This is a genomic window from Flavobacterium sp. LC2016-13 (assembly GCF_009707955.1).
In the GTDB taxonomy this organism is placed as follows: Bacteria; Bacteroidota; Bacteroidia; order Flavobacteriales; family Flavobacteriaceae; genus Flavobacterium.
In genome coordinates, this window is the sequence record NZ_WMDQ01000012.1 from 115344 (window position 1) to 166868 (window position 51525).

Annotated in this window: 36 protein-coding genes and 2 pseudogenes (1 of these 38 cut by a window edge); 26 read left to right on the forward strand and 12 right to left on the reverse strand. The window is 36.0% G+C overall.

What is annotated here, in order from left to right; translation table 11 throughout:
* Window positions 1–328: the 5' portion of a Crp/Fnr family transcriptional regulator gene (locus tag GKZ86_RS20745; protein ID WP_154784965.1), read on the reverse strand. Its footprint begins 242 nt before the window's first position; 328 of the gene's 570 nt are visible here — the first part of the coding sequence; it begins with the start codon at window positions 326–328; its stop codon lies off the left edge, out of view.
* Between the two features lie 238 nt (window positions 329–566).
* Between GKZ86_RS20745 and GKZ86_RS20750 the strand changes: the two genes are divergently transcribed.
* Window positions 567–1673, forward strand: coding sequence for a polysaccharide lyase family 1 protein (locus GKZ86_RS20750; RefSeq protein WP_154784966.1), 1107 nt, complete (start codon window positions 567–569; stop codon window positions 1671–1673).
* Between the two features lie 279 nt (window positions 1674–1952).
* Here GKZ86_RS20750 and GKZ86_RS20755 read toward each other — a convergent pair whose 3' ends face one another.
* The 4 genes from GKZ86_RS20755 to GKZ86_RS20770 all read right to left on the reverse strand — a co-directional run bounded on the left by GKZ86_RS20755 (window position 1953) and on the right by GKZ86_RS20770 (window position 5317).
* Entirely contained in the window at window positions 1953–2336 is a 384-nt protein-coding gene (locus tag GKZ86_RS20755) for a DUF3037 domain-containing protein (RefSeq protein ID WP_154784967.1), read from the reverse strand.
* Window positions 2326–3108, reverse strand: a complete 783-nt coding sequence (locus GKZ86_RS20760; RefSeq protein WP_154784968.1) for a HipA family kinase — start codon at window positions 3106–3108, stop codon at window positions 2326–2328. Before GKZ86_RS20760 ends, GKZ86_RS20755 begins: the two co-directional genes overlap by 11 nt.
* A 278-nt stretch (window positions 3109–3386) precedes the next feature.
* The gene (locus tag GKZ86_RS20765; protein ID WP_154784969.1) at window positions 3387–4253 is read right to left on the reverse strand and encodes an NAD(P)H-hydrate dehydratase; all 867 of its coding nucleotides are present in this window, start codon (window positions 4251–4253) and stop codon (window positions 3387–3389) included.
* Between the two features lie 674 nt (window positions 4254–4927).
* Window positions 4928–5317 carry a Fur family transcriptional regulator gene (locus GKZ86_RS20770; protein WP_154784970.1) on the reverse strand — a complete coding sequence of 130 codons (390 nt, stop codon included), beginning with the start codon at window positions 5315–5317 and terminating at the stop codon, window positions 4928–4930.
* A 90-nt stretch (window positions 5318–5407) separates the two neighbouring features.
* Between GKZ86_RS20770 and GKZ86_RS20775 the strand changes: the two genes are divergently transcribed.
* The 12 genes and pseudogenes from GKZ86_RS20775 (at window position 5408) to GKZ86_RS20825 (ending at window position 12852) form a co-directional block, all read left to right on the forward strand.
* Window positions 5408–5755: a MerC domain-containing protein gene (locus tag GKZ86_RS20775; RefSeq protein WP_154784971.1), complete on the forward strand. Its 348-nt coding sequence runs from the start codon at window positions 5408–5410 to the stop codon at window positions 5753–5755.
* An 8-nt stretch (window positions 5756–5763) separates the two neighbouring features.
* Window positions 5764–6717 (forward strand): GTP-binding protein, encoded by a 954-nt coding sequence (locus tag GKZ86_RS20780; protein WP_154784972.1) that lies wholly within the window; start codon window positions 5764–5766, stop codon window positions 6715–6717.
* Window position 6718: 1 nt separating this feature from the next.
* Complete coding sequence (mog, locus tag GKZ86_RS20785; protein WP_154784973.1) at window positions 6719–7249, forward strand: molybdopterin adenylyltransferase; 531 nt, start codon at window positions 6719–6721, stop codon at window positions 7247–7249.
* A 2-nt stretch (window positions 7250–7251) separates the two neighbouring features.
* Window positions 7252–9186 (forward strand): threonine--tRNA ligase, encoded by a 1935-nt coding sequence (gene thrS / locus GKZ86_RS20790; protein WP_154784974.1) that lies wholly within the window; start codon window positions 7252–7254, stop codon window positions 9184–9186.
* Complete coding sequence (dcd, locus tag GKZ86_RS20795; protein WP_154784975.1) at window positions 9187–9717, forward strand: dCTP deaminase; 531 nt, start codon at window positions 9187–9189, stop codon at window positions 9715–9717.
* The gene (locus GKZ86_RS25580) at window positions 9704–9829 is read left to right on the forward strand and encodes a hypothetical protein (protein WP_255460129.1); all 126 of its coding nucleotides are present in this window, start codon (window positions 9704–9706) and stop codon (window positions 9827–9829) included. The genes dcd and GKZ86_RS25580 overlap by 14 nt, the downstream gene beginning before the upstream one ends.
* Before the next feature lie 15 nt (window positions 9830–9844).
* Window positions 9845–10108 (forward strand): annotated as a pseudogene (locus tag GKZ86_RS25645) (phosphoribosyl-AMP cyclohydrolase); the annotation flags it as partial.
* The gene (gene folE, locus GKZ86_RS20805; RefSeq protein ID WP_154784976.1) at window positions 10105–10755 is read left to right on the forward strand and encodes a GTP cyclohydrolase I FolE; all 651 of its coding nucleotides are present in this window, start codon (window positions 10105–10107) and stop codon (window positions 10753–10755) included. The pseudogene GKZ86_RS25645 and the gene folE, both read left to right, overlap by 4 nt.
* 2 nt (window positions 10756–10757) lie before the next feature.
* A complete protein-coding gene (locus tag GKZ86_RS20810; protein WP_154784977.1) occupies window positions 10758–11174 on the forward strand; it encodes a Fur family transcriptional regulator in 417 nt (138 codons plus the stop codon).
* Between the two features lie 5 nt (window positions 11175–11179).
* Window positions 11180–11935: a hypothetical protein gene (locus GKZ86_RS20815; RefSeq protein WP_154784978.1), complete on the forward strand. Its 756-nt coding sequence runs from the start codon at window positions 11180–11182 to the stop codon at window positions 11933–11935.
* A 17-nt stretch (window positions 11936–11952) separates the two neighbouring features.
* Window positions 11953–12267 (forward strand): hypothetical protein, encoded by a 315-nt coding sequence (locus tag GKZ86_RS20820; RefSeq protein ID WP_154784979.1) that lies wholly within the window; start codon window positions 11953–11955, stop codon window positions 12265–12267.
* A 177-nt stretch (window positions 12268–12444) separates the two neighbouring features.
* Window positions 12445–12852 carry a 6-carboxytetrahydropterin synthase gene (locus tag GKZ86_RS20825; RefSeq protein WP_154784980.1) on the forward strand — a complete coding sequence of 136 codons (408 nt, stop codon included), beginning with the start codon at window positions 12445–12447 and terminating at the stop codon, window positions 12850–12852.
* Window positions 12853–12894: 42 nt separating this feature from the next.
* On the opposite strand, the gene GKZ86_RS20830 is transcribed toward GKZ86_RS20825, so the two are convergent.
* The gene (locus tag GKZ86_RS20830) at window positions 12895–13347 is read right to left on the reverse strand and encodes an Lrp/AsnC family transcriptional regulator (RefSeq protein ID WP_154784981.1); all 453 of its coding nucleotides are present in this window, start codon (window positions 13345–13347) and stop codon (window positions 12895–12897) included.
* Window positions 13348–13508: 161 nt separating this feature from the next.
* Here GKZ86_RS20830 and GKZ86_RS20835 point away from each other — a divergent pair, with 161 nt between their 5' ends.
* The gene (locus tag GKZ86_RS20835) at window positions 13509–14501 is read left to right on the forward strand and encodes a bile acid:sodium symporter family protein (RefSeq protein WP_154784982.1); all 993 of its coding nucleotides are present in this window, start codon (window positions 13509–13511) and stop codon (window positions 14499–14501) included.
* Window positions 14502–14623: 122 nt separating this feature from the next.
* On the opposite strand, the gene GKZ86_RS20840 is transcribed toward GKZ86_RS20835, so the two are convergent.
* Window positions 14624–15655, reverse strand: coding sequence for a methionine synthase (locus GKZ86_RS20840; RefSeq protein ID WP_154784983.1), 1032 nt, complete (start codon window positions 15653–15655; stop codon window positions 14624–14626).
* Window positions 15656–15688: 33 nt separating this feature from the next.
* Window positions 15689–16741 carry a DUF1852 domain-containing protein gene (locus tag GKZ86_RS20845; RefSeq protein WP_154784984.1) on the reverse strand — a complete coding sequence of 351 codons (1053 nt, stop codon included), beginning with the start codon at window positions 16739–16741 and terminating at the stop codon, window positions 15689–15691.
* Between the two features lie 299 nt (window positions 16742–17040).
* Here GKZ86_RS20845 and GKZ86_RS20850 point away from each other — a divergent pair.
* The 6 genes and pseudogenes from GKZ86_RS20850 to GKZ86_RS20875 all read left to right on the forward strand — a co-directional run.
* Window positions 17041–17430: pseudogene (locus GKZ86_RS20850) on the forward strand (6-carboxytetrahydropterin synthase); the annotation flags it as partial.
* A gap of 156 nt (window positions 17431–17586) precedes the next feature.
* Window positions 17587–20406 (forward strand): response regulator, encoded by a 2820-nt coding sequence (locus GKZ86_RS20855; RefSeq protein WP_194632614.1) that lies wholly within the window; start codon window positions 17587–17589, stop codon window positions 20404–20406.
* Window positions 20407–20636: 230 nt separating this feature from the next.
* Window positions 20637–22826 (forward strand): LamG-like jellyroll fold domain-containing protein, encoded by a 2190-nt coding sequence (locus tag GKZ86_RS20860; RefSeq protein ID WP_154784987.1) that lies wholly within the window; start codon window positions 20637–20639, stop codon window positions 22824–22826.
* Between the two features lie 358 nt (window positions 22827–23184).
* On the forward strand, window positions 23185–24234 hold the full coding sequence (locus GKZ86_RS20865) for a T9SS type A sorting domain-containing protein (RefSeq protein WP_154784988.1): 1050 nt from the start codon (window positions 23185–23187) through the stop codon (window positions 24232–24234).
* A gap of 293 nt (window positions 24235–24527) precedes the next feature.
* Window positions 24528–37268, forward strand: coding sequence for a BspA family leucine-rich repeat surface protein (locus tag GKZ86_RS20870; RefSeq protein WP_154784989.1), 12741 nt, complete (start codon window positions 24528–24530; stop codon window positions 37266–37268).
* A gap of 3 nt (window positions 37269–37271) precedes the next feature.
* Entirely contained in the window at window positions 37272–38204 is a 933-nt protein-coding gene (locus GKZ86_RS20875) for a PorP/SprF family type IX secretion system membrane protein (RefSeq protein WP_154784990.1), read from the forward strand.
* A gap of 454 nt (window positions 38205–38658) precedes the next feature.
* Here the strand turns inward: GKZ86_RS20875 and GKZ86_RS20880 are convergent, their stop codons facing one another.
* From GKZ86_RS20880 to GKZ86_RS20890, 3 genes are all read right to left on the reverse strand, one after another.
* Entirely contained in the window at window positions 38659–39066 is a 408-nt protein-coding gene (locus tag GKZ86_RS20880; RefSeq protein WP_154784991.1) for a hypothetical protein, read from the reverse strand.
* Window positions 39067–39138: 72 nt separating this feature from the next.
* A complete protein-coding gene (locus GKZ86_RS20885) occupies window positions 39139–40362 on the reverse strand; it encodes a hypothetical protein (protein ID WP_154784992.1) in 1224 nt (407 codons plus the stop codon).
* Between the two features lie 27 nt (window positions 40363–40389).
* Complete coding sequence (locus GKZ86_RS20890; RefSeq protein ID WP_154784993.1) at window positions 40390–42567, reverse strand: TonB-dependent siderophore receptor; 2178 nt, start codon at window positions 42565–42567, stop codon at window positions 40390–40392.
* 227 nt (window positions 42568–42794) lie between these two features.
* Here GKZ86_RS20890 and GKZ86_RS20895 point away from each other — a divergent pair, with 227 nt between their 5' ends.
* The 6 genes from GKZ86_RS20895 (at window position 42795) to GKZ86_RS20920 (ending at window position 50029) form a co-directional block, all read left to right on the forward strand.
* Complete coding sequence (locus tag GKZ86_RS20895; protein WP_154784994.1) at window positions 42795–43655, forward strand: AraC family transcriptional regulator; 861 nt, start codon at window positions 42795–42797, stop codon at window positions 43653–43655.
* Between the two features lie 396 nt (window positions 43656–44051).
* Window positions 44052–46211 carry a TonB-dependent siderophore receptor gene (locus GKZ86_RS20900; protein WP_194632613.1) on the forward strand — a complete coding sequence of 720 codons (2160 nt, stop codon included), beginning with the start codon at window positions 44052–44054 and terminating at the stop codon, window positions 46209–46211.
* Window positions 46212–46231: 20 nt separating this feature from the next.
* The gene (locus GKZ86_RS20905; RefSeq protein WP_154784996.1) at window positions 46232–47437 is read left to right on the forward strand and encodes a hypothetical protein; all 1206 of its coding nucleotides are present in this window, start codon (window positions 46232–46234) and stop codon (window positions 47435–47437) included.
* A gap of 11 nt (window positions 47438–47448) precedes the next feature.
* Window positions 47449–47760 carry a hypothetical protein gene (locus GKZ86_RS20910; RefSeq protein ID WP_154784997.1) on the forward strand — a complete coding sequence of 104 codons (312 nt, stop codon included), beginning with the start codon at window positions 47449–47451 and terminating at the stop codon, window positions 47758–47760.
* A 5-nt stretch (window positions 47761–47765) separates the two neighbouring features.
* Complete coding sequence (locus tag GKZ86_RS20915; RefSeq protein WP_154784998.1) at window positions 47766–49004, forward strand: GTP-binding protein; 1239 nt, start codon at window positions 47766–47768, stop codon at window positions 49002–49004.
* 113 nt (window positions 49005–49117) lie between these two features.
* The gene (locus tag GKZ86_RS20920; RefSeq protein WP_154785006.1) at window positions 49118–50029 is read left to right on the forward strand and encodes an NAD(P)/FAD-dependent oxidoreductase; all 912 of its coding nucleotides are present in this window, start codon (window positions 49118–49120) and stop codon (window positions 50027–50029) included.
* A 260-nt stretch (window positions 50030–50289) separates the two neighbouring features.
* On the opposite strand, the gene GKZ86_RS20925 is transcribed toward GKZ86_RS20920, so the two are convergent.
* Window positions 50290–51270 (reverse strand): helix-turn-helix transcriptional regulator, encoded by a 981-nt coding sequence (locus GKZ86_RS20925; RefSeq protein ID WP_154784999.1) that lies wholly within the window; start codon window positions 51268–51270, stop codon window positions 50290–50292.
* Window positions 51271–51525: the final 255 nt, after the last annotated feature.

Below are 51525 nucleotides of genomic sequence, written 5' to 3' on the forward strand. Positions count from 1 at the left end.
TAACTTTATTAATCACTAGAATTTCGCTGTCTTCGATTGCTTTAATATTATACGTGGTTGGTTTTTGATGATAGAAACTTTCGAGATCACACATCCATTCTTTTTCGAAAGAGAAAAAAATAACACTTTCGGTTCCGTTTTCGTTTAAAATGTAGGTTTTAAAAGATCCTTTTAAAATAAAACCTTCATAACTATTGTTAGAATCCTGAATTTGCAAAAACTCATTTTTCTTGAGCTTTATGAGTTCTGCTTTAGAAACAATGCAATTCCATTCTTCTTCGGTTAAGGGAATTTTACGTTCGATGTTTTTTCGTAGTAGGTTGTACATAATTTGGTTTGTTTTTTTGTGGGAATTTGTTTTTACAATTACCTTATTTATTTGGGGGAATAACAATGTAATCGATTACGTAAAAATACCTTTTTTATCTATTTTTGTAAATGAACAACTGTTAAAAAACTATATTTTGTAGAAATTTTTACAAAAGATTGAACTTGTTCAACTTTTTTAGAATTAATTATAAGCAGATTTGTACTGTTAAATATTTTTAAAACCCCAAACTTAAATTATGAAATTAAAAACAAAATGGTCAGTGTTATTTGTAGCCCTGGCGTTCAGTTTTGCAAGTTGTAACTCTGAAGAAGTTCTATCTTCTAACGAAAATGCAAGTGCAACAAACGTTGCTTCTGCTTCTAACGGCTTAACAGCAAAAGTTGGTAACTGTGCCGAAGTTCCGGGATGGGCTTCTCAAAACGGAGGTACAACAGGTGGAGGGTCTTCTGCCGAAACAACGGTTACAACTTATGCTCAATTGAAATCTGCAATTGAAAGCAGTACTGTAAAAGTTATTAAAGTAACTGGTACTATTACCGTTACTACAAGATTGTCTTTGCAAGACCAAACCGGTAAAACCATTTATGGTACCAGCGGTGCAAAATTGGTTTCTACGAACCAAACTAAAGATGCTTCTGGTATTATTAATATCAAAAGATGTAAAAATTTAATCATCAGAAACCTTATTTTCGAAGGTCCGGGTGCTTATGATACTGATGGTTGGGACAATGCAATTCTTGACGATTGTCAAAATGTTTGGGTTGACCACTGCGAATTTAGAGATGGCGTTGATGGAAACTTTGACATCAAAAACAAATCAGATTATATTTCGGTTACGTATTCTAAATTCGGTTATTTAAAACCACCAAAAGCTGGAGGTTCAGGAGGTTCTGACGATCACAGATATTCAAACTTAATTGGTTCAAGCGATGGTGCAACTGCAGATCGCGGAACATTGAGAATTACATTTGCGCGTTGCTGGTGGGCTCCTGGCTGTAAAGAAAGAATGCCAAGAGTACGTTTTGGAAAAGTGCATTTAATAAACAACTACTTTAATAGTACGGTAAGTAATAAATGTATTGCTGCAGGTTTTGAAGCTAATCTTTTAGTAGAAAGAAACTCATTTGATGGTGTAAAAACTCCGATTGATTTAATGACGGGTTACACAGCAGTTACTGCTACTGACAATGTTTTTGCTAATACAACCGGAAATCAATTAGGAAGCAATACAGCTTTTACTCCGCCGTATACAATCGTAAAACTTGCTGCATCTGCTGTAAAAGCTGATGTTACTGCCGGAGCAGGCGCAACATTTACAGGAAACACTTGCGGTTCATTCTAATTAAAAAATATTTTTAGTATTATAATTTCAAACGATCTACTTTGAAATTATGGTATTAAAAAAATGAGTTAGTTAGTTTAGTTTTAAACCACGAATTACAGTAATGTAGTTCGTGGTTTTATTATGTTTTGCCATGAAGATACGAAGTCGCAAATTTTTTTGTTTCACGCAGGTTCTACAGATTTAGCAGATTTTTTTAAAACTATATGTTATACGCATCGCTATGCGTCTCTACAAAAAACCTTTGCACCTTTGAGCCTCTGAACCTTTGTACCTTCCTCAAAGAACCAATTCCTCAAACAATCTCTGAATCGTTTTCTCTAAATCTTCGCACAAGCCGGAATGTGGTCTTGAGGTTTGAATTGCAGAACTACGAATAGCTGTTAACCATCGAAAACGCTCCGGAATCTCAAATTCACCAATTGGACCGGCATCTTTATCTCCGCTTGCAATTTTCTTAAGCGCTGTTACATTGCAATGCAATTGCTCAATGTCAAAATCATTAGAAAGTGCTTCAATTTTGGCATCGTCGATATGAGCCAATACTTTTATAAACTTGGCTTTTTTACAAAATAAAATGATTCCGATATTTAGGAATTCTTCGCGCTCCACTCTTGGTACCACGCGAATTACGGCATACTCATATAAGTGACTATCTTGCATTTTGAGCTTGATTTACAAAGATTTCGGAATTATTTAATCTGGTTTGCAAGAACTGTAAATATACGTTTCGCAAGGCTTCTGGTGTTTCATCGGTATCTTCCCATTCTAGCCATTCCTGTGGAATTGTATTTACAATTTCTTCAAGAATTTCATTACTTAAAAGTGCTTTAAATTCGGCATCAACTTCTTTTAAAAGTGATGCTTGTGGCAATAAAACGTGATCTTTGATCAAAGCAAACGGGCTTTTGGCATGTTGCTCCCAATTGTTCCAGGAATGATGAAAATACAAACACGCTCCGTGATCGATCAGCCATAATTCTTTATGCCAGATCAGCATATTTGTGTTTCTAAAAGTACGATCGACATTCGTAATATAAGCATCTAGCCAAACAATTTGCGAGGCTAATTTAGCATCGACAGTTGTTACAACAGGATCGAAAGTAATAGCTCCCGACAAAAAATGAAGTGCCAGATTTAATCCCTGGCTTCCTTGTAGTAAATCCTGAATTTCTTCATCGGCTTCGGTTCTTCCAAATGCTTCATCGAGATTAGCGAAAACCAATTCCGGAAGTTGCAATTTTAAGGCTTTAGCAATTTGTCCGCCAACCAATTCGGCTATTAAAGCTTTTACGCCATGTCCGGCTCCTTTAAATTTTAAGACATATTTAAAATCGTCATCGGCTTCTGCCAAAGCGGGTAAAGAACCGCCTTCGCGTAAAGGCGTGATATAACGCGTAACATTTACCGTTCTTAGATCGAAATTGTTTTTCATAAGCAGTATTTACTGAAATACAAACTTACGATTTTTGATTTTAGAATTTAGATTTATGATTTTAGATTCTTGTTGCATTAACCGCAAAGGCCGCAAGAATTGCATTTTACTGATAGCGCAGAGATCGTAAAGCTGGATGGTAATTCTCAATTGTCATCATTTTTGTCATCCTGAGGAACGAAGGATCACACACGGAACTCGACAAAGATTGGCGATTCAGTTTGCGGAGTTTCTTGTGTGATCCTTCGTTCCTCAGGATGACAAACTGCGTATAGAATCTAAGTCAGTCTAATATCTAAGAAGTCTAAACTTAAAAATGCTTTTCCAAGATTCTCGATAATATCAGATGCTACAAACGATTGATAACCCGTTTGCGGCAAAGCAATATCTGCGGTTAATCCGTGAAGGAAGATGCCTAGTTTTGCTGCATATATAGGTTCATAACCCTGAGCTAATAAACTTGTGATGATTCCCGTTAAAACATCGCCGCTTCCTGCGGTGGCCAAAGCAGCATTTCCGGTCGTGTTTTCGTAGATTTTACTTTTATTGATGATGTATGTTGGAGCACCTTTCATGACAATAATTAGCTTGTATTTTTCAGAGAAAGCGATTGTTTTTTGAAACTTTTCAGATTCTGAATTCCACTTGCCTATTAAGCGTTCGAGTTCTTTTGGATGTGGCGTTAAAATAGTGTTTTCCGGAACTAATTCTAACCAGGATTGGTTTTCTGCCAAAATATTCAGCGCGTCGGCATCGAGGACTAAAGGTATTTTATTGATTCGTAAAAATTCGAATAAGGCTTTTTGTGTGCCTAACTCCTGCCCTATTCCCGGGCCAATTCCGATTGCCTGAGGAATTATAGGAAGATGAATATGAGTAATGAAATTAGAGTTTTCATCATTAACAACCATAACTTCCGGAATCGAGATTTGCAGAATTTGATAACCACATTTTGGTGTAAAAGTAGTTACGAGTCCGCAGCCGGATTTTAAACAGGATTTTGATGCCAAAACCGCTGCTCCAATTTTGCCATAACTTCCGGCAATAATTACAGCGTGCCCCTGAAGTCCTTTATGCGTCTGAGGATTTATGGGTTTATAGAATTTTAGAATATCTTCTTTGGTGATTAAAAACGGATCTTTCATTTGGCTTATTTATTATTTTAATTTTAATCACTTCTGGATTTAGGTTAGTGGTATTGTAACGCTGATGAAACAGATTTACTTCGTAAAGACGCGGATAAAAACGGATTTTTTATTTCCTGATATCTGTGTGTTTTGTTTTTATTTTAGTAACATAAAAAAATAGATTCTTAAAGTTACATAAAAATTAGAAGAAGAAAGTGTTTCTTGTTACCGTAAATTCCTAGCCCTGATAGGAGCGACATCCTTTTTGTTTTTTCTTTAAAAAGATTATAAAATCCGGAAGAAGCTAGTTAATAGTAGTTTACAAAATTTAAAAACACTATCAGTAACGATTTAGTAATGGTGCTTATTGCATTCATTTTCAACTAAATTCCTTGTAAATCAATTGCAAACTTACAAAAAAACAGAAAACATTTAGAATATATAGCTTATTTTCCATCTATATTTCATGATTAGTACCTTCTCTTTTATCATCAAGAAATTTTATGCGATTTATTTTACTGCGTAGTTCAAAATAAGTGTGATAAAAGTTGAAGGTATTGACATTAAAAAGAACCCTGTCAAAAAATTGATATAAATTATTTCTTTAGTTTTTGTAGGACGCCTTTACGTTCCAGCAAAGTATGTAAAACAATATTGTAATTACAATTAAACTCTTTTTGATGTAATACAGATTATTTCCCATTACAATTTGGGCACAACCCAGAAAGTGTAAAATTGACCTCTTTTACCAGATAATTATCAGGAATTTTATAAGACGGCTCAACCGAATCCAAACAGGTTACCGAAAGACATTTTTCGCAACTAAAATGCACGTGATTATGCGTGTGCTGATGATTGTCGTGATTATGATGACAGCTTGCATATTTGACCGTTCCGTCTGGAGTTGCAATTTTATGAATCACATCTTCATTGACCAAGCGATCTAAAATTCTATAAATAGTAACTCTATCACATAAATCACCTATTAATTTTTGAATTTCTATATGCGATAAAGCCACATCAGAATTTGTTATTAATTCTAAAATAGCCGTTTTAGAAGCTGTATTTCTAGTTGTTTTCATTTTATAAAAAAATAATAACGCAACAATGTTGCGTTTATTGAAATAAAAGTATATTTGCAACAAAATTGCATTAAACAAATATACACACAAATGAAGAAACAATCAATAGTCGTTTTAGATATTTTAGGAATTTCAAGTGCTAGTTTATGCTTAATTCATTGCTTGCTATTCCCTATTTTAAGTATTATTCCATTTGGTTTTTCAGACACGCACTGGATAGATATTTTTTTTGCCTGTATTGGAATGTTTGTGGTTTCTAAAATACTGATGAGCAAAACGTCCAAAAAAGTCAAACTCATTCTTGCTACATCAATAGCCATTATAATAATTGGAGTTGTTTTAGAAACTATTTGGAAAATCAATACCCAAATGATTTTAATCGGAGGCATCGGAATGATAATCGGACATTTTTTGAACTATAAACTGCATTCAAAATAAACCGATAAATGGAAAACCAAAAAAAAATAAACGTTTACATCCTAACAGGATTTCTAGGTTCTGGAAAAACAACGGTATTGAACCATTTGTTAAGTCAGTTTGCCAATGAAAAAAATGTAGTCATAGAAAACGAGTTTGGTAAAATAAATATTGATGCCACCCTTGTAAACGGAACATTCGAATCGGTTTATGAACTCACAAATGGCTGTATTTGCTGTTCGATAAACAACCAATTACTGGAAACTTTAACCCGAATTCATACATTAGAAAACCAACCCGACAATTTATTTATAGAAACTACAGGCATTGCCGATGCTGGCGAAATAGCATCCACTTTTACAGCTCTTTTTGTGGCAGAGGCATTCGATTTAAAGAAAATTATAACTGTTGTCGATGCCGAAAATCTACTTTTTTATAAGGATTCCAATGTCGAAGTACAAAAGCAAATTGTAGTAGCAGATACTGTGGTTATCAATAAATTTGGATTGGTTACAAATGAAATTTTAACGGATATAAAAGATTTTATCCAATCGATAAATCCGTATTCGAGTATAATTTTATCTAAAGATGGTTCGCTGGATCGAATGAATTTGGCAACAGATAATAGTCAAAAAACACTAAATTCAAACACCGTTTACAAATCCGAAAGTGTTCATAAAATCAAAACAATGCTGTATGAAACAGACGGTTTTTTTGATATTCAAAAATTGAAATACGAGCTTTTTAGAAATCTGTATTTGTACTATCATCAGATTTATAGAATAAAAGGCTACGTTTTAAATCCTGAAAAAGAAGTTTTTTTGGTGCAAACAGCAGGAAAAACAGTAGTAATAACGCCAACAACAAACCAACAGATTTCAAAAAGCCAATTGGTTTTTATTGGAAAAGAATTACAATTAAAAACCATCGAACGATTACTCAAAAGTGCTATTGTTAAAAATAAAAACCTTCAATTATCATAAGATGGAAAAACTAAAAATTGGAATTCTTACTGTATCTGACCGAGCCAGCAAAGGAATTTATGAAGACTTGTCGGGACAGGAAATTAGAAAAGTAATTGATAATTACACCAACGACAGTTGCGATTTTGCTTATTGTGTTATTCCAGATGAAGAAGAATTGATACTCGAAAAATTAATTCATTTATCGGATATAGAACTGTGCAGTTTGATTTTTACAACAGGCGGAACGGGTCCTGCCTTGCGAGATGTAACACCCGAAGCCACCGAGAAAGCCTGCCAAAAAATGTTGCCCGGTTTTGGCGAATTAATGCGAAAAGAAAGTCTTGCCTACGTTCCTACCGCCATATTATCCAGACAAACGGCAGGAATCAGGAATCAAACCTTAATTGTGAATCTTCCCGGAAAACCCAGTGCCATCGAACCTTGTTTGAAAGCTATTTTCCCCGCAATTCCGTATTGTATCGATTTGCTCGAAGGCCCATTTATGACTTGCAACCCAGAAACTATCCAAATTTTTAGACCCAAAAAATAAGTATGATAACGATTTTATTACCCTCAAATACTCAAAAAACTTTCGACAAAGAATTGGTTACTTTGCTTGATGTTGCCGAATCTATAAGCAATTCTTTAGCCAAAGAAGTTCTTGTAGCAAGTGCCAACGGACAAATTGTAGATGTAAATATCCCCATTGAAAATAATTCTAAAGTCAATTTATTCACTTGGAAAGACGACGAAGGTAAAAATGCTTTTTGGCATACCTCGGCACATTTACTTGGATCGGCGTTGCAGGAATTATATCCCGGCATACAGCTTGGAACAGGTCCTGCCATAGAAAACGGATTTTATTATGATGTTGATTTTGGCGAATATAAATTTACCGATGCCGATTTTACCAAAGTCGAAAATAAAATGCTGGAATTAGCTCAAAACAAATCAGAAAACATCCGAAGAGAAGTTTCAAAAACAGTGGCTACAGCATTTTTTACCCAACATTACAACGCCTATAAATTAGAATTACTGGAACGTTTGCACGACGGAACGATTACGTTTTACGAAACAGGAAATTTTACCGATTTGTGTGCAGGACCTCATATTCCGAATACTTCCGTTATCAAAGCTGTAAAACTTACGGCTATTGCAGGAGCTTATTGGCGTGCGAACGAAAAAAACAAAATGCTGACTCGCGTTTATGGTATTTCGTTTCCGAAAAAAGCTGAACTCGACCACTATCTCGAAGCATTAGAAAAAGCAAAACAGCGAGACCACCGCAAACTGGGCAAGGAATTAGAACTTTTTTATTTTGATGAACAAGTCGGAATGGGTTTGCCATTGTGGGCGCCCAAAGGCGAAGCGTTGCGACAAAACTTAATTGGTTTTCTCAAAAAAATTCAAATGCGAGCCGGTTATCAGCACGTGGCAAGTCCGCATATTGGTAAAAAAGAATTGTATGTAACCTCGGGACATTATGCCAAATACGGTCAGGATGCTTTTCAGCCCATAAAAACACCCGCCGATAATGAGGAATTCTTTTTGAAACCAATGAATTGCCCGCATCATTGCAAAATATACGCAACCAAACCCCGAAGCTATAAAGAAATGCCCATAAAATATGCCGAATTTGGTACTGTATATCGTTATGAACAAAGTGGAGAATTGCACGGATTGACTCGGGTTAGAGGTTTTACGCAAGACGATGCACATATTTATTGCCGACCAGACCAACTAAAAGACGAATTTTTGAAGGTGGTTGATTTAGTGAGTCTCGTGTATGGAAAATTAGGTTTTACTGATTTTCAGACCCAGATTTCGTTGCGAGACTCTACAAATAAAGAAAAATATTTGGGTACAGACGAAATGTGGAATTTAGCCGAAAATGCCATTATAGAAGCCACCCAAGAGCGAGGAATGAAAACCATAACCAAAGAAGGGGAATCTGCCTTTTATGGTCCAAAATTAGATTTTATGGTGCGTGATGCCATTGGTAGAAAATGGCAAATTGGTACTATTCAGGTGGATTATATGATGCCCGAAAATTTTGATTTGACTTATACAGGAACCGATAATGGGTTGCACCGACCCGTAATGATTCATCGGGCGTTGTTTGGTTCTATGGAACGATTTATTGCATTGTTGATTGAACATACGGGTGGAAATTTCCCTGTTTGGCTCGCACCAACCAAAGTGATTCTGTTGCCAATTGTGTCCAAATACATTCAATATTGTCAGGAAATTGCCAATCAAATCAATGAGGAATTCGATTTGCAAATTGAAGTTGATGAACGAGATGAAAAAATTGGACGCAAAATCAGGGATGCCGAAACCCAAAAAATCCCCTATATGCTTATCGTGGGCGAAAAAGAATACCAAGAAAACCAAGTTTCAATTCGGGTACACGGCGAAGGCGATAAAGGAGCAGTTTTGATTTCGGAATTTATGGAGAATTTTAGAAAAGAACTTAAAATAATATAAATGATTTTAAGCGGAAAAGAAATAGAAAAAAACCTCGGAACAAACATTTCGATTGAACCATTCGATGCTAAACAACTCAATCCCAATAGTTATAATTTGAGGTTGCACGAGGAATTATTGGTGTATGAAAATACTATTTTGGATATGAAAATAGAGAACAAAGCATCGGGGATTACCATTCCAAAATCGGGCTTGTTGCTAGAACCTAACAAACTCTATTTGGGTAGAACCGTAGAATATACCAAAACCCATAATTATGTACCAATGCTGGAAGGCAGAAGCAGTATTGGGCGATTGGGAATGTTCATACACGTTACGGCAGGCTTTGGCGACGTGGGTTTTGAAGGCTATTGGACATTGGAAATCTTTGTGATTCAGCCCTTGATTATTTATCCTAATGTTGAAGTTTGCCAAATTTATTACCACGCCATCGAAGGCGAATTTGAAAGCTATACCAGCGGTAAATATCAAAAAAATGATAGTATTCAACCGAGTTATTTATTTAAAGATTTTGAAAATGAAAAGTGGTAACACCGAATTAGAGGAAACTCAAAAACTGCAGTTGCAATTTGACAAACGAGGCGGATTACTTCCCCTTGCTGTTCAGGAAACCCAAACAGGGCAATTGTTAATGCTGGCTTAGGTAAATTCAGAAGCATTTGAAATTACACTAAAAACCAGAAAAGCGACTTTTTGGAGTACTTCTACAAACAAAATTTGGACAAAAGGATTGACTTCGGGCAACACTTTACGTATAGACGAAATTCTTATTGATTGCGACCAAGATGCAATTGTTTATAAAGTAACACTCGAAAAAGGAGGTGTTTGCCACACTTTTAATGCCCAAGGCGAGAACAGAAAAGCCTGTTTTTACCGAAAATTAGATTTAGAAAACAATCAATTATATTTTTTAGAAAAATGAAAAATCAAGAACAAGCCGATGCATTTGGCGACAACCACATCGGCACATCGACAGAAACACCTTTGCGTAGCGATGCTTTTGCCAGAACAGACGACCAAAAAATAGAAGCCATATCGTTTCATTATCAAAAAATAATGGAAGAATTGGGCTTGGACTTAACAGATGATAGCTTGAGTGGCACGCCCTATCGAGTGGCAAAAATGTATGTAAAAGAACTTTTTTCGGGATTAGACCCTAAAAACAAACCTAAAATTTCGATTTTCGACAATAAATACGAATACAACAAAATGCTGATTGAAAGCGACATTACTTTTAACTCTTCTTGCGAGCATCATTTTTTACCCATAATTGGCAAGGCACACATTGGTTATATTTCGTCAGGTAAAGTGATTGGATTGTCAAAAATGAATCGGATTGTGCAATATTTTGGGCGAAGACCCCAAGTACAGGAACGAATGACAATGCAAATTTTCAACGAATTGAAAACCGCACTCCAAACCGAAGATGTAATTGTGGTGGTCGAAGCCGAACATTTGTGCGTTTCTACCCGTGGCGTAAACGATAAATCCAGCAAAACAACAACACTAGAATATAGCGGACAGTTTAGCGATACTCAAATTCGAAATGATTTTTTTAAAATGATATAGCAATGACGAAAGAAGCCACCCTAATTCTAAAAGAAAATGGACTAAAAATTACCCAAAACAGATTGGATATTTTGTCTGTTTTTCTGGGTTCTGAAAAGGCTTTTACGTTATTGGATTTAGAAAAAATATTTGACCATCAACACGACCGATCTAGCATATTTAGAAGCTTGCAAATTTATTCACAGAAAGGGATTTTAGAAAAATTCTGCAATGCATCGGGTACAGCGGTTTATACTTTAAATCTGCACATTCCTGATTGTGATGGCAAATCTCATTTTAAATGCAAGGATTGCGAAACCGTAGTTTCACTACCCAATTTACCCGAAGAATACCTGCAAGTATTGGGTAAAAATAAAATGGAAACGATGAATTTATTAATTGAAGGCACTTGCGAGAATTGTCAAAATAAAAACCCCTAATCACTATGAACCAATTTGTATTAAAGGAATACCCGAATGCTGAAACAGGCGAAAATGTAACCAATAAATACTTGGATTTTTTAGAAAAAGAGTATCAATCCGACCTCTCAAAAATGCTCTTTGCTACTTCGCTTTGTTCCGATGACGTGAATGTTTCTACCGATTTTAGAAAAGTGTTGGCACGTCCCTTTTCAATGGGTGGTTTGGGTGGTTTGCCTTATTCTGGACTCACGGGTATGGTGGCATTTGCGCATCACATTCCAGATGGTGGTGATGCGTTTGTTTTTTATGGTCCACATATTGGCATTTCGGATACTGGAGTACTCGGCGAAATGAGACGACCGGGACAACGCAAACTAACCAATAGTTGTGGTGCATTAATGCTTGGATTAGAACGATTACAACAACAAAATGAGGTGTATGTACCCATCAATTCGGAGATAGATTACCAACAAATATTACTGGAACGAACCGTTATGCCTTATAAACAAAGAATTCTAGAGGCATCGAATCCAAAAAAAGAAATCACAGAAGTTTTCTATGAAGAAATTCATAGAAAAATACAATTGCTAGTCAAAATATCTAAAAAAGAGTTTCAGTGCGAGCGAATTTTTTTATTGGGAGGCATCATCATTAATACATCCCCAGAGTTTAATGATATGGTCGATGTTAGAAATTTTCAGGTTGTAAATACCAATGAAATTGAAGACAAACCTTTTGATATTTCAATTTTGGAAACACCTGCTTTTAAAGATTTATAATAAAATAAAAATTAGTAATGCAAAAAAAAGCCTATCTAAATCCCGAAGAAATTCAACTACTGAAACACTTTAACTCTAAAAATAAAATTGTTTCTATTTTCTATTATTATTGGATAAATTCTTCAAATCCTGACGAACATTATAGTTTTATAGATGTTATTGAATTTGTTTTTGACGATAATTCTGCTTTGTTTTTTAAACTTAATGATGATGATTCTGGGATTGGAATTACCACTGAATTTGAATTTGAAAAATATAAAACAAGCCTAAAAACCGAATTTCTACAGCAAATAAGGCTTCAAAAAGTGGAAGCTACCACATTAGAAATATGAAAATCTACTGTAAAGCTTCCTTTTCAGGAAATAACAGCCATTAAAGAGCGTGGTCATTTTTTGAGTTCGACTTTTTGGATTGATTTCAAAAATCAGAAAATAGAACTCCATTTTCATCCTGTAGAAGGATTGGTTGTAACAGAATACGAGGAAATTTTAGAATAAAACCGTAAAAAAATGAAAACTACCATTTGCAGAGAAGCCCATTTTAATGCCTGCCATAGAATGCACAATCCCCATTGGTCAGACCAAAAAAATAAGGAGGTATTCGGAATATGCAACAACGCCAATTATCACGGGCATAACTTTAGGCTTATTGTAAAAATTACAGGAGAAATTAATCCCGAAACAGGTTATGTAATGGATATGAAAGTCTTGGGAACTATTATAAAAAACGAAATCGAAAACCGTTTTGATCATAAAAATCTCAATCTTGATTGCCCCGAATTCAAAGAAAAAATAGCTTCTACCGAAAATTTTGCTTGGGTAATTTATGGAATTTTAAAGCCGTTGATTTCAAAGGAAATTCAATTAGCGATTACGCTTTATGAAACCGATAAGAATTTTGTAGAGGTTGGGGAGTGAGAAAAATACAATTTTCATTTGACCATTAAGCTTTCCTTTAGCCTATCCATAGAGATTTTTTATCTCCGCCATGACAAATGTACTATGGGTACTCCCTATGCTTTTAACTGCGCCTAATTTATTAAAGACAAAATCCTGATAATGCTTCATGTCTTTGGCAGAGACTTTCATTAAAAAATCGTAATCTCCTGCGATATTATAGCATTCCACAATTTCTTCTATTTTCATAATATCACTAACAAACTGATTCCCAATATTACGATCGTGCTGTTTAAGTTTGATATTACAAAAAACGATGAATCCCTTGTTTAATTTTTCTGCATCAAGGAGTGCTATATATTTCTTAATATAACCATTGTTTTCCAATCTTTTAATTCGCTCAAAAACTGGCGATGCCGAAAGATTTACCATCTTGGCAAGTTCTTTTACCGTGTATTTAGAATTATCGTGAAGTATATTTAGTAATTGAAGATCTATATTGTCTATCTGCTCCATGGAATATTTTACTTAAAAAAGGTTGAATTAATTTACAAAAAAGAATAATAATCTTCAAATATACCAAAAAACAATACAAAAACCTTATTTTAATTAATTCGAAGATTTAGCAACCTGTAAAACTTATTTTTGCAGTATATAAATCTAAAAAAAAGAGTGCATTGAAGAAGTTATTAGAAGTTTTAAGGAAAGTAGGTTTGGATGGTTTCTTGTTAATGATAGGCACCATGATTCTGCTGGCCTATTTTTTGCCCCAGCTGGGCATGATCAAAGAACCTGTTTCGCTAGAAGACATCGCCAATGTAGGCGTGTCGTTTATTTTCTTGTTTTATGGATTGCGATTGAGTGTTGAGAAACTAAAAACCGGGCTATCAAACTGGAAAATGCACCTTGTTGTTCAGTTAACAACGTTTTTGTTTTTTCCGCTCCTCGTTTTGGCATTTCGTCCTTTATTCATCAACGCTGGTTTCGAGTTGCTTTGGTTGGGTGTATTTTTTCTGGCAGCTTTACCATCCACAGTTTCCTCTTCTGTAGTCATGGTTTCTATCGCCAAAGGCAACATTCTTGCAGCTATTTTCAATGCGAGCATTTCGAGTTTGATTGGAGTAATCGTTACGCCGCTCTGGGTTGGGCTGTTCATAGCTTCTGCAACAGGCGATTTTGATATTACTAATATCGTCATAAAGTTGGTTCTTCAAGTCTTGTTGCCTGTCATCATTGGCATCAGCCTCAACTCCCGTTTTGGCACCATTGCTGAAAAATATAAGAAACAGCTCAAATATTTTGATCAGGCAGTCATTCTTACTATCATTTATACGTCGTTTTGTAAGTCATTCTCCGAACATCTTTTCGAAGGCTTTACTGCCCTTGAACTTGCCGGACTCGCCACAGGGATGATGGTCTTGTTTTTTGCCGTATTCCTTTGTGTCGGACTACTCAGTCGTTTGCTTGGTTTTTCAGATGAAGATCGTATTACTGTCTTATTTTGCGGATCTAAAAAGTCATTGGTACACGGCACCGTTATGTCAAAAGTGCTTTTTCAGCACAGTACAATCACGGGCATCATATTGTTGCCACTCATGCTTTACCATGCCTTGCAATTGATTGCTGCAAGCATCATCGCTCAACGTATGGCTCGACGAAAAGAACTCTAATTTTTGTTATGGCCTGATTTCAGGAAGGAGTTTCTAGATTTATTTGTTAGTCCGAAGAGTCGCTAAACTCTACGGACAGAGGAGTCAAAAAAAAGACTCCATTTTCTAATTAATACATTGGACTAAATAGTATGTTCTTTGCGTATAATTTCTGCTCCTGCACTTAAAGCACTTAACTTACCTCTAGCTACATCTCGAGATAACGGAGCCATACCACAGTTTGTAGAAGGGTAAAGATTTTCGATATTTACAAACTCCAGCGCTTTACGTAGCGTATCAGCTACTTCTTCGGGTGTTTCGATAGTGTTGGTTGCCACATCAATGGCACCGACCATTACTTTTTTACCGCGAACAAGTTCCATTAAATCAAAAGGTACATTTGAGTTATGACATTCTAATGACACAATATCAATATTGGATTTTTGAATTTTCGGAAAAATTTCTTCGTATTGACGCCACTCTGAACCCAATGTTTTTTTCCAATCCGTATTGGCTTGTATTCCATAGCCGTAACAAATATGTATAGCTGTTTGGCATTTTAAACCTTCAATGGCTTTTTCTAATACTGCCATTCCCCAGTCGTTTACTTCATTAAAAAAGACATTAAATGCAGGTTCATCAAACTGAATAATATCGACCCCGGCATCTTGAAGTTCTCTTGCTTCTTCATTGAGTGCTTTTGCAAATTCCCACGCCAATTTTTCTCGGCTTTTGTAATGGTCATCGTATAAGGTATCTACCATGGTCATTGGGCCAGGCAATGCCCATTTTATAGGCTTTTTAGTTTGTGTACGTAAAAATTTAGCATCCTCAACAAAAACGGCTTTTTGACGTGTAACTTGATCTACAACAATAGGAACACTCGCATCATAACGGTCACGAATTTTTACAATTTTACGATTTTCAAAATCTACACCGCTTAAATGCTCGATAAAAGTCGTTACAAAATGTTGACGTGTTTGTTCACCATCACTAATTATATCAATTCCTGCTAATTCTTGTTCCTGCAAAGAAATGCGCAAAGCATCTTGTTTTCCTTCCAATAACTGATCTCCTTCTAATTTCCAAGGTGACCAAAGTTTTTCGGGTGGTGCAAGCCAAGCAGGCTTTGGTAAACTTCCAACAATTGAGGTGGGTAATACTAATTTGTTCATAATAAAAATAATTTTAAGGTGTTGTTGTATTAATTAAAGAGCGAAATTGGCAGACCATTGTTCCAGAAGACTTTTGTAAGGGGTAATGAAATGCTCTTCAGCATATTTACCCTGTTCAACTGCCAATTGGCTGCGCTCTTCGCGGTCATAAACCACGCGAGTCAGTGAATAATCTCCGTGTTTAAGATTAGGTTGATAGATTTTCCCAGCCACTGAATTTGCATTGTAAATTTCAGGGCGATAAATCTTCTGGAAAGTCTCCATCGTGCTAATGGAGCTGATTAGTCCAAGATCAGTATAATCAGCAAGTAGATCTCCGGAATGATAAAAAGCCATCGGCGCCACACTGTTCGGAGGCATGAAAAAACGAACTTTTAAGCCCATTTTAGAGAAATATTCATCAGTGAGAGAATACTGATCCTGCAAATATTCATAACCCAGAACCGGATGCTGAAACCCAGTGCAAGTGTACGTTTTGTTGCTCGATACACTTAAACAAATAATCGGTGACATTTTAAAGTGCTCTTTGTAAGTGTCTGAACTCACAAAGCACTTATAAAGTTTACCGTGTAAATCACCAAAATTTTCAGGAACACAAAAACTAGATTTGTTTTTATTGTGCTCGATCAATAAAAAACTGAAATCATAATCACGAACATAAGAAGAAAAATTATTTCCGGCAATACCTTCGATACGCTGGTTAGTCTTGTGGTCAAAAATATTCGTTTTTAAAACTTCAATCAACGGCAGATTGTTACTACCATTTTTATCATCAATACGCATTGTTACTGTGATGATTTCAAGTTCTACAAGGTAACGATCCCCTTTTGGGTTATCCAAATAAGCCAATGCATTGAATCGATTGTTAATCATATTTAAGGCATTACGCAAGTTTTGTTGGCGATTTTCCCCTCTAGCCAAATTTGCAAAATTGGTGGTAAGACGTGTTTTACTTGAGGGGCGATAGTTTTCATCTAAACAAGTGCTCTTTAATGTAAATGCAAAATCATTCTTGATTGTATTCGGAGTGTTTTGAATATCTTTCTTTTCGTTTACTATTGTTTCTTCTTGTACGGACGCTTTCATTTGATGAGGATATTTAGATTTTTTACCTTGCAAATTTCAAAATAAAAGATGAATATTTTTTTTATTTCTTAAAAATAAGATAAATATTCCTTTTTTATTTATTTTTAAAGACAATTAATCTTTTTAAATCTATAACAATAATGAAAAACAGATAATTATCCTTTAGTGAACGCAGATAGGATTGATTTGGAGTTACCTAGAGTACTACAAAAAGATGCTAAATGAACAACCAAAGAAATTGGAGTTGACTCCGTTTTGCCACAAAAAACTATGGTAGATTAGTAGCAACTAGATTTTGCCGTGAAGCCCATTTTAATGCTTGCCATAGAATGCACAATCCCAATTGGTCTGACCAAAAAAACGAGGAGGTATTCGGAATATGCAACAACCCCAATTATCACGGACATAACTTTAGGCTTATTGTAAAAATTACAGGGAAAATTAATCCCGAAACGGGTTATGTAATGGATATGAAAGTATTAGGTACTATTATAAAAAACGAAATAGAAACTCGTTTTAATCATAAAAACCTTAACCTTGATTGTCCAGAATTTGAAAACAAAATAGCTTCTACCGAAAATTTTGCTTGGGTTATATTCGCTATCTTAAAACCCTGGCTTCCGCAAGAAAATCAATTAGCGATTACGCTTTATGAAACGGATAAGAATTATGTTGAGGTAGGGGAGTAAAATAAAGTCAAAAAAATCTTATTTTACAAAGTATAATTTACATTCCATACTATCTTTGATGTTAATAAATACCTGCTTCAAATCATTTTTTGAGGTTCATTCACTTTGATTGCATATTTTTACAAAAAAACACCTATAATTATGATTTTCCCAAAAATGATAGCAACTAAATTTTTAAATACTGTTTTTTTTGTGAGATTACTGTTTTTAGTAATTACAACTACCTCATTTTCCCAAGAAATTATCTTAAAAAAAGACCAAAAATTCCCTCTCGATTTGTCGGGTTTGGTGTCTATATACAGAGACTCAACCGCTAGTTTAACCTTGAACGCTGTTCAAAAAAAAGCTTTTGTAAAATCAAAAAAAAACTACCTCAACCTTCCGTTTACAAACCATGTGCATTGGGTAAAATTTAAACTCAAAAACAACAGTTCGCAAACCCATGATTTACTTTTGGTATGGGCAAATATGCTAGCAGAACAACTCGATTTTTACGTACAAAACGACGCCAAAAATGGTTTTAATCACAAAATTCAAAAAATTATTACTTCGAAAACCGAGCGAAAATTAATCTATGAGTTTCCAAAAATTCGGATTGTGTTACACCCCAATCAAACCAAAGCAGTTTATATAAAAGTGAGCAGCAAACGAGGACAATTTGCCTCGATTCGATTGTTTACAAAAGACACTTATTATGCTTCCAGACTAGAAAGTGCTGCCAATCAAGGATTACTAAATGGGTTTATGATTTTTAGACTTATTTTAATCCTTATGCTTGGTTTTTGGGTTATCAAAGAGCGCTCTTTTCGATTATACTCATTGAACATATTTTTTAGATCTTTTGCTTATTGGGGTTATACTAATGTTGCCGCCCCTTTTCTTACGGATAATCCAGACATGGCAGCCAAGATAGATTTTTTGCTTTACAGTACCTTTTCGGTTGGAGTGGGATTCTTTTTATTGTTTGCCGCCGATATTAAAAAATTACCCAAATGGAATGCAAATCTTATTAAATTTTCGCTCTCTATCTCGGTACTTTTAGGTGTTTTATCGTTTTTGGACTACCAGTGGTATTGGCTCAAAGCGGGTATATTCAATATTGTTTTATCGTCTGTTTATTTTTTAATTTTGATTGTTAGTAATCTTTTTAATAAAACATTTATCGACAAGTTTTATGCTATTCCTATTGTTTTCGGATTAGTTGGTACCACCTTACTCTTTTTACCGCTCACAGGATTGCTGGATTATTTGCCGCTTTATGCTTTTTCGTATTTTCTTTTTTCTTGCGAATTTTTTGTTTTTATATTCTTCTTAGGTCGTATCATTAAAAATTCTGAAAAGAAAAAAAGATTTTCGGAGCAGCAATTGCAGCTCAAACAACTTCAAAACAACCAACTCAAAGAGCTGGATGATTTAAAAACACGTTTTTTTACCAACATTTCGCACGAATTTCGTACACCGCTTACCTTATTGGTAGGTCCTGTTGACGATTTGCAAAAGAAATACCCTAACGAAAGTATTCTGAAAATAATGCAGCGTAACTTAAGCAGACTGCAAAATTTGATCAATCAAATACTCGAAATCTCAAAACTTGAAGCTGGAGAAATGCGTCTGCAAAAAGAAGAAGCAGATATAGCTCAGTTTTTGATACAAATTGTGGCTTCGTTTGAATCTTTGGCACAAGACAAAGGCATTGTTTTTAATTATTCGATACCTCAAAAAGCTGTTTTTGGGCATTTTGATTTGGATAAAATAGAGAAAATAATGACCAATCTGCTCTCAAATGCTTTCAAATTTACTCCTAGAAATGGGCGGGTTGTGGTAAAAATTGACTTTGAGGATTTGCATACACAAAACAACAAAAAACCTTCAAAAACAACACAATTACTACAAATAAACATTCAGGATTTTGGTATTGGTATTGCACCAGAACGCCTGCCTTATATTTTTAATCGTTTTTATCAAATAGACGATTCTAACCAACGTTTGCACGAAGGCAGTGGTATTGGTTTGGCATTAGTTAAAGAATTAATAGCTATATTAGAAGGAACTATTACGGTAGAAAGCAAATTAGACCAAGGAACAAAATTTACTTTGAATTTGCCGTATGAGCCTTTGAATTTGTTATCCGAAAATGCCAAACTACCCATTCTTAAATTGAAACCCGAAGTTGTTTTTGAGGAAAATAACAGCCGTTTTGAGGATTCCGAAAACAACGAAAATGCTCAAATTATGCTTATTGTTGAAGATAATCCTGATTTGCGTTTTTATATCGCTTCTATTTTCGAAAACCAATACCAATTGCTTATAGTAGCAGATGGCGAGGAGGGGTTGGCAAAAGCAATTGAATTTGTTCCAGATATTGTCATTTCGGATTTGATGATGCCCAAACTCGACGGATTGAGCCTTTGTACAAAACTGAAAAATGATGAGAGAACAAGCCATATTCCTGTAATTATGCTTACCGCAAAAGCCAGCATAGACGATAAATTAGTGGGATTACAACAGGGAGCCGACGATTATTTATCCAAACCTTTTAATCGAGAAGAGTTGAACTTGCGGGTAAGCAATTTGATTCAGCAAAGACAGTCGTTGCGAGAAAAATACACCCGCCAAACCATTGCCATTGAGCCCGAAATAGTTGTAATGCCCGAGACAACACTGGAAGATTTGTTTATCGAAAAAGCCCAAACTGTTATTAACAACTACCTGAGCCAGAGCGAATTTGATGCTGCTACTTTTGCCAGCGAAATGCAGTTGTCCCCAGTACAATTGCGTAGAAAATTAAAAGCCATTACCAACCAAACTGGTACAGAGTTTGTACGGAATTACCGCTTAGAAAAAGCTTCAGAAATGCTCAAAAAAGGCGATAAAACGGTCTCGCAAGTTGCCTATGAAGTAGGATTTGAGAGTCTGCCCTATTTCTCGAAAGTGTTTCAAGAAAAGTTTGGTAAGACAGCTTCGGAGTGGCGGTAAGAGGATAATGTTTGTTTTGAGGAACAAAAAGTACAAAACAAGGAACAAAATGACAATTATTTTAAAAAAGCGACTGTTTCAAATTGAAACAGTCACTTTTTTTATCAAAATGAGGAAGAGAAAGTCTTTTTAGAGATAGTACTTGTATTAATTATTTTTCAATTTTAGTAATGCAATTGTAGCATTAAAAGAAAAACAATTATATTTTTTAACCTTTACTATTTTTAATTATGAGTAATTTACCTATTTATCCTCGCTGGGCATCCAGTACGGTACAGCTTCAAAACAATCAATATATTAGTTTTGGTGATAATTCTAACATTGGTGGCTTTAGTTCTTTTACACTCGAAGCATGGGTGTGTTTATCGCATACAGATATTCAAAATACAGTTTATGTTTTTGATAAGTCTTATTATGTAGATAATCAGCAGCAGACGGAATACAGTCTTTACATTGATAAAGGCATTTTGAAATTTAAAAAAGATAATCATACTTTTTATAGTGATTTTAATCCTATTAAAGAATATAAATGGCAATACGTAGCTGCCACATTTGACAAAATAAAAGGAATTCTTTCGCTTTATTGTGATGGAATATTACTGTTAGAAGAATTTGGTATTTCGTTTACTCCAAAAACATTACCTGCAGATTTGTGGACTGGAGCAACAAGAAATTCTTCGAATCAACCGATTAATAGTTTTTATAAAGGACTGATTCGGTCCGTAATGGTTTGGAATATCTGCCGGTCAGGAGCCGAAATCATGAGTGACTCTATGAATACGGGTACAGATTTTTTTCATATTTCAGACCTTACAAGTACAGACCCTAGTACCAATCCAGATTATGTCTGCACAAGGGTAAGTCCTGTCTTAGCAGTAGATTTTGCAACATTGCCTCCTATTGATATCTCGGGAGTACCCAATAGTATTAGTTTAATGAATGGAGCATTGTATATTTTTTATATACCATCTACATCTTTTGATGGCCATAATACTAACCAGGCTAAATACATTAGTGCAAATACAAAGGCATATCATATCTATAGAGAAACATCTTTTACGATAGATGGGTGGTTTTTGAGTACCCAAAATACAGACAAACAAACTATTATTTCATGTGGTAACGGAGAACAAGAGTACATTGTAAAATTAGCGTCAATGAATGATGGTAATGTACTTATTGCTAGTAGAGGGAGTGATAGCTTGAGTAGTAATAAAAAATTAAAATTGAACACCTACTACCATTTTGCATTGTCATATAATTATATTGAAGATACTCCCGAAAAAAGTACACTCAGCTTATTTGTCAATGGCAATTTATGTAGCTTAATATTTGCGAATAGCGAGATAAATACACAGATTGGTGTCGATTTAGTAATCGGAGCAGCAAATAATTCTGTGGGAAGAACAGGTGATTATTTTTATGGCAATATTCAAAACATTAATTTTTGGAATATAAGCCATGACGAAGCCCAAGTTAGACAATGGATGTATAATCAAGCTATTGATGATGATGCATTAATAAGTGCTTTTGACCTTTCGGTATATCCAGCTGTTGATACTGCTAATCAAGTACCCTTAAATTTTTATGCTCATTTTACGGAGCAACAATTGCCAGTTTCACCTGATGATATCATTTGGGATGCACCTATGCCTATCAATGCAACATATCTTTCTCAAAAGAAAGTAGAAATTACAGGCAATGAGCAAACTATTATAACAGAAATGAAAGTGCAACCTGAAATTTTTTCGGAGGAACATAAGCAAGCCATTTATAAAGGAGTCAAGAAATGGATAGGTCCAGTAATGTCAACGGAAAGCTTTAAATTGAAATTTGACATCGCTTTTGAGCAAGCCAAACAAATAATGGATAAAGATCCACGCCTCAAAAAAGTAATTACTCGAATAGATCAAAACGGCATAACCAAATTGATCTATCACGGAAGACACAAGGATCATTTGATTTTATCAACCACCACAGGGCTTCTTTCTGATTGTACTCTTTGGTGGATTGGTTTTGTAACTCATCTAACAGTTGGCTTTTTAGAAGCATTAGGTCTTTTTCCGTCTGTTGAAGGTACCGCAGAAAAAGTCTATCTGAAAATTGTAGGCAACAATGCTGCACGAACAGCCTTAGTTGATTTAACCAAAGGTACTATAACCGTAGATAATTCAATTGGTTTTTTTGGCGTATTGAATAGCCAAAAAATTCTTTGGACAATTGTCAAAATTCTGTTAGCTGCTTTGGGTTGGTGGGCTTTAGCAAAAGTGATCGCAATTATTATTGGAATTGTAACTGGCTTAGAGGTTGCCGCTTTGCTTGCAGGATTTATTATTTGGGCAGCTCAATTAATATTACTTACTCTAAATTATAATGGTTCTTGTGGTTCAAGTGGTCCTCCTCCTACAAAAATAAAATAATTTTTATATTTTGTAAGTTTATAGTTATTGTTGTAAAATACTGAAAAACAAGTATAAATTACAAAGTTTTTGAAATACTATTAAAATCTAATGCTACCTGATTCATTATTTATATCTGTAAAAGTCTGTGTGTAAATTTAGGCACATAGACTTCGCAGATTTTTTCTGTTTTTTAAATAATTCACCAAAAGTACATCTTGTAATACAGGTCAGATAGCAACTGTTTTTTGAGAAACCCCAGCAAAAATAAGCCCTCCATCCCCACCATGTCGAAAACAAGGAACAGAAAGTCCATTATGAGTAACACAATACCTTGTTTTTTGACCGACTTTTGTCGGGATCAAAAAACAAAAATATCATGAAATTATCGGTACTCTTTTTTCTATTCTCCCTATTTGGTTTTGCACAATACACCGCCATTCCCGATATTAATTTTGAAAACAAACTCATTGCCTTGGGTATTGATTCAGGGGTTGCCGACGGACAGGTTTTGACCGCCAATATAGCCAATCGATTTTTGTTGAATGTGTCCAATAGCGGTATCCGTAATTTATCGGGTATTCAGGATTTTACCAAATTGACCACTTTGTATTGTCAAGACAACCTATTGACTAGTTTAGATGTTTCTCAAAACAAAAAATTGAACTATTTAGATTGCTCCAACAATGCCTTAACAAGCCTGAATATTTCAGGAAGCACCGATTTGGCTACTTTGAATTGCGAAACCAATCAATTATCAAACATCGATTTTACTACAAATCCCGTATTGTATAATTTGTACTGCAATTCGAATAAATTAACAAATTTGAATCTTACTGCCAATCCCGATTTGAATTTTCTTTATTGCTATGCCAACCAATTAACAAGTCTGAGTGTTACCACCAACACCAAACTCACTAGATTGTATTGTCAAGAAAATCAAATAACAAGTTTGGATATATCTACCAACACCGCTTTAAAAGAATTTTTCTGTCGTAGCAATCAATTGACGAGTTTGAACTTGAAAAATGGGACTAGTTCCTCTATTACTTCATTTAATGCCACTTCAAACCCAAATTTAACTTGCATTCAAGTAGATGATGTGGCTTATTTTAACACCAATTGGGCTACTCAAAAAGATGCTACAGCAACCTACAACACCGCCTGTTCTAACTTAGGAGTACCAGAAACTGTTTTCGAAAAAATGAGCCTCTACCCCAATCCAACCCAAGGCGAATTGCATATCGACCATATTGTTTTAGAAAAAGCAACGCTTTATGATGCCTCAGGAAAACTTTTGAAAACAACAAAATTTACATCCGCAACCCAATCCAGCACCCTCAATATGGAAGCATTCTCAAAAGGGATGTACTACCTCTTTTTGGAAAGCGAAGGAACGCATACCGTTAAAAAAATTGTAGTAGAATAATCCAGAAGCAAACAGGAAAATCTCATTATTGTTTTGCCACTAAATCCTGTCTTGACTGCCCTTTCTTCGGCTTTGCTGGGATAGGACAACCCAATTTGTCCAAAATGAGGAACAGAAAGTCTATTTTGAGATAACACCTGCTTGTTGTTTTGATGCAATTTTGTGGCTAGAAATTTTATAATAACTAGCCTTATCCGCTTTCAAAACACTGCTAAAACAAAATAGTTTTTGAAACCATAACTTTTGCAAAAAAATAAAAAGCCATAGCATTCCCAACTATAAATACCCTTATTATGAAAAAATTGTACACTCTATTGTTATTTTTAGTTGCTATGGCACAAATGCAGGCGCAATGCTTGTCGTTGGCAACACCTTATAATAGTAATAACTCGAATAAAGGAGTTATGTTCAATATTGTAACGGGTGCTACACCAATTACCATTACCAGTTTTGATATGAATTTGATTGGTACTAGCACGGGTATTTTTGAAATATATTACAAATCGGGCACTTATGTTGGGTCAGAATCTAATGGTGCGGCCTGGACTCTTGCTGGAAGTGCATCTGCAACTAGTTTAGGAACAAATCAATCAACACCCATTCCTTTGGCTTTGAGTATTCCTATTCCTGCCAATACCACTTACGCATTTTATATTACAAACAATGATCCTATTATACCTGCCGGAGTGCGCTACACCAATGGTACTTATACCACTTTGGCATCAGACGCCTATATGAGTATTGATGGCGGAATAGGCAAAGCCTACCCTTTTGGACAAACTTTTATTGATCGAAGAGTAAATTGCACACCTCATTATTATATTAATTCGAACGCTTGCCTACCCGAAATTAACCTGAAAGGCAATAACGTTTCGATTGTGAGTGGAGATGCAACTCCGAGTACTGCCGACCATACCAATTTTGGCTCTGTAAATCTAGCATCAGGAACTGTGGTACGAACTTTTACCATAGAAAATACAGGAGCTGTTGCTTTAAACCTAACTGGAACTCCAAAAGTAGCCATCAGTGGAACCAATGCAGCCGATTTTACGGTAACAACTCAACCTACTTCGCCAGTAGCTGCTACCACCGGAACAACTACTTTTGCGATTACTTTCGATCCATCGGCAGCAGGAATAAGAACAGCAACCGTTTCTATCGCTAATGATGATGCCGACGAGAATCCGTATACATTTGCTATTCAAGGTAGCGCTACGGCTGGCAATATTGTATACGTAAATCAAAGCAGGCCTGATAACTTAGGCGATGGTTATAGTTGGGCTACAGCCAAAAAAGACATTACAAGTGCCATTAACATAGTATCTAGCGGAAACGAAATATGGGTAGCGGCTGGTATTTACAAACCACACGCAAGTGACAAAACCTTTAGTTTTAACATTCCAACAGGAGTAAAAGTATATGGCGGATTTGCGGGAACCGAAAGTACCTTGACCGATAGAAATATGACTCTAATCAGCACGACCAATCTTACTACACTTTCGGGGGATTTGAATGGTAATGATTCGGGTTTTAGCAATCAAACCGACAATAGTTATCGAATAGTTACTTTTGAAACAGCCAATAGCAGTACGGTGTTGGATGGCTTTAGAATTTTGGGAGCTAATAACACAAATGGTAATATGCTGTCGGGCTATGGCGGTGGCATTTATAATGACGGTTCGTTCCCTGGATTCGCTGGAAATTCGTCTAATCCTTTGATTGCAAATTGTACTATAACCTATTGTAGTGCTTTTTTGGGTGGCGGGATGTATAATAACGGTAGTGGTGGAGGCGATGCTAGCCCGACGATTATCAATTGTATTTTTATTTCTAATCGTGCTGGTGATAGTGGTGCTGGCTTGGCAAATTACGGCACATCGGGCAAGAGTAGCCCTACCATAGAACGTTGTTCGTTTATAGGCAATTCTTCTTCGTTCAATAGTGGAGCTATGAACAACCACGGCGATTCGGGCATTTGTAGCCCAATAATTACCAACTGTATTTTTAGCGGTAACGATGCTATTAATAATGGAGGTGCAATGGTTAATACAGGAACTAATGGAGGTTCTTCGATTCCTGTAATTACCAATTGTAGTTTTAGCGGTAACAAAGCAGGTGTTGTAGGAGGAGTTATACGAAACAATACCGCAAATCCTGTTATCAAAAACAGCATTATTTGGGGTAACAGCTCGATATTTAATAACAACGGAGGAAGTACAACAGCTACTTATAGCATTATAGAAGGCGGTTATGCAGGTACAGGAAATATTAATTTGAATCCCTTATTTGTAACTCAACCTGCTTTTGCAAGTGCGCCTATTACTACGGGTAATTTACATTTGGCTTCTAGTTCTCCAGCCATTAACGCAGGTACCAATATAGGAGCGCCCAACATTGATTTTGATGGTGCTACTAGACCCTTGGAAGGAATAGTCGATATAGGGGCTTATGAAACAGTTGCTGCCTTACCCGAAATTAACATCAAAGGAAATAACACCTCTATTGCAAATGCAGATACCACAACAACACTTGCCGACCATACCTATTTTGGTTCGGTAGAGGTAACATCAGGAACGCAAGCGCGTACTTTTACCATAGAAAATACAGCTAGTGGAAGCTTAAATTTAACAGGAACTCCAAAAGTAGCGATCATTGGCTTCGATTCAGGAGATTTTACGGTTACCACCCAGCCTACATCGCCAATAGCAGGCAATGGGAATACCACTTTTGTAGTTACTTTCAATCCATCAGTAGCAGGAACAAGAACCGCAACCGTTTCTATTGCCAATAATGATACCGACGAGAATCCTTATACCTTTGCTATACAAGGTACAGGAACTTGTAATATTGTACTCGTTCCAGGCACAGTTACCAACCCAACAACTTGTTCGGGAGCTAACGGTAGCATTGATTTTTCAACCATAAATTTACCAAGTGGCACCTATTCGTTGAGTTTTACAGCCACAGGAGCAGGCGCAACAACAAGTCCACAGAATGTAACGGCTTCTCCAAGTTCATTTACTTTATCGGGGTTAAAAGCGGGTACGTATAGTGATTTTTCAATTACAAGTGGAGGTTGTACTGGCTCTGTTTCAACTTCAAAAGTTTTGTCTGATCCAACATCCGTAGGCGGTTCTGTAGGTGGTGGTGGTACTATTTGTTCAGGAGCAACAAGTGCTTTGTTGAGTCTAACTGGACATACAGGAACAGTAGTCAAATGGCAGTCATCGGTAAGTCCTTTTACCATTTGGACAGATATTGCTAATACAACTGCTTCTTATACTTCGGGAGTTTTAACAGCAACCACTCAATTTAGAGCTGTAGTACAAAACGGAACCTGTGCATCAGCCAACTCGACAGCTACAACGGTAACTGTAAACAATTGTAATCCAGAAATCAACATTAGAGGCAATGCTACCACTATTACCAATGCCGATACCACGCCATCCAGCGCCGACCACACCGATTTTGGTTCGGCAGATGTTACTTCGGGTACTATTGCACGAACCTTTACTATCGAAAATACAGCAACTGCTCCTTTAAACCTAACCGGCACTCCAAAAGTAGCCATCAGTGGCACAAATGCAGGAGATTTTACAGTAACAACCCAACCTACTTCGCCAATAGCAGGCAATGGAAGTACCACTTTTGTAGTTACTTTTGATCCATTATTGGCAGGAACAAGAACAGCAACCGTTTCTATCGCTAATGATGATACAGACGAAAACCCTTATACGTTTGCTATTCAAGGTACAGCTACTTTATCTAGTAATCCTTTCATCACGCGTTGGGATTTGTCTAAAGCAGGGTCTGGTGCAAACGAAATTAGTTTTGGTGCATCTACTGTGGGCAACGTGCATTACACCTGGCAAGAAGTAGGTGGTGGCGGTGCAACTGGTTCGGGTTCATTCTCGGGTTCGTCGGCTGTAATTACTGGTTTGCCTACAAACGCCATTATCGATTTGAGCATTGATAAAACCAATTTTAGACAAATAGCAATTTCTAATGGCACAAACAAACTGCGGTTAGCAGATATAAAACAATGGGGCGGTGTAGCCTGGACATCGATGCAAGCTGCTTTTTATGGTTGCAGCAATTTGACTATTTCGGCAACAGACATTCCAAATTTGAGTGGCGTAAGCGCTATGGAAAGTATGTTTAACAATTGCAGTACGTTGAATGCTCCTACCAATATCAATAGTTGGAATGTAGCCAATGTAAGCAGTATGAAAGATATGTTTTATCAAGCTACAGCTTTCAATCAAAATATAAGCAATTGGAATGTGTCTGCGGTTACCAATATGAGTTCTATGTTTACCAAAGCAAGTACTTTTAATCAAAATATTGGAAGTTGGAATATTTCGGCGGTTACAGATATGAATACAATGCTAAAAGAAGCGACAGCTTTTAATCAAAGTTTGGCCGCTTGGGGAACCAAGTTTAATGCAAATGTTACTATCGCCAATTTATTAGACGCAAGTGGTCTTAACCTTGCCAACTATGATGCTACCTTAATTGGTTTTCATTCAGGCAGCGTTACTGGCAAATCCTTGGGAGCATCTGGATTACAGTATTGTGCTGCAACGACAGAAAGAACCAATCTTATTTTGCCCACAACTAGCGGAGGCAAGGGTTGGTCTATTACTGGCGACAATCTTAGCAGTGGATGCGTTTCGGAAATCAATTTAAAAGGAAACGGGAACACGATCCTAAATAATGACACCAGTCCATCTACTACCGACCACACCGATTTTGGTTCGGTAGCTTTTACTTCGGGTACTATTGCACGAACTTTTACTATCGAAAATACAGCAATTGCTCCTTTGAACTTATCGGGCACTCCAAAAGTAGCTATTACTGGTGCCAATGCAGCCGATTTTACAATAACAACCCAGCCTACTTCGCCAATAGCTCCTACCACAGGAACAACTACTTTTGTGGTTACTTTTGATCCACCAACAGTAGGCTTGCGTACTGCAACTCTTTCTATTGCCAATAATGATACCAACGAGAATCCTTATACGTTTGCTATTCAAGGCACAGGAACAGGCGTTTGCACACAAGTTGCGACCGCTACCGATAATATGACTTGGAACGGAATTGCAAACAATGACTGGAGTAATCCTTGCAACTGGACTCCCAATGGTGTGCCAACGGCAACCAACCTAATAATCATAGATAATGTAGCCAACGATCCTATTGTATCAACTACTGCCGTTGCCAAAAATATTTTTCTAAATACCGCATCTATTTTAACAATAAGTAGCACAGGAAATTTAACTATAACCGAAACATCTCCAAGTTCTAGTGCTATAGATGGTATTGGTATTTATCCTAGTGCAACACTAACAAATAATGGTAATTTAACCATTACTTCTAACAGTTATGGTCTAAATTTGAATAGAGCTAATGCAGCATTTACAAATAATGGAACATCGGTTGTTAATAGCCCACAAGGACTAATTCTTTACAACAACAACCAAACTTTTACCAATTCGGGAACAATAACTTTCAATACAACAGGAATAGGGATTAATTTCATGCCGGGTTACACTGGCTATTCAGTTGTTAATAGCGGAACAATCAATCTTACTGTTGGATTAGGAATTTCTAATGCAACTGGAGGGACGATTACCAACTTAGCTTGCGGAAAAATTATAATGACTGCTGGAGATTATGAAAATGGAGGTACAACCACCAACGCAGGACTTATTCAAATAACCAATGCTTTAACCAATACAGGCACATTTACCAACAATGGTGTTTTAAATTATGGTAGTAAAACAGGTACTGTTGCCAATAGTACAGCTGGTTCTGTACTTGTTAATAATGCACAAACGCCTATTTTTACCTATGGCGGTATATTTAATGGCACCATCGATGGTATTTTTAGCAATGCTACCGCTACGACATCGGCAGGGACATTTACGGCTCCTAATACCTTTGTACCCTTGGGAACATTGCCTACTGTTTCGCAAACATTGTATGCCAAAATCACCCCTAGCGGAGGAAGCTGTAGTTATGTGGTGCCTTTTATATACAATAACTTTAAATCATTTATTACCACCTGGAAAACCGATAATGTAAGTGCAGGTTCTTCCAACGCCACCTCTATAACCATTCCTACTTTTGGCACTGGTTATAATTATGATGTAGATTGGAACAACGATGGCGTTTTTGAGCAAACAGGAATTACAGGAAACGTAACCCACGATTACGGCACAGCAGGCACTTATACCGTAGCCATTCGAGGGGCTTTTCCTAGAATATTTTTTAATGCGGCTGGAGATAGAAACAAAATACTCAACATAAACCAATGGGGAAACATTGCTTGGGAGAATATGCAATTTGCTTTTAGGGGATGTATCAATTTAAACAGCACCGCTACCGATGTGCCTAATTTGTCGGGGGTTACGGATATGACTCAAATGTTTCGAAATGCCACGGCTTTCAATGGAAATATTGGTTCTTGGAATGTAGCCAATGTTACCAATATGTTTGCTGTATTTTATGGAGCAACGGCTTTCAATCAAGATATTAATTCTTGGAATGTAGCCAATGTTACCAATATGTCGGCTATGTTTTATCAAGCCACGGCTTTCAATCAAAACATTGGTTCTTGGAATGTAGGGAATGTTACCAATATGTCGGCTATGTTTTTTGGAGCTACAGCTTTCAATCAAAACATTGGTTCTTGGAATGTGGGGGCAGTTACCGATATGTACAATATGTTTTCTGGAACCACGGCTTTCAATCAAAGCCTAGGGACTTGGGGTGCAAAATTTAACACCGCGGTTGCTTTGACAAATATGCTAAACAACTGCGGTATGGACGTAGCCAACTACGATGCTACACTTACCGGTTTTAATGCTGGTACCGTAACCGGTTTATCATTAGGAGCAACAACCTTAAAATACTGTGCTTCGGCAACCGATAGAGCCAATTTGGTTAAACCAACAGCCACAGGCGGCAAGGGCTGGACGATTTCTGGCGATGCCTTGAGTGCTACTTGTGTTCCCGAAATTAATATTAGAGGCAATGCCACTACTATTGCCAATAACAATGCCACACCAACACCTGCCGATCACACCGATTTTGGTTCGACAAATGTCGCTTCAGGCACTATCGCAAGAACTTTTACTATTGAAAACATAGGAGCTAGTGCTTTAAGCCTAAACGGAACACCACTAGTAACCATCAGCGGAACCAATGCGAGCGATTTTACAGTAACTACCCAGCCTACAAACCCAATAAATGCCTCGGGAAATAGTACTTTTGTAGTTACTTTCGATCCATCGGCATTAGGCACACGCACAGCAACCGTTTCTATTGCCAACGATGATGCCGATGAAGGCAGTTATACGTTTGCTATACAGGGTACAGCTACTTTATCTAGCAATCCTTTCATCACGCGTTGGGATTTGTCTAAAGCAGGAACTGGTGCAAACGAAATTAGTTTTGGCATAGAAACTTCAGGTACTGTACACTACACTTGGCAAGAAGTGGGCGGCGGCGGTGCAATAGGTTCGGGATCTTTTACAGGCACATCGGCTACAATAGCGGGCTTACCTACAAATGGTAGTATCGATTTAAGCATTGACAAAACCAATTTTAAGCATATTGTCATTAATAATGATTTAGACAACCTACGTTTAATCGATATAAAACAATGGGGCGATGTAGCTTGGACATCTATGCAAGATGCTTTTTTTGGTTGCAACAATTTGAATAGTACAGCTATAGACATTCCTAATTTATCGGCGGTTACCAATATGAGGTTTATGTTTGCCGACTGTATTGCACTTAATGGTCCTGCAAATATAAATAGTTGGGATGTTAGTGCTGTAAACAATATGAGCAATATGTTTTCTGGAGCTACGGCTTTTAATCAAAACATTACTTCTTGGAATGTGGGTTCTGTTTCTGATATGAGTGTTATGTTTAGTAATGCCAAAGCTTTCGATCAAAACATTGGCTCTTGGAATGTTACTAATGTTACCAATATGAGATCTATGTTTAAAGGAGCGACTGCTTTTAATCAAAACATTGGTTCCTGGGATGTAGGAAATGTTAACTTTATGGGTTCTATGTTTGAAGGAGCAACAGCTTTCAATCAAAACATTACTTCTTGGAATGTGGAGAAAGTTACCCATATGAGATCTATGTTTAAAGAAGCGACGGCTTTTAATCAAAACATTACTTCTTGGAATGTAGCCGAAGTTACCAATATGGGTTCTATGTTTCAAGGAGCAACGGCTTTCAATCAAAACATTACTTCTTGGAATATAGGAAAGGTTACCAATATGTTTGAAATGTTTCAAGATGCTACGGCTTTCAATCAAAGTCTAGCCTCTTGGGGAACAAAATTTAATACTGCGGTTATTTTGAATAGTATGCTAAACAACTGCGGTATGGACGTAGCCAACTACGATGCTACACTAACTGGTTTTAATGCAGGCACTATAACAGGCAAATCACTAGGAGCAACAAACTTAAAATACTGTGCTTCGGCAGCCGATAGAGCCAATTTGGTTCAATCAATAGCTACAGGAGGCAAGGGCTGGACGATTATAGATGCAGGCACAGCTTGTACACCCGAAATCAACATTACAGGCAATGCCACAACTATTGCCAATAACAATACCACACCAACTCTTGCCAACCACACCGATTTTGGTTCGACAGAGGTCGCTTCAGGCACTATCGCAAGAACTTTTACTATCGAAAATACAGGAGCTGGTGCTTTAAACCTAAGCGGAACACCACTAGTAACCATCAGCGGAACCAATGCGAGCGATTTTACAATAACAACCCAACCAACATCGCCAGTAGCTGCTACCACAGGAACAACTACTTTTGTAGTTACTTTCGATCCATCGGCATTAGGCACACGCGCAGCAACCGTTTCTATTGCCAACAATGATGCCGATGAAGGCAGTTATACGTTTGCTATACAGGGTACGGGAATTATAGGTACTTGCTCCCAAATAGCAACCGCAATCGAAAATATGACCTGGAACGGCGTTGTAAGCAATGACTGGAGTAATCCTTGCAACTGGACACCTAATGGAATACCTACAGTAACCAACCAAGTAATTATAAATGATGTAGCCAATGACCCTATTGTATTGAATGGTACAACAGCGGTAGCCAAAGAAATGTATATCAATGGGGCTAGTGTTTTAACCGTAAATACTGGGGGAATATTAAATATAAACACCAGTGCACAACCTAATTATATAATCATACAGGGCAATGGAGCTTCAATAATCAACGAGGGGGCAATAAACGTAGGTACAGGCAGTGGATTTGGGATTGTAACTACGGGATCAGCCTCAGTAACAATTACGAATCGAGGTGTTATAAATGCAAATAGCTCATTTGGAATTGATTCTCAATACACATCGCTGTTAACTTTTACTAATGAAAGCACTGGGGTATTTAATGGTAATTTTAGAGGAACAAATACATCTGTACTAAACCTAACCAACCACGGAACAATAAATTATACAGAAGGAGGATATTGTTTAACTTTTAACGCTACATCTAGTTTAATTAACGATGGAACAATTAATGTTGCCGCTGGTGTTGGAATTACTAATCCAACTGGAGCTACAATTAGCAACTTGGCTTGTGGAAAAATTGTAATGAGTGCTGGAGACTACCAAAATGGAGGTACAACTACTAACGTAGGGCTTATTCAAATAACCAATGTTTTAACCAATACAGGAACATTTACTAATAATGGTGTTTTAAACTATGGCACTAAAACAGGTACGGTTGTCAATAGTGCTACTAGCTCTGTAATTGTTAATAATACACCAACTCCTATTTTTACTTATGGCGGTACGTATAACGGTACCATCGATGGTATTTTTAGCAATGCCACCGCTACTACATCGGCAGGGACATTTACTGCTCCTAATACTTTTACACCTTTGGTAACTTTACCTACTGGTTCGCAAACATTGTATACTAAAATTACACCTAACGGAGGCGCTTGTACTTATATAGTACCTTTTACGTATTTGAATTGTAATATGACGCTAACCGCAGGCACACACAACAACCCAACAACTTGTTTGGGTACGGATGGAAAAATTAATTTTGCAACCACCAATTTAGTTGACGGAAGCTATTCTTTGCAGTACACCAAAGGAGGCACAGCAACTACAGCCAATGTTTCTGTTGTATCAAACGGATTTATTTTGACCGGGTTAACAGCTGAAATTTATGATGATTTCAAAATCAATTATTTGGGTTGTACAGCTTCGGATGGAACTTCAAAACAATTGATTGATGATGCCGATACTACCGCTCCAGTTGCTGCTATTTCGACTTTGCCAACTATCAATGCCCAATGTTCGGTTACAAGCCTAACTCCTCCAACCGCTACGGACAATTGTGCAGGAACAATCACAGCAACAACCAATGCAGTGTTCCCAATCACGGCTTCCACAACGGTAACTTGGACGTATTCGGATGGGGTTAATTCATCGCAACAAAACCAAACTGTAACTATTGCCGATACTACCGCTCCAGTTGCTGCTATTTCGACCTTGCCAACTGTAAACGCTCAATGTTCGGTTGCGAGTTTAACCGCTCCAACAGCTACGGACAATTGTGCAGGAACAATCACGGCAACAACCAATGCAGTGTTCCCAATCACGGCTTCCACAACCATAACTTGGACGTATTCGGATGGGGTTAATTCATCCCAACAAAACCAAACCATTACGATTGCCGACACCGCCGCTCCAGTTGCTGCTATTTCGACCTTGCCAACTGTAAACGCTCAATGTTCGGTTGCGAGTTTAACCGCTCCAACAGCTACGGACAATTGTGCAGGAAGTATTGTTGGAACAACCAATGCAGTGTTCCCAATCACGACTTCGACAACCATAACTTGGACGTATTCGGATGGGATTAATTCATCGCAACAAAACCAAACCGTAACCATTGCCGATACTACCGCTCCAGTTGCCGATGTGGCGACTTTGCCAACCATAAATGCCCAATGTTCGGTTGCGAGTTTGACAGCACCAACCGCTACGGACAATTGTGCGGGAACAATCACAGCGACAACCAACACGGTGTTTCCAATCACAGCTTCCACAACGGTAACTTGGACGTATTCGGATGGTGTTAATTCATCGCAACAAAATCAAACCGTAACCATTGCCGATACTACCGCTCCAGTTGCCGATGTGGCGACTTTGCCAACCATAAATGCCCAATGTTCGGTTGCGAGTTTAACCGCTCCAACCGCTACGGACAATTGTGCAGGAACAATCACAGCGACAACCAATGCTATTTTCCCAATCACGGCTTCGACAACGGTAACTTGGACGTATTCGGATGGGGTTAATTCATTGCAACAAAATCAGACTGTAACTATTGCCGATACCACGGCTCCAATTGCTGATGTGGCGACTTTGCCAACTGTCAATGCCCAATGTTCGGTTGCGAGTTTGACCGCACCAACAGCTACGGACAATTGTGCAGGAACAATCACAGCGACAACCAATGCTATTTTCCCAATCACGGCTTCGACAACCATAACTTGGACGTATTCGGATGGGGTTAATTCATTGCAACAAAACCAGACTGTAACTATTGCCGATACCACGGCTCCAGTTGCTGATGTGGCGACTTTGCCAACTATAAACGCCCAATGTTCGGTTGCGACTTTGACCGCACCAACAGCTACGGACAATTGTGCGGGAACAATCACAGCGACAACCAATGCTATTTTCCCAATCACGGCTTCGACAACCATAACTTGGACGTATTCGGATGGGGTTAATTCATTGCAACAAAACCAGACTGTAACTATTGCCGATACCACGGCTCCAGTTGCTGATGTGGCGACTTTGCCAACTATAAACGCCCAATGTTCGGTTGCGAGTTTGACCGCTCCAACCGCTACGGATGCTTGTGCGGGAACAATCACAGCAACAACAAATGCAGTTTTCCCAATCACGGCTTCGACAACGGTAACTTGGACGTATTCGGATGGGGTAAATTCTTTGCAACAAAACCAGACTGTAACCATTGCCGATACCACGGCTCCAGTTGCTGATGTGGCGACTTTGCCAACTATAAACGCCCAATGTTCGGTTGCGACTTTGACCGCACCAACCGCTACGGATGCTTGTGCGGGAACAATCACAGCAACAACAAATGCAGTTTTCCCAATCACGGCTTCGACAACGGTAACTTGGACGTATTCGGATGGGGTTAATTCATTGCAACAAAATCAGACTGTAACTATTGCCGATACTACCAAGCCTATTATCAATTGTATAGGCAATCAAATCCTGTTTTGCAAGGCTACACTTCCGGATTATATTCCTTTAATTTCGGTGTCGGACAATTGCGATTCATCGGTAACGATTACGCAAAATCCAGCAAAAGGAAGTGCTTTTGTAAGTGGAATGATTGTAGAAATGACGGCTACGGATAAGAGTGGTAATTTTTCAAAATGTAGTTTTGTGGTAACCGCTACAACCGTTTCGGTAAATGCTGGGAATGATGTTTACATAAAAGAAGGTGAGAGCACTCAATTGGAAGCAAACGCATCAACAACTGGAAGTTTTGAATGGAATGGAGCAATAGGATTGAACAATTTGTTTGTTGTGAGTCCATTAGAAACTACTACTTATACTATCAATTTTACCAGTTCCGAGGGATGTTTGGCAACCGATGAAGTTACAGTTTTTGTAGAGCCAGCCCCAAAAGACGATACCAAATATGGCATTTCTCCAAACGACGATGGTATAAACGATTTTTGGAAAATAGATAGCATAGAAGAGCATCCAGACAACCAAGTTTCTATTTACAACCGATGGGGAGATTTGGTTTTTTATATCGAAAATTACAACAATACCACCAATGTGTTTAGTGGTATTGCTAATAAAAAACGAAGTATGGGAGCTGATGTTTTACCCGAAGGAACTTACTTTTTTGATATTAAAATAAACGGTACACATCATCTTAATAAAACCAAGGGATTCTTGGTATTAAAACGATAAATAATGATTCATAAAAATTTCAGACGAACTATTGTAATTTTGTTTAGCACGCAAATCAGTTTGGTTTTTGCACAACAAACGCCCGTATTTTCAAATTACAGTTACAATACTGTAGTGATTAATCCTGCCCATGCAGGATATTATGAAGATGTAGATGTAACTTTGATAAACACTGGTTTTTTTAATTCGGTTGAAGGAAGTCCTAAAAACATGGGATTAACTGTAAACGCTCCGCTTCGTTCCAAGCATTTGGGCTTGGCAGGCGGTATTGCAACCGACGAAATAGGAGTTACAACAGCCACTAGCTTTTTTGGGGCTTATGCCTATAAAATTTTCTTTGATTCTGAATATGGTCAAGGCAGGTGGTGGGCTTATGACCCCAATGTTTTGTCGTTTGGAGTTAGTGCGGGTGGCACCATGTATAGCGAGGATTTACTGAGCTTGAAAATTGAAAATGACCCTGAATTTCAAAACAATACTAATGCTTTTATTCCTACTGTTGGGGTTGGTGTTTTATATAATAGGGATCGTATTTATTGGGGAATTTCTGCTCCCAATGTATTAGGAAACTCCTTATCGTCCGAGCGAAATATCAATTTTAAAAATCCGTATTATAGTTATTTTGGCTATCGCTTTTTTACCACACAATTAGAGGAAGTATTGGTTAATCCAAGTGTGTTGGTCAAATATGTTTCGGGAGCGCCACTTCAAATTGATTGTAATGTAATTATCAATTATTTGAATAAGGTAGAGTTTGGAGCTGGATACCGTACCAGTGAAACCATCAATTTGTTAGCAGGATTTCATTTAGGGACTAATTTTAAATTATTATACAATTATAGCTACGCCCTAAAACAATACAACAACATCAATACGCATGGGATTATACTTAATTACAGGTTTGGGAATGGGTATGAAGAAAAAGGTTTCAAATAAGAGCCTGTTTAAAAATGTAAAATAAATAAAGTTTATTAGATTAAAGAAACCGATTGAAATTTGTCTTTTTGTAGTGACTAAACAAAAAAAGATGTATCCAATCGATTGAACAGAAAACCAGTGGCAATTTATAGAAAAAACTTTAGATTTTGTTAATAGAAAACGAAAACATAGTTTGCGCTTAATTTGGAATGCTATTGATTATCTACTGAAAACGTTGTCAATGGTGAAAGTTGCCTTTAAATTTTCCAAAATAGCAATTGGTTTATTATTACTATTCCAAGTGGTCTTATTTAGGATAGTTTTTTTAATAAATTTACCAACATAATATTGTTTTGTTCAAAAAAAACATAACCCAGCTAAACAAAAATCATATATTCGTTGCTAACACAACGGTAAAATAAAATGATAAACTGTAAAACTGGGTTATATTGGATATACTGACTTATGCAAATTATGATACTAGAACATCATTTTTATACCATTTAAACAATTCAAGCACTAATAAAACATTGGAAACTAAAACAAAAGCGAGTAAACCAATTTGCGATAAATCCGATAAACTTTCGATAGTTGTAGAAATAAAATGAAAACCATTCAGTAGGCAAAATAAACTGGCATAAAGCAACGAGATTATTTTAAAAACTTTATGGTTTAAATAGAGTGTCAAAAGACTAAAAAATAATGGTACTATGTTTACTAACAAAGTGAAATAGTGCAAAGAATATGGCATTGTACCTGTTGCTCCTGCTATTTTGATTTCTTCTCCAAAAAATAATCCTCGAAGTTCGTATTGTGTATGAAAATTGAGAGCAAGCACTATTAGTGCCCAAAAGAAGCTGATTTTGATGGTGTTATTCATGTTTTTAATTGACTAATTTTTGTTTTGGAAAAATAAAAAGGGATACCCAAAAAGTATCCCAAATTATAGCTATTATAATTTTGCAAAACCACAAATACTGCCGCCTTCAGAAACCTGAAAAGATTGCGTTGCAGTTGTGCCGTTTACTTTAAAGAAACCATTGATGTTTTGCGTTTTGTTTTCGACCATCAAGTAAATTTGTTTGTCTATTTCTACAATTGCATTAGCATTTCCGTTGAATGATACAATGGGTGCACCTGTAATTTTTTGAACTGCTTTTGTGTTTACATCAATGGTACTGTACTCCCAAATTTCATTACCAATATTAGAGAAGTCTGGTTTTATTCCTTCGTTTGGAATACGAGTATAAATCTTGCCATTGCGAACTAAAATGTTATGAAAGAATCCGTTTTTGGTAATGTCATCCATTTTTATCATCCAATTAGCATCGATTTCTGTTTCTCCTTTTTTGATACGGTGTAAACTAGAACCGCCAGATCCAATACCAGCCATATCGCAAAAATAAAGATGACCATCATCGCCTAAATCCCACATTGGATTCTCAAAAAACCAACCCGTTTGTACAATTTTGTTGCCTGTATCAAAGGTTATTATTTTGTCTAGATTTCCAGTGGCAATATCAATCACTGCCAATCGAATAATACCGTCTTTAGAATCAAGATAGCCTTTTCTGGCAGTTGTACCATAATGAATATTGGCATAGAGTTTTCCTTCTTTTACCATCATCATAGTTTGACCAAGGCTAACAAATTCTTTAGTGGCATCTTGTAGTTTAGCTGTAAAATCAAGCTCTCCAGTACGTTGCATTGTAGTTGGATTGAATTTTTGAATTTTTAGTAATCCGAGTGCTGGGTCAAAATAGAAACCAGTTGTTTCGTTTACAATTACGTGCTGACCAGACCCAAAAATACTTTTATCGGTTGCAATGTAGCCTTCTTCTTTAAAGGTTTGAGTAGTAGCATCTACGCTATATTTTGTGATACCTCTTTCGCCTGATGCATTATGAAATCTATAAATGTATTTTCCAAATTGGCGAATACCTACCAGCCATTGTGCCTGCTTTGAAGTTCCTTTTACATTCGAGATTGTACCGCTCGGAATTGTAGAACCAAATGAAGTTATATAACCTGAATATGGAGAGGTGATTAAGGCAGAAACAACTACAAAATTAGAAGTGTCTGCTGTTGTGGCTTGATCATCGTCTTTACTGCAAGCCGAAAATAGTATAAGACTTGCTAGGCAAGCAATCGAGAATTTAAGAATTGTTTTTTTCATTGTTTGATTATTGATTGTTATAAAATATTAAAAAATTGAAAATCTTGCTTTAAAATGGAGGCTTCGTCCTGCTTTTTGTATTTTGAAATTGTCATAAAGATTGGCATCAAATAGGTTTTTTACTTCTATGCCAAAACTTTGCCTGTCATTGTTAAGGGAATAATTAAGTCCAATGGTATGCAGGTTTTGATTAGGGATTGCTAATTCTGAATCAATATTGGCTTTGCTTCCAATGCCTAAAAAACCTTTTGCTTCTCTGTTTTTTGGTATGGGTTCCAAGTAGAACTCGTTTACATAATTATAATACCAATACGCTTGCAGGGCATCGTTAGCTTTAAAGACATTTTTGTGAATGGTTTTAAGACTTGCACCTCCAAAAAAGTAAGGCGTGTTTCTAACTCTTGAATCTTCTAAAAATTTGACATTAGGATTAGTAATCCCAAACAAACGAAGATCTTGATAGGTAAAGTTGATTCCAAAAATCAACCATTTTTTTAAATTAATAGTGGCATCGGCTTCCAGCCCAAAGCCTTTAACTTTATCAAAATTTTGATGCTGAAGAAAAATCACATTGGTGGGTACTTGCACAATAATATCGGTCGCTCGTCTAAAAAAAGTATTAATCTCTAGTAAATAGCGTTGCATTTTTTGTGTTCGATAGCCTAAATTGAGATTGATGCTTTGCTCTGGTTTAAGGTTAAAATTTGACATTTCAAACAATCCATCCCCAAATACCTCCGAGTTTTCAGGCAGTCTTGTAGCATATTCTCCCGAAATTCTAAAAAATGAATTTTCGGTTAGGTTATATTTTATAGCCTCGGCAATACCAAATCGATGACTCGAATTACTAACTTGCTCTTCGGTAGGACTTGCAAAAAGCGCATCGGTTCCATTAGTTTTGAAATAATAATATTTTAGAATAAAAGTATTGCTAAACTTTTCTTTGATTTTGGATTCCAGTCCAACTGCTCCCACCAATTTGTCATAACCCGCAGGGACGGTCAAAATATCACGACCAGAATAAAGATAGCGACTTCCAAAAGGATCATTTCCTATTCGGTCATAAGTGGTGTAAACCAAATTGGCATCTATTTTTTGTGAGGGATTTAAGGAATAACTAAAATATGTTCTGGATACAAAATTTTTAAAATCAATATTCGACAAAGAACCATCAGAATCGGCTTCGCCTTGTCGGGCTGGGTTGTCAATTCGGTTACCGTTCCAGTCATAAGTGCAATGACAAGTATCTATTCGGGTCGCGTTTAGTTTGCTTAATGCCAAAAACTGACTAAAATAGGCTTTTTGATTCCAGAATTTCTTTTTATACAATAGTGTTGGTACAAACGATTTTTGCTTTGTAACTACTTGTCCAAAAGGTTCTGCCATTGATGCTCCGTGTTGTTCTTGTTTGTCTATATCAAAATAAGTTATGCCAATTCTAAACAAATCTGCCCATTTTGAATTGGTAATTCCACCAAAAAATTCTCCATAATAATTAGTGTAATCATCGTGAAATCGGTTTACAGTTACATCTTTTAAGTTTCGGGTAAAAGGGTCAACTATTTTTACATTCACTTTATAATTATTGTCTGAATGATTAAAAAAACCATCAAAACCAACAAAAAAAGAAGTCTTTGGAATTATATAAAGAGTGTTAAACGTAGCTCGATGGGTGTTAAAGGAAGCCAGTTCGTAGGAAAGATCAAGGTAGTTTTTTGAATTATTTTTTGTAACCAAATTTATGGCACCTCCCATAGCATCGGCACTCAAATAAGTAGGCAAAACTCCTTTATATATTTCAACCCTTTCCAGAATAGCCACAGGCACGATATTGATATTAAAGCCTGAACCTAGATAATCCAGCGGAATTCCATCTTTAAAATATTTGACAGCTTTTCCCTGAAAACCATTTATAAAAACATTGGCATTAGACCCCAAACCACCTACTTGCCTTACCCTGATTCCTGAAGTTCTATTTATAATTTCAGTAAGTGTTGATGCTTCGTTTTGGATGTTTTTTGTAGTAATTACATCCGCTTTTATGGCTTGTTCACTTACTATTTCCGATTTAGACTTTCCTTTTACAACAATTTCTTTTAGTAAATTATTTTTAATGGAATCGTTCTGAATTTTATTTTGTGCCAATGACAATTGAATAGACAAAATTGTAAAAATAATAAATGTGTATTTTCTATTAGAATTCATTATAAATGAAAATCAAGGGTTTAAAAAACAAATACATAAAACAAAAAACTGCTTGTTTTACGTATATTTGCTTTTATTTAGTTTAAATAAAAATTAAATGCAAAATTATAATACCAGCACCAATAAAAACCAACGCAAAACGCATTATTCCCTACGCATTTGAATATGTTAGAAACTATTCATACAAAAAAAATTAAATTCGTTTTCAATACATAAGACTTTAAAATATGGCAAATAAGCAGATTATTCTGGACGGAGCAGTTGTGTCAATAACTGATTTTAATCTCACAGCTCCCTTGATAATTGACATCAAACAAGATTTTCCATTTATTAAAATCCATTTCCAACTTGGAGGAAAGATGGATTACCAACCAACCAATCAAAATGAAAAAGCAATTGTAATAGAAGAGGGTCAATACAATTTTTTTTATTTACCTAAAATAGATGGTATACTAACTCTGCATCCAGTAGTAAGAAGTACTGTAGAAATAGAATGTGGAGAGGATTTTATACGAAAAATTTTTAAAAATGATTTTCATAAAATAAGTGGATCTTTTGGAATAGCATTAAGAGAAAAGATTTCTTTTAAAATGTGGGAAAAATCAGAAAGTATTCCCAAAGTTTTGAAAAGTGTTATTGAAAATATAATTAAAAATTCACAAAAGAAAGAAGTAGATTTAGTGTATTGGGAATCGGAGATAATTAAGATATTTCAATATATGTTTTCTAAAATCAATGATAAAGAAGAACTAAATTCACTAGTATATTTAAGCGGAATTGAACAAGAACAAATAACTAGAGTTGAAACAATACTACACAAAAATATTCAAACATCAATTACCGTCGAAGAATTGGCACTTGAAGTTGGAATAAATCGAAATAAATTAAATCGAAATTTTAAACACATTTACGGTGAGCCTATATTTCAATATCTAACCCGTATTAAAATGGAAAAAGCAAAGGAAATCCTTTTAAAAAAAGGTGTGAATATTTCGGAAGTTGCTTATGAAGTTGGATATAAAAATCCACAACACTTTACAGTAGCATTTAAAAAATATTTTGGATATACCCCAAGTAAGTTGAAATAGTTATAAAAAAACAATAAAAGAAGCCGTCACAAAATATAATGAGACGGCTTCTTTGCTTTAAATGGGTTTTCGATTATTATTACTATTTTTTTGTCTTTTCAATACTACATAAAGACTAATAGAAGCCAAAAGAATCCAAAAAACATTTACAACAAAAATACGAACTCGACTATTGATAAAAGAACTCCAAATTTATGATACTCTAAAATCCTTGCTTCCACAAAAAAATCAATTGGCGATTACGCTTTATGAAACCGATAAGAATTATGTAGAGATTGGGGAGTAGCAGTAATTTATGATGGGTTTTTCAAACAAATCATTAACGCAATATTATTGCGTTAATAAAAATAAAACTATATTTGCAACATTATTGCGTTAATGATTTGCAAAATTACTATGAAAACCATACTTATCTTCCTATTACTACTATTACCAATTGGATTATCTGCTCAAAACGAACCAACTGAACCCTCCAAAAAAGAATTGGAAACAAAAACCAATGAACTTAAAGAAGTAAAAATTATAAGCCTGACCGAAGAGCAAAAAGAAGTACTCAAAGTAAAAAACAATATAAATCCAGTAACTATAATTACCACCAAACAATTAGAAAACCGTGCAGGAAATTTAAACGAAGTTTTGGCAAGGCAAGCCGGAGTACAAGTGAGGTCCAGTGGTGGTTTTGGTAGTGAAGCCAGAATTTCTATCCGAGGTTTAGAAGGGAAAAGAGTTCAGGTATTTATTGATGGTAATGCTTTGAACACGCCCGATGGGAGTTTTGGCATCAATGATTTGCCAGTTCAGGTTATCGAAAGAATCGAAATATATAAAGGTTCAGTACCGGCTTATTTAGGTGGAGACGGATTGGGAAGTGCCGTAAATGTTGTTACCAGACACAGAGATATGAGTTATATTGATGCCAATATCTCACGACAATCCTACAATACCGAATCAATGGGATTGATTCTGAAAAAAACATTTTATAAACAAGGAATTGAAATTGGTGGAGGGATTTTCAGTACCAAAAGTGATAACGATTATAGCTTTATGTCTCCCTACCAACCAGATTTAATCATCAAAAGAGACCACGATAAATTTAAGTCGGTATTAGGTGGGCTGTCTATTCGATTTCATAAGCTTTGGTTTGACGAAATAGAAATAGAAACTGCTTTTGTCAATAATGACAAACAAATACAAGGCATTCAAAAAAATATACAAGAAGCCGAAAGCGAGAGCAATTCCAAAGTATTGGCTCTAACTTTGGTCAAAAACCGTTTTTTTGATAATAAATTAAACTTTAGATTTTCGCTACTATTGGGAGATTTTAATGCTAAATTCAAGGATTTATCGTTTTACAGTTACAATTGGGATGGTTCTCGCACCCCTAGTACTTTGGGACAAGGCGAATTAGGCATTGGTCCTAATTTATCGACAAGCATTCAAAAAGAAATTAGACAGCGATTGAATTTGGATTATGCCATAAACGAAAAATACAATCTTAATTTAAACAGCACTTTCAGATACGGAAGTTTTGACCCAAAGGATGATGTGGGAAATGCGTATGCAGGCAAAAATTTATTTAATTATCCTGCTAATTTAACCAACTCGGTTACAGGACTTACTTTTGACAGCAATTTTTTCAATAACAAATTACTGTTTTCAACCGCTGGAAAATATTACAGTAATTACATAGAAGGCTACAACACCAGTATTTACTTGACTGATACTCCTGATAAAATAAGCAACAATACGGGAATTTTTGGGTATAATTTTGGTTTTAGATACCGTTTTACTGAAAATTTTCTCGTGAAAGCAAGTCACGAAAAAGGAGTACGATTACCCAATAATGCGGAGTTTTTTGGCGATGGAATATTAATAACTCCTGCCATTTTCTTAAAACCCGAAGTGGCATACAATAGTTCTTTGGGGTTAATTTTTGACAAAACATATCAAAACGAAAAACGCTTGCAAATCGATGTAAATGGTTTTTATATGAATGTAGAAGAACTTATTCAACTTTCGGGCAACGGACTTTCATTAGGCTATGTCAATTTTGCAAAAGCTCGAATTGTTGGAGCTGATATGGATGTAAAAGCAGATATAACCAAAAGTGTTTTTGCTGGCTTTAATGCTACCTACCAAATCTTAACCGATGCCAATAAGTTTATTCCTGCTACTCAAAACGTTCCAAATCCTACTTATAATTTAGCAATACCCAACACGCCACAATTATTTGCCAATTGGAATTTGGAATTTCATAAAGACAATTGGTTGTGCAAAAACAGTAAAACAAGAATTATTTACGATGGCAGTTTTACCGATGAATTTAATTATGGTTTCAAAATTAGTATTTATGACAATTTTGTGATTCCGGATTATGTAAGTCATACAATCTCTTTTGAGCAATCTTTTCAAGACAATAGATATACCGTTTCTGCCGAAGTCAATAATATAACAGACCAAGAAATACTCAATAATTATAATCTGCCTTTGCCTGGCAGAACATTCCGAATTAAGCTTCGGTATTTATTTTTATCCAAAAACAAACACAATCATTAATCCATTTAAACCTTAATACAATGAAAAAAAATGCCCTCCAATTTATAGGAATACTGTCAGTAACAATACTCCTAAACTCTTGTTCTAAAGACGACAAAATTGATACTTCAAATACAGTTGGTTTTGATAAATTACTATTAGTCAATAATATTACCAGTACCAACCCTGTAATTGGTTATGTAAGTACGTTGAAAGATTTAAGCGTGACTAATCAAACCAATGCCAAAGGAAGGCAAACTGCTCAATATCCGTTTGTAACTTTAAATGGAAACGATGTTTTTGTAATCCCGAATAAAGGAGGCGATATTCTAAAAAAATTCACACGTCAAAATGATAGCACTTTGTCGGAAAGTGGCAGTATCACTTTGCCAGCTTCATCACAATCTATAAGTGTTGTAATCGAAAGTGCTACAAAAGGCTATTGTTCTTTACAAAATCTAGGCAAAATATTGGTTTTCAACCCATCAACTATGGCAATTATTAATTATATCGATTTGACCAGTTATGCCCTTGGCGGAGACGGAAGTCCAGATCCTACGATAATGGCACTTCGAAATGGTAAATTGTATGTAGCCTGCGTGCAAACCTCAAACGGTTATACCAGTGATTATCCCGCACAGGTCTTGATTATTGATGTAGCTAATGCCAATGCGATTACTTCTACAACCGACTCCCGAACTACTTGGGCAGGAAGTATTGACGAACAAAACTCGATGTTTTTTACAGAAAACGGAGATTTATATCTATTCTGTGTGGCTTCGTATGGTTTTGGTGGTCCAACTCAAAAGTGTGGTTTTTTAAGAATTAAAAGTGGACAAACCATATTCGATTCGACTTACTTTTTTAACGTAGCTGATTATTCTGTAACAGGAATTCCAAACAATAAAGTAGATTATCTGCAACACATGCAATACGATAAAAACGGAATTGTATATAGCACAGGAAACATTTATTCTTTGGCAAGCAATCCGCCAAACTATGTTACCGATAGAACTATGGGGGCGTTCAAAGTAGATTTAATCAACAAAACCATTACAAAAATAAACCTGCCCTATTCTAATGGTTATTCCGCATCGGTAGCTGTTTTTGAAAACAAAATTATATGGGGATTGGCTACAACAACCGGAGTTGGACTTTATACCTATGACCCTGCTACAAATACAGCATCTGCAAATCCAGTTGTAAATACACAAGGAGATACTAGTTTGATAAAAGTGTTTAATTAAAAACATAGGAAATGAAAACAATTACAATCCTTCTATTTTTACTTTTTTCAATTGTTCTATTTGCTCAAAAACCATCAACGGATATAAATAAAATTATGAATTCTGGCAATGGTCGCACCATCGAAACGGCTTTTAAAGTAAACAATGTTGATGAAGAATATGATTTGCTTCGGTACTTGAAATTGGTTTCTATAACTCAAAAACTAATAGTCATAGATGGCTTTTTTTATGATGCTATTCAAACCAAATCCAATATTATTTATTTTAAAATAATAAAAAGACAATTGTCCAAGAAAGCCAAAACAACAGCACAAATACTTTAAAAATAATGAAAAAACTACCCGTTACCGTATTGTCAGGATTTCTTGGAGCAGGAAAAACTACTCTACTCAACCATATTCTGCATAACAAAGAAGGATTGAAAGTCGCTGTAATCGTCAATGATATGAGCGAAGTTAATATTGATGCTAATTTGGTAAAAGCAGAAAACACACTTTCTCGCACCGAAGAAAAATTGGTAGAAATGAGCAACGGCTGTATTTGTTGCACCCTGCGAGAAGATTTGATGATTGAAGTGGAGAAACTCGCCAAAGAAAACCGTTTTGATTATTTATTAATCGAAAGTACGGGCATCAGCGAACCCATTCCTGTGGCACAAACATTCACTTTTGTAAACGAGGATGAGAATATCGATTTATCCCGTTTTAGTTATATTGATACAATGGTAACGGTGGTGGATTCCTATAATTTTTTTAAAGATTTTGGTTCTGCCAAAACGCTCGAAGATATTAAGGCAACCAATATCGAAAACGATAATCGCACCATTGTAAATTTATTAGTCGATCAGGTAGAATTTGCCAATGTCATAATCCTCAACAAAACCGATTTGGTCACTCAAAGCCAATTAGAAACTCTAAAAGCTTCTATCAAAAAGCTGAATCCTATAGCCACTATTATTTGTTCGGAATTAGGGAAAGTCAATCCAAACGAAATAATAAATACCGGATTATTCAATTACGAAGAAGCCGAAAATTCCGCAGGCTGGATAAGGGAACTCGAAGGAATCCATACTCCAGAAACCGAAGAATATGGCATTAGCTCGTTTGTTTTTAGAAGTGAAAAACCATTTCATCCGTATCGATTTTGGAATTTCATTTCGGACGATTTTCCGCCAACGATTATTCGTAGTAAAGGGCTATTTTGGATGGCATCACGCCCAGAGCAAGCCATTAACTGGAGTCAGGCTGGCGGTTCTATGAAAGCCGAAAGTGCAGGCGTTTGGTGGGCAAGTATGCCTTTAGGCGAACGTGTAAACTTTAATAATTTTGTCGAAAACCAAGAAATTATTGAAGAACGCTGGACACTGGATTATGGCGATAGATTAAACGAATTGGTTTTTATTGGTATTTCTTTCGACGAAAATGAAGTACGCCAACAATTAGAAAACTGCCTTTGTACTGCCGATGAAATTATGGATTTACAAGACGGATTTTTCTCCAACAAAGACCCATTTCCTATTCCTAGAGCTAACGCATTACAAGGAGAAACCGCTTTTTTGAACGATTAGCAACAATGGAAAAACGGACTAACACAAGAAGAACGTTTATCAAAAAAAGTAGTCTGGCTTTAACCACTTTAGTTTTACCATTTCCTTTCACATCATTTACAAAATTTAATCCTATGACAAACAAAAAAAATCTTGATGCAATTATAATTGGAGGAAGTTATGCTGGACTTTCGGCAGGAATGGCTTTGGGACGAGCATTACGGAATGTTTTAATTATTGATAGCGGAAAACCTTGTAATAGTCAAACACCGCACTCACATAATTTTTTAACCCAAGACGGAAAAACGCCAAAAGAAATTTTAAGTGTAGCAAAAGAACAGGTTTTGAAATACAAAACAATTCATTTTTATGGTGGACTTGTAGTAAGTGGCAGTAAAACCGAAACAGGTTTTGAAATAGAAACCCAATCGGGCGAGAAATTCAGAGCAAAGAAATTGATTTTTGCAACTGGAATTAAAGATATAATTCCACCCATTAAAGGATTCTCTGATTGTTGGGGTATTTCTATTATTCATTGTCCGTATTGCCACGGTTACGAATATAGCAATGACAAAACTGGCATTCTTGCCAATGGCGATATGGCTTTTGAAATGGGGAAATTGATTAGTAATTGGACTAAAGATTTGACGGTTTTTACCAATGGAAAATCAACTTTGACTGAAGAGCAATTAGAAAAATTGGCAAAACATAACATCAAAGTTATTGAAACAGCAATAGACCGCTTTGAACACAATAAAGGGCAAATTGAAAACATTCATTTCAAAGATGGTTCTAAAACGACTATCAAGGCATTATATGCAAGACCTGCTTTCGAGCAACATTGCACAATTCCTGAACAATTAGGTTGTGAATTGACCGAACAGAATTATATAAAAATAGACCCTTTTCAAAAAACAACGCAACACAGCATATTTGCTTGTGGAGACAATACAACTCCTATGCGATTGGTAGCAAATGCTGTTGCAATGGGTGCTTTGTCTGGAGTAATGGTTAACAGAGAATTAACCGAGGAAGAATTTGGCTAAAAAAATCAAAAACTTCTTTCCTTACCTTGATTTATAAGTTATCGTGCCGTTTGTTATTATCGATAAACTACTATTTAAGAACACAGTAACAGAATCTACATCAGTAAAAATTCATAATTTGTTTTGTTTTAGTTGGTAGAACGGTTCATTATTATAATGAGCCGTTTTTTTCATTCTATTAGATTTACAATAATTTTCAAAACTGTACTTTTTTACAACCAAAACTTATAATATATTTCTTTGAGTTATATAAATCACTACTATTTTATAGCACTAGGTACTATTCCATACTTTTTTTTGAAGGCTGTAGTAAAATGTTGGGGGTTTTTATATCCAATTAATTCGGACACCTGATTAACTGCGAAACCTTCCTCAAGGAGCATTTTTTTTGCAAGTTCCATTTTTTCATCATTGATTAATCCAAAAACCGTTGTTCCAAAGACTTCTTTGAATCCTTTTTTCAGCGTAAACTCATTCGTGCCAACTTGGTGTGCTAGCGTAATCAGTGAACAAGGAGTGTTTAAATTGGCTAAAATAAGTTCCTTTGCATTGTGCATTTTTTCTATATCCTTTTTTTTTAGAGAACAAAATACTTCGCATTCGTGCTCACTCATTTGTTCTAATTGTAAAAGGAGTAATTCAATAACTTTGGCTTGAATTAGCATTTTTTTGAATACTCCTTTTCGATTGCAACTGATAATTTCATTTATTACAGAATGCATTTTAACGGTTATTCTCAAATTATGTTTATTGAGAAAGCCTGTAGTTTTTTTATTAATTATTTTTGCAAAATTTTTAAACAATACGCCTTGTTCCGGTAAAAAGTTTGCGAAAAATTGAGGAAGTAAATTTACTTCAAAAATTTGCAATCCCGTGTCAGGACTCCATATCATTTCCCCTTTAAATTGATTAGCGTAAATAATATTATGCTGATTAATACCAAATTCTATGCTCTTTTTGGTGTCATTACAAATGGACTGACTGTTTCCTGACAGCGCAAAATGCATCTCAACGGTTTCCATGTCAGTATCAACTTGAATAATAGTGGTTTTGGCTACCTCTATATTGCCGTAGCCAATATGTATTCCATCAAAGTATAATTCTTTATATTCTCCTTTTCCAAAAAAAAATTCATTCTTATGGGTTACTTCCACAATATCTGATTGTTTAGTAATTGAACCATTATGACTAGATTCTAAAAATATTTCTCCTAGGTCTGCACTATGCAATCGTATTTTCATTTTTTCCGTATTACGTAGATTTTATTCCTTTTGGCGTACGCTGTTCTGTTTATCTAAAAGTAACTTCGCAAAATTAAAAAATTATTTATAAACATTCTAAATAAGTCGTTGTGAAAATTATTAAATTCAAGAATTCAAAACTATTATACCTATCCTTTGTTCTGTTTTTTACCCAAATTGTAAAAACCAGTGATATTGATCATCTGATTCCAATTTAAATTGACCACCAAGTTTTGGTTTAAATTGACCACCTAA

What these genes read in the sequence shown, in the direction of transcription:
- GKZ86_RS20750 (WP_154784966.1), top strand. Translation starts at nt 567, where the DNA reads ATGAAATTAAAAACAAAATGGTCAGTGTTATTTGTAGCCCTGGCGTTC.
- GKZ86_RS20755 (WP_154784967.1), bottom strand. Translation starts at nt 2,336, where the DNA reads ATGCAAGATAGTCACTTATATGAGTATGCCGTAATTCGCGTGGTACCA.
- GKZ86_RS20760 (WP_154784968.1), bottom strand. Translation starts at nt 3,108, where the DNA reads ATGAAAAACAATTTCGATCTAAGAACGGTAAATGTTACGCGTTATATC.
- GKZ86_RS20765 (WP_154784969.1), bottom strand. Translation starts at nt 4,253, where the DNA reads ATGAAAGATCCGTTTTTAATCACCAAAGAAGATATTCTAAAATTCTAT.
- GKZ86_RS20770 (WP_154784970.1), bottom strand. Translation starts at nt 5,317, where the DNA reads ATGAAAACAACTAGAAATACAGCTTCTAAAACGGCTATTTTAGAATTA.
- GKZ86_RS20775 (WP_154784971.1), top strand. Translation starts at nt 5,408, where the DNA reads ATGAAGAAACAATCAATAGTCGTTTTAGATATTTTAGGAATTTCAAGT.
- GKZ86_RS20780 (WP_154784972.1), top strand. Translation starts at nt 5,764, where the DNA reads ATGGAAAACCAAAAAAAAATAAACGTTTACATCCTAACAGGATTTCTA.
- mog (WP_154784973.1), top strand. Translation starts at nt 6,719, where the DNA reads ATGGAAAAACTAAAAATTGGAATTCTTACTGTATCTGACCGAGCCAGC.
- thrS (WP_154784974.1), top strand. Translation starts at nt 7,252, where the DNA reads ATGATAACGATTTTATTACCCTCAAATACTCAAAAAACTTTCGACAAA.
- dcd (WP_154784975.1), top strand. Translation starts at nt 9,187, where the DNA reads ATGATTTTAAGCGGAAAAGAAATAGAAAAAAACCTCGGAACAAACATT.
- GKZ86_RS25580 (WP_255460129.1), top strand. Translation starts at nt 9,704, where the DNA reads ATGAAAAGTGGTAACACCGAATTAGAGGAAACTCAAAAACTGCAGTTG.
- folE (WP_154784976.1), top strand. Translation starts at nt 10,105, where the DNA reads ATGAAAAATCAAGAACAAGCCGATGCATTTGGCGACAACCACATCGGC.
- GKZ86_RS20810 (WP_154784977.1), top strand. Translation starts at nt 10,758, where the DNA reads ATGACGAAAGAAGCCACCCTAATTCTAAAAGAAAATGGACTAAAAATT.
- GKZ86_RS20815 (WP_154784978.1), top strand. Translation starts at nt 11,180, where the DNA reads ATGAACCAATTTGTATTAAAGGAATACCCGAATGCTGAAACAGGCGAA.
- GKZ86_RS20820 (WP_154784979.1), top strand. Translation starts at nt 11,953, where the DNA reads ATGCAAAAAAAAGCCTATCTAAATCCCGAAGAAATTCAACTACTGAAA.
- GKZ86_RS20825 (WP_154784980.1), top strand. Translation starts at nt 12,445, where the DNA reads ATGAAAACTACCATTTGCAGAGAAGCCCATTTTAATGCCTGCCATAGA.
- GKZ86_RS20830 (WP_154784981.1), bottom strand. Translation starts at nt 13,347, where the DNA reads ATGGAGCAGATAGACAATATAGATCTTCAATTACTAAATATACTTCAC.
- GKZ86_RS20840 (WP_154784983.1), bottom strand. Translation starts at nt 15,655, where the DNA reads ATGAACAAATTAGTATTACCCACCTCAATTGTTGGAAGTTTACCAAAG.
- GKZ86_RS20845 (WP_154784984.1), bottom strand. Translation starts at nt 16,741, where the DNA reads ATGAAAGCGTCCGTACAAGAAGAAACAATAGTAAACGAAAAGAAAGAT.
- GKZ86_RS20855 (WP_194632614.1), top strand. Translation starts at nt 17,587, where the DNA reads ATGATAGCAACTAAATTTTTAAATACTGTTTTTTTTGTGAGATTACTG.
- GKZ86_RS20860 (WP_154784987.1), top strand. Translation starts at nt 20,637, where the DNA reads ATGAGTAATTTACCTATTTATCCTCGCTGGGCATCCAGTACGGTACAG.
- GKZ86_RS20865 (WP_154784988.1), top strand. Translation starts at nt 23,185, where the DNA reads ATGAAATTATCGGTACTCTTTTTTCTATTCTCCCTATTTGGTTTTGCA.
- GKZ86_RS20870 (WP_154784989.1), top strand. Translation starts at nt 24,528, where the DNA reads ATGAAAAAATTGTACACTCTATTGTTATTTTTAGTTGCTATGGCACAA.
- GKZ86_RS20875 (WP_154784990.1), top strand. Translation starts at nt 37,272, where the DNA reads ATGATTCATAAAAATTTCAGACGAACTATTGTAATTTTGTTTAGCACG.
- GKZ86_RS20880 (WP_154784991.1), bottom strand. Translation starts at nt 39,066, where the DNA reads ATGAATAACACCATCAAAATCAGCTTCTTTTGGGCACTAATAGTGCTT.
- GKZ86_RS20885 (WP_154784992.1), bottom strand. Translation starts at nt 40,362, where the DNA reads ATGAAAAAAACAATTCTTAAATTCTCGATTGCTTGCCTAGCAAGTCTT.
- GKZ86_RS20890 (WP_154784993.1), bottom strand. Translation starts at nt 42,567, where the DNA reads ATGAATTCTAATAGAAAATACACATTTATTATTTTTACAATTTTGTCT.
- GKZ86_RS20895 (WP_154784994.1), top strand. Translation starts at nt 42,795, where the DNA reads ATGGCAAATAAGCAGATTATTCTGGACGGAGCAGTTGTGTCAATAACT.
- GKZ86_RS20900 (WP_194632613.1), top strand. Translation starts at nt 44,052, where the DNA reads ATGAAAACCATACTTATCTTCCTATTACTACTATTACCAATTGGATTA.
- GKZ86_RS20905 (WP_154784996.1), top strand. Translation starts at nt 46,232, where the DNA reads ATGAAAAAAAATGCCCTCCAATTTATAGGAATACTGTCAGTAACAATA.
- GKZ86_RS20910 (WP_154784997.1), top strand. Translation starts at nt 47,449, where the DNA reads ATGAAAACAATTACAATCCTTCTATTTTTACTTTTTTCAATTGTTCTA.
- GKZ86_RS20915 (WP_154784998.1), top strand. Translation starts at nt 47,766, where the DNA reads ATGAAAAAACTACCCGTTACCGTATTGTCAGGATTTCTTGGAGCAGGA.
- GKZ86_RS20920 (WP_154785006.1), top strand. Translation starts at nt 49,118, where the DNA reads ATGACAAACAAAAAAAATCTTGATGCAATTATAATTGGAGGAAGTTAT.
- GKZ86_RS20925 (WP_154784999.1), bottom strand. Translation starts at nt 51,270, where the DNA reads ATGAAAATACGATTGCATAGTGCAGACCTAGGAGAAATATTTTTAGAA.